This window comes from Streptomyces sp. NPDC104226 (assembly GCF_055584085.1).
In genome coordinates, this window is the sequence record NZ_JBVJMS010000003.1 from 1 (window position 1) to 55631 (window position 55631).

Annotated in this window: 51 protein-coding genes and 2 pseudogenes (1 of these 53 running past the window's edge); 23 read left to right on the forward strand and 30 right to left on the reverse strand. The window is 72.0% G+C overall.

Features of this window, described 5'->3' with window-relative positions; translation table 11 throughout:
• Window positions 1-555 (forward strand): ABC transporter substrate-binding protein (locus tag ACZ60J_RS09805; RefSeq protein WP_469680294.1); only part of this gene is annotated, 555 nt, incomplete at its 5' end.
• 123 nt (window positions 556-678) lie between these two features.
• Here ACZ60J_RS09805 and ACZ60J_RS09810 read toward each other — a convergent pair.
• Window positions 679-1872: a nitrate/nitrite transporter gene (locus ACZ60J_RS09810; RefSeq protein WP_469680296.1), complete on the reverse strand. Its 1194-nt coding sequence runs from the start codon at window positions 1870-1872 to the stop codon at window positions 679-681.
• 212 nt (window positions 1873-2084) lie between these two features.
• Here ACZ60J_RS09810 and ACZ60J_RS09815 point away from each other — a divergent pair, with 212 nt between their 5' ends.
• Both ACZ60J_RS09815 and ACZ60J_RS09820 read left to right on the forward strand, forming a co-directional pair.
• A complete protein-coding gene (locus ACZ60J_RS09815) occupies window positions 2085-2714 on the forward strand; it encodes a TetR/AcrR family transcriptional regulator (protein ID WP_469680297.1) in 630 nt (209 codons plus the stop codon).
• Window positions 2715-2816: 102 nt separating this feature from the next.
• A complete protein-coding gene (locus tag ACZ60J_RS09820; protein WP_250753592.1) occupies window positions 2817-3269 on the forward strand; it encodes a PaaI family thioesterase in 453 nt (150 codons plus the stop codon).
• 47 nt (window positions 3270-3316) lie between these two features.
• Here ACZ60J_RS09820 and ACZ60J_RS09825 read toward each other — a convergent pair whose 3' ends face one another.
• Both ACZ60J_RS09825 and ACZ60J_RS09830 read right to left on the reverse strand, forming a co-directional pair.
• Entirely contained in the window at window positions 3317-3799 is a 483-nt protein-coding gene (locus ACZ60J_RS09825; RefSeq protein WP_469680299.1) for a DUF3291 domain-containing protein, read from the reverse strand.
• A gap of 32 nt (window positions 3800-3831) precedes the next feature.
• On the reverse strand, window positions 3832-4530 hold the full coding sequence (locus tag ACZ60J_RS09830; protein ID WP_469680301.1) for a helix-turn-helix transcriptional regulator: 699 nt from the start codon (window positions 4528-4530) through the stop codon (window positions 3832-3834).
• A gap of 212 nt (window positions 4531-4742) precedes the next feature.
• On the opposite strand from ACZ60J_RS09830, the gene ACZ60J_RS09835 reads away from it, so the two are divergent.
• Window positions 4743-6107 (forward strand): DUF2252 domain-containing protein, encoded by a 1365-nt coding sequence (locus ACZ60J_RS09835; protein WP_469680303.1) that lies wholly within the window; start codon window positions 4743-4745, stop codon window positions 6105-6107.
• Between the two features lie 41 nt (window positions 6108-6148).
• On the opposite strand, the gene ACZ60J_RS09840 is transcribed toward ACZ60J_RS09835, so the two are convergent.
• The 8 genes from ACZ60J_RS09840 to ACZ60J_RS09875 form a co-directional block, all read right to left on the reverse strand.
• Complete coding sequence (locus ACZ60J_RS09840; RefSeq protein ID WP_469680304.1) at window positions 6149-7006, reverse strand: hypothetical protein; 858 nt, start codon at window positions 7004-7006, stop codon at window positions 6149-6151.
• Window positions 7007-7036: 30 nt separating this feature from the next.
• Window positions 7037-7657, reverse strand: a complete 621-nt coding sequence (locus ACZ60J_RS09845; RefSeq protein ID WP_469680306.1) for a GNAT family N-acetyltransferase — start codon at window positions 7655-7657, stop codon at window positions 7037-7039.
• A complete protein-coding gene (locus tag ACZ60J_RS09850) occupies window positions 7582-8193 on the reverse strand; it encodes a PIG-L deacetylase family protein (RefSeq protein ID WP_469680308.1) in 612 nt (203 codons plus the stop codon). Before ACZ60J_RS09850 ends, ACZ60J_RS09845 begins: the two co-directional genes overlap by 76 nt.
• Before the next feature lie 682 nt (window positions 8194-8875).
• The gene (locus tag ACZ60J_RS09855) at window positions 8876-10306 is read right to left on the reverse strand and encodes a dihydrolipoyl dehydrogenase family protein (protein ID WP_469680310.1); all 1431 of its coding nucleotides are present in this window, start codon (window positions 10304-10306) and stop codon (window positions 8876-8878) included.
• Between the two features lie 61 nt (window positions 10307-10367).
• Window positions 10368-10832, reverse strand: coding sequence for a thioredoxin family protein (locus ACZ60J_RS09860; RefSeq protein ID WP_469680311.1), 465 nt, complete (start codon window positions 10830-10832; stop codon window positions 10368-10370).
• Window positions 10833-10878: 46 nt separating this feature from the next.
• On the reverse strand, window positions 10879-12318 hold the full coding sequence (locus tag ACZ60J_RS09865; RefSeq protein ID WP_469680312.1) for an aldehyde dehydrogenase family protein: 1440 nt from the start codon (window positions 12316-12318) through the stop codon (window positions 10879-10881).
• 153 nt (window positions 12319-12471) lie between these two features.
• Window positions 12472-13671, reverse strand: coding sequence for a thiolase family protein (locus ACZ60J_RS09870; RefSeq protein ID WP_469680314.1), 1200 nt, complete (start codon window positions 13669-13671; stop codon window positions 12472-12474).
• Between the two features lie 189 nt (window positions 13672-13860).
• Entirely contained in the window at window positions 13861-14883 is a 1023-nt protein-coding gene (locus ACZ60J_RS09875) for a LacI family DNA-binding transcriptional regulator (protein WP_469680316.1), read from the reverse strand.
• A gap of 286 nt (window positions 14884-15169) precedes the next feature.
• Between ACZ60J_RS09875 and ACZ60J_RS09880 the strand changes: the two genes are divergently transcribed.
• The 3 genes from ACZ60J_RS09880 (at window position 15170) to ACZ60J_RS09890 (ending at window position 18040) form a co-directional block, all read left to right on the forward strand.
• Complete coding sequence (locus ACZ60J_RS09880; RefSeq protein ID WP_469680317.1) at window positions 15170-16414, forward strand: MFS transporter; 1245 nt, start codon at window positions 15170-15172, stop codon at window positions 16412-16414.
• 33 nt (window positions 16415-16447) lie between these two features.
• Window positions 16448-17143, forward strand: coding sequence for an alpha/beta fold hydrolase (locus tag ACZ60J_RS09885; RefSeq protein ID WP_469680319.1), 696 nt, complete (start codon window positions 16448-16450; stop codon window positions 17141-17143).
• A gap of 435 nt (window positions 17144-17578) precedes the next feature.
• A complete protein-coding gene (locus tag ACZ60J_RS09890) occupies window positions 17579-18040 on the forward strand; it encodes a type II toxin-antitoxin system PemK/MazF family toxin (protein WP_469680321.1) in 462 nt (153 codons plus the stop codon).
• 24 nt (window positions 18041-18064) lie between these two features.
• On the opposite strand, the gene ACZ60J_RS09895 is transcribed toward ACZ60J_RS09890, so the two are convergent.
• Window positions 18065-18358 carry a hypothetical protein gene (locus tag ACZ60J_RS09895; RefSeq protein ID WP_469680323.1) on the reverse strand — a complete coding sequence of 98 codons (294 nt, stop codon included), beginning with the start codon at window positions 18356-18358 and terminating at the stop codon, window positions 18065-18067.
• 262 nt (window positions 18359-18620) lie between these two features.
• On the opposite strand from ACZ60J_RS09895, the gene ACZ60J_RS09900 reads away from it, so the two are divergent.
• On the forward strand, window positions 18621-19478 hold the full coding sequence (locus tag ACZ60J_RS09900) for a class I SAM-dependent methyltransferase (RefSeq protein ID WP_469680325.1): 858 nt from the start codon (window positions 18621-18623) through the stop codon (window positions 19476-19478).
• Window positions 19479-19581: 103 nt separating this feature from the next.
• The gene (locus ACZ60J_RS09905; RefSeq protein ID WP_469680327.1) at window positions 19582-20409 is read left to right on the forward strand and encodes a dienelactone hydrolase family protein; all 828 of its coding nucleotides are present in this window, start codon (window positions 19582-19584) and stop codon (window positions 20407-20409) included.
• A 42-nt stretch (window positions 20410-20451) separates the two neighbouring features.
• Here ACZ60J_RS09905 and ACZ60J_RS09910 read toward each other — a convergent pair whose 3' ends face one another.
• On the reverse strand, window positions 20452-21309 hold the full coding sequence (locus tag ACZ60J_RS09910; protein WP_469680329.1) for a TIGR02452 family protein: 858 nt from the start codon (window positions 21307-21309) through the stop codon (window positions 20452-20454).
• A gap of 72 nt (window positions 21310-21381) precedes the next feature.
• Between ACZ60J_RS09910 and egtA the strand changes: the two genes are divergently transcribed.
• The 4 genes and pseudogenes from egtA to egtD all read left to right on the forward strand — a co-directional run bounded on the left by egtA (window position 21382) and on the right by egtD (window position 26145).
• Window positions 21382-22851, forward strand: a complete 1470-nt coding sequence (egtA, locus tag ACZ60J_RS09915) for an ergothioneine biosynthesis glutamate--cysteine ligase EgtA (protein WP_469680331.1) — start codon at window positions 21382-21384, stop codon at window positions 22849-22851.
• On the forward strand, window positions 22848-24182 hold the full coding sequence (gene egtB / locus ACZ60J_RS09920) for an ergothioneine biosynthesis protein EgtB (protein ID WP_469680333.1): 1335 nt from the start codon (window positions 22848-22850) through the stop codon (window positions 24180-24182). Before egtA ends, egtB begins: the two co-directional genes overlap by 4 nt.
• Window positions 24182-24937 (forward strand): annotated as a pseudogene (gene egtC, locus ACZ60J_RS09925) (ergothioneine biosynthesis protein EgtC); the annotation flags it as partial. The gene egtB and the pseudogene egtC, both read left to right, overlap by 1 nt.
• Window positions 24938-25092: 155 nt before the next feature.
• Complete coding sequence (gene egtD / locus ACZ60J_RS09930) at window positions 25093-26145, forward strand: L-histidine N(alpha)-methyltransferase (protein WP_469680335.1); 1053 nt, start codon at window positions 25093-25095, stop codon at window positions 26143-26145.
• A 236-nt stretch (window positions 26146-26381) separates the two neighbouring features.
• Here egtD and ACZ60J_RS09935 read toward each other — a convergent pair.
• From ACZ60J_RS09935 to ACZ60J_RS09945, 3 genes and pseudogenes are all read right to left on the reverse strand, one after another.
• A pseudogene (locus ACZ60J_RS09935) lies at window positions 26382-26912 on the reverse strand (lysophospholipid acyltransferase family protein); the annotation flags it as partial.
• Window positions 26909-27751, reverse strand: a complete 843-nt coding sequence (locus ACZ60J_RS09940; protein ID WP_469680337.1) for a GNAT family N-acetyltransferase — start codon at window positions 27749-27751, stop codon at window positions 26909-26911. The pseudogene ACZ60J_RS09935 and the gene ACZ60J_RS09940, both read right to left, overlap by 4 nt.
• A 172-nt stretch (window positions 27752-27923) precedes the next feature.
• Window positions 27924-29183, reverse strand: a complete 1260-nt coding sequence (locus tag ACZ60J_RS09945; RefSeq protein WP_469680338.1) for an extracellular solute-binding protein — start codon at window positions 29181-29183, stop codon at window positions 27924-27926.
• A 168-nt stretch (window positions 29184-29351) separates the two neighbouring features.
• Here ACZ60J_RS09945 and ACZ60J_RS09950 point away from each other — a divergent pair, with 168 nt between their 5' ends.
• Window positions 29352-29567 (forward strand): dodecin, encoded by a 216-nt coding sequence (locus tag ACZ60J_RS09950; protein ID WP_469680340.1) that lies wholly within the window; start codon window positions 29352-29354, stop codon window positions 29565-29567.
• 164 nt (window positions 29568-29731) lie between these two features.
• Here ACZ60J_RS09950 and ACZ60J_RS09955 read toward each other — a convergent pair whose 3' ends face one another.
• Window positions 29732-30226 (reverse strand): phosphatase domain-containing protein, encoded by a 495-nt coding sequence (locus ACZ60J_RS09955; RefSeq protein WP_469680341.1) that lies wholly within the window; start codon window positions 30224-30226, stop codon window positions 29732-29734.
• Between the two features lie 63 nt (window positions 30227-30289).
• Here ACZ60J_RS09955 and ACZ60J_RS09960 point away from each other — a divergent pair, with 63 nt between their 5' ends.
• The gene (locus tag ACZ60J_RS09960; protein WP_469680343.1) at window positions 30290-31348 is read left to right on the forward strand and encodes an LLM class flavin-dependent oxidoreductase; all 1059 of its coding nucleotides are present in this window, start codon (window positions 30290-30292) and stop codon (window positions 31346-31348) included.
• Between the two features lie 10 nt (window positions 31349-31358).
• A complete protein-coding gene (locus ACZ60J_RS09965; RefSeq protein ID WP_469680345.1) occupies window positions 31359-33770 on the forward strand; it encodes an excinuclease ABC subunit UvrA in 2412 nt (803 codons plus the stop codon).
• A gap of 50 nt (window positions 33771-33820) precedes the next feature.
• On the opposite strand, the gene ACZ60J_RS09970 is transcribed toward ACZ60J_RS09965, so the two are convergent.
• The 6 genes from ACZ60J_RS09970 to ACZ60J_RS09995 form a co-directional block, all read right to left on the reverse strand.
• Window positions 33821-34192: a cupin domain-containing protein gene (locus ACZ60J_RS09970; RefSeq protein WP_469680347.1), complete on the reverse strand. Its 372-nt coding sequence runs from the start codon at window positions 34190-34192 to the stop codon at window positions 33821-33823.
• A gap of 61 nt (window positions 34193-34253) precedes the next feature.
• Window positions 34254-34910, reverse strand: a complete 657-nt coding sequence (locus ACZ60J_RS09975; protein WP_469680348.1) for a hypothetical protein — start codon at window positions 34908-34910, stop codon at window positions 34254-34256.
• A 36-nt stretch (window positions 34911-34946) separates the two neighbouring features.
• On the reverse strand, window positions 34947-36806 hold the full coding sequence (locus ACZ60J_RS09980; RefSeq protein WP_469680350.1) for a stealth family protein: 1860 nt from the start codon (window positions 36804-36806) through the stop codon (window positions 34947-34949).
• A gap of 142 nt (window positions 36807-36948) precedes the next feature.
• Window positions 36949-37695 (reverse strand): succinate dehydrogenase/fumarate reductase iron-sulfur subunit, encoded by a 747-nt coding sequence (locus ACZ60J_RS09985; RefSeq protein ID WP_469680352.1) that lies wholly within the window; start codon window positions 37693-37695, stop codon window positions 36949-36951.
• Window positions 37692-39644 (reverse strand): fumarate reductase/succinate dehydrogenase flavoprotein subunit, encoded by a 1953-nt coding sequence (locus ACZ60J_RS09990; protein ID WP_469680353.1) that lies wholly within the window; start codon window positions 39642-39644, stop codon window positions 37692-37694. Before ACZ60J_RS09990 ends, ACZ60J_RS09985 begins: the two co-directional genes overlap by 4 nt.
• Before the next feature lies 1 nt (window position 39645).
• Window positions 39646-40350, reverse strand: coding sequence for a succinate dehydrogenase cytochrome b subunit (locus ACZ60J_RS09995; protein WP_469680354.1), 705 nt, complete (start codon window positions 40348-40350; stop codon window positions 39646-39648).
• 95 nt (window positions 40351-40445) lie between these two features.
• Here ACZ60J_RS09995 and ACZ60J_RS10000 point away from each other — a divergent pair, with 95 nt between their 5' ends.
• Both ACZ60J_RS10000 and ACZ60J_RS10005 read left to right on the forward strand, forming a co-directional pair.
• On the forward strand, window positions 40446-41324 hold the full coding sequence (locus tag ACZ60J_RS10000; protein ID WP_469680356.1) for a LysR family transcriptional regulator: 879 nt from the start codon (window positions 40446-40448) through the stop codon (window positions 41322-41324).
• 116 nt (window positions 41325-41440) lie between these two features.
• The gene (locus ACZ60J_RS10005) at window positions 41441-42076 is read left to right on the forward strand and encodes a VOC family protein (RefSeq protein WP_469680358.1); all 636 of its coding nucleotides are present in this window, start codon (window positions 41441-41443) and stop codon (window positions 42074-42076) included.
• Window positions 42077-42166: 90 nt separating this feature from the next.
• Here ACZ60J_RS10005 and ACZ60J_RS10010 read toward each other — a convergent pair whose 3' ends face one another.
• Both ACZ60J_RS10010 and ACZ60J_RS10015 read right to left on the reverse strand, forming a co-directional pair.
• Window positions 42167-42571: a hypothetical protein gene (locus ACZ60J_RS10010; protein WP_469680360.1), complete on the reverse strand. Its 405-nt coding sequence runs from the start codon at window positions 42569-42571 to the stop codon at window positions 42167-42169.
• Window positions 42572-42575: 4 nt separating this feature from the next.
• Window positions 42576-43220 carry a TetR/AcrR family transcriptional regulator gene (locus ACZ60J_RS10015; protein WP_469680362.1) on the reverse strand — a complete coding sequence of 215 codons (645 nt, stop codon included), beginning with the start codon at window positions 43218-43220 and terminating at the stop codon, window positions 42576-42578.
• Window positions 43221-43325: 105 nt separating this feature from the next.
• On the opposite strand from ACZ60J_RS10015, the gene ACZ60J_RS10020 reads away from it, so the two are divergent.
• Window positions 43326-44423 carry an FAD-dependent monooxygenase gene (locus ACZ60J_RS10020; protein WP_469680364.1) on the forward strand — a complete coding sequence of 366 codons (1098 nt, stop codon included), beginning with the start codon at window positions 43326-43328 and terminating at the stop codon, window positions 44421-44423.
• Between the two features lie 58 nt (window positions 44424-44481).
• On the opposite strand, the gene ACZ60J_RS10025 is transcribed toward ACZ60J_RS10020, so the two are convergent.
• Window positions 44482-46671: a putative bifunctional diguanylate cyclase/phosphodiesterase gene (locus ACZ60J_RS10025; RefSeq protein ID WP_469680366.1), complete on the reverse strand. Its 2190-nt coding sequence runs from the start codon at window positions 46669-46671 to the stop codon at window positions 44482-44484.
• Window positions 46668-47498, reverse strand: coding sequence for an SAM-dependent methyltransferase (locus ACZ60J_RS10030; protein ID WP_469680368.1), 831 nt, complete (start codon window positions 47496-47498; stop codon window positions 46668-46670). Before ACZ60J_RS10030 ends, ACZ60J_RS10025 begins: the two co-directional genes overlap by 4 nt.
• 1009 nt (window positions 47499-48507) lie before the next feature.
• On the opposite strand from ACZ60J_RS10030, the gene ACZ60J_RS10035 reads away from it, so the two are divergent.
• The 3 genes from ACZ60J_RS10035 to ACZ60J_RS10045 all read left to right on the forward strand — a co-directional run bounded on the left by ACZ60J_RS10035 (window position 48508) and on the right by ACZ60J_RS10045 (window position 50293).
• Window positions 48508-48654 (forward strand): hypothetical protein, encoded by a 147-nt coding sequence (locus ACZ60J_RS10035; RefSeq protein WP_469680370.1) that lies wholly within the window; start codon window positions 48508-48510, stop codon window positions 48652-48654.
• A 39-nt stretch (window positions 48655-48693) separates the two neighbouring features.
• The gene (locus tag ACZ60J_RS10040) at window positions 48694-49464 is read left to right on the forward strand and encodes a bestrophin-like domain (RefSeq protein WP_469680372.1); all 771 of its coding nucleotides are present in this window, start codon (window positions 48694-48696) and stop codon (window positions 49462-49464) included.
• 208 nt (window positions 49465-49672) lie between these two features.
• A complete protein-coding gene (locus tag ACZ60J_RS10045; RefSeq protein WP_469680374.1) occupies window positions 49673-50293 on the forward strand; it encodes a hypothetical protein in 621 nt (206 codons plus the stop codon).
• A gap of 152 nt (window positions 50294-50445) precedes the next feature.
• Here ACZ60J_RS10045 and ACZ60J_RS10050 read toward each other — a convergent pair whose 3' ends face one another.
• Window positions 50446-50997 carry a hypothetical protein gene (locus ACZ60J_RS10050; RefSeq protein WP_469680376.1) on the reverse strand — a complete coding sequence of 184 codons (552 nt, stop codon included), beginning with the start codon at window positions 50995-50997 and terminating at the stop codon, window positions 50446-50448.
• Window positions 50998-51349: 352 nt separating this feature from the next.
• On the opposite strand from ACZ60J_RS10050, the gene ACZ60J_RS10055 reads away from it, so the two are divergent.
• Window positions 51350-52039 (forward strand): class F sortase, encoded by a 690-nt coding sequence (locus tag ACZ60J_RS10055; protein WP_469680378.1) that lies wholly within the window; start codon window positions 51350-51352, stop codon window positions 52037-52039.
• Between the two features lie 64 nt (window positions 52040-52103).
• Here ACZ60J_RS10055 and ACZ60J_RS10060 read toward each other — a convergent pair whose 3' ends face one another.
• On the reverse strand, window positions 52104-53027 hold the full coding sequence (locus ACZ60J_RS10060; protein WP_469680380.1) for a polysaccharide deacetylase family protein: 924 nt from the start codon (window positions 53025-53027) through the stop codon (window positions 52104-52106).
• A gap of 88 nt (window positions 53028-53115) precedes the next feature.
• Window positions 53116-55631: the 3' portion of a bifunctional lysylphosphatidylglycerol synthetase/lysine--tRNA ligase LysX gene (lysX, locus tag ACZ60J_RS10065; protein WP_469680381.1), read on the reverse strand. 799 nt of this gene lie beyond the right edge of the window; the window shows 2516 of its 3315 coding nt (coding positions 800-3315); the start codon falls outside the window, past its right edge — the gene reads right to left on this strand; its stop codon occupies window positions 53116-53118.

The following is a 55631-nucleotide window of genomic DNA, read 5'->3' on the forward strand; positions in this document are numbered from 1 at the left end:
TCCGGCAAGGGCGACGTCTCCGTCGTCCGCACCGACAACAAGGTCACCCCCGACGCCTTCAAGTCCGGCTCCATCGACGGCGCCTGGGTCCCCGAGCCCACCGCCTCCAAGCTCGTCTCCGACGGCGGCACCGTCCTCCTCGACGAAACCACCCTGTGGCCCGACAAGAAGTTCGTGATCACGAACATCATCGTGTCCCAGAAGTTCCTCAAGGAACACGCGGACGTCGTCGAAGCCGTCCTCAAGGGCACGGTCGCCACCAACGCGTGGATCAACGCCAACCCCGACCAGGCCAAGGCCTCCGCCAACGCCAAGCTCGCCGCCGACAGCGGCAAGCCCCTCGACGCCAAGATCATCGACCCGGCCTGGCCCAGCATCCTCATCACCGACGACCCGCTGGCCGCGACGCTGAAGACCCAGTCCGAGTGGGCCGTCAAGGCCAAGCTCATCGAGCAGCCCGACCTCGCCGGCATCTACGACCTGACGCTCCTGAACAAGGTCCTCAAGGCCGCGGGCAAGCCCGAAGTCTCCGACGCCGGCCTCGGCGCCAAGTAGCACGCGCTCTGCGGTGCGGCGGCAGTCCTACCGGACCGCCGCCGCACCGGCGTTCGGCGGCCCCGTCGCTGTCGCTGTCGCCGTCGCCGTCGCTGTCGCTGTCGCTGTCGCTGTCGCTGTCGCTCAGGATGATGGCCGTACGGTCCGCATCCGCCCGTAGGCGTACACGCACCCCGCGAGCGCGAGGTCGGACAGCAGCATGAAGCCGATCGAGTACGAGTCCTTCGCGCTGTAGATCGCGCCCATCACCAGCGGGGGCACGAAGCCTCCGAGGCCGCCCATCGCTCCGACGATGCCCGTCACGCTGCCCACCTGCGGCTGCGGCGTGACCTGTGAGACCAGGGCGAAGACGCTGCCGCTGGCCGTCCCGAGTCCGGCCGCCATCAGGAGCAGGGCGCACGTGCCCACGGGGTTCATCACCGGGTCGAAGGCCTGCACGATCGCGAGGAGCGCCACCAGGCCGAGCGACCCGGCCGTGACCTGCGCCGGATGGATCCGGTCCGACAGCCAGCCGCCGATCGGCCGGAAGACCACCGTGACCAGGGCGAAGCCCGCCGCCTTCGTGCCGGCGTCGGTCGCCGACAGGCCGTACCAGGTCTTCAGATACGTCGGCAGGTACACCCCGAACGCGACGATCCCCCCGAAGCCGATCGCGTAGAGCGCGGCCAGCTCCCACGTCACCCGCAGACGCCCCGCGCCGCGCAGTCGCGAGGCGAGCGAGGCCGTCGGCACGGGCCGGTCCGGCCGGTCCCTGAGCAGCAGGGCGGCCAGGACGGCGTACCCGGCGAGCGCCAGGGCCACCACGAGGAAGGGCAGGTCGGGGTCGTGCTTGGCGATGCGGGGTGTGACGTACCCGGACAGCGCGACACCGCCCATGCCCATCCCGAAGACCCCCAGTGCGAAGCCCCGCCGGGCGGGCGGGAACCAGGAGTTGACCAGCGGGATGCCGATCGCGAACGTCGTGCCGCCCAGGCCCAGCAGGAAGCCGACCACGAGCGTCAGACCGTAGCTCCCGCGGGCCGGGATCAGCAGCAGCACGGGCACGATGGTGAGCGCGGACACGACCGGGAACATCAGCCTCGCGCCGTAGCGGTCGGTCAGTGCGCCCACCGGGATCCGCCCCAGCGACCCGACCAGGACCGGCACCGCGACGAGCAGCGACTGCTGGAACGAGGAGAGGTGGAGCCGGTCCTTGTAGTCGCCGGCCAGCGGCGCGATCAGGTCCCACGCCCAGAAGGTGAGCGTGAAGCCGAGCGTCGCCAGGGCCAGATTGCGGTACCCGGCGGACGAGGGCGGCGACGTCGACGTGGAGTCCATCCCGTCAGTCAAGTCGCCCCGAGCCGTCCGGGCACGCAGGACTGGGCCACAAGGACCACGGCCGCTCAGCCCACCCACAAGCTCGCGGCGGACACCGGCAAGGTCCTCGACCCGGAGGTCATCCACCCGGCATGGCCGATATCCGCGGTCGAGGCACCCCTTGCATGTTCTATGCCATACCCCATAAGTTACCGCGAGGTAGCGCGCGCTCGGTGGCCCGCGTCGTCGTCGCGAAGGGGGTGGAGCGGGTGAGCCCGCGCAAGAGTGACAGCCGTGACCGGATGGTCCTCAGTACGGTTGCCCTGCTGCCCGAGTACGGCGCGAGCGGGACCAGTATCGACCGGGTCCTCGCCCACAGCGGAGCCCCGCGGGGCTCGGTGTACCACCACTTCCCCGGCGGGCGGACCCAGCTCATCGACGAAGCCGTGGCGCTGGCCGGGGAGTTCATCTCGGGCCTGATCGACACCATGACGCAGGCCGGGGATCCAGTGGAGGCCATCGACGCGTTCTTCGTGCTGTGGCGCGACCGGCTCGTGGCGAGCGACTTCCGGGCCGGCTGCCCGATCGTGGCGGTGGCCGTGGAGAGCAACGACGAGGCCCCGCAGCTCGCCCGCTCCGCCGCCGCGGTCTTCGCCCGCTGGCAGGAGGCCTTCGCGACCCTGTTCGTCCGGCACGGCCTGACCGAGGAACGCAGCCGGAGGCTGGGGTCCTTCGTCATCGCCGCGGTCGAAGGCGCGGTGATCATGTGCCGGGCCGAACGGAGTGCCGCTCCGCTCGACGCGGCCGCCGCCGAGATCCACGACCTGCTCGTGTACGCCCTGCGCGACCGCCGCGAACCCTGACCCCGGCCCGGATCCCACGCCGGGGCCGTTGCCGACGCCGGCACTTCCCGCCGACCACCCTGCTCAAGGGCGGCACCAGCACCTCACCCAAGGAGAACGACCGTGACCACCACCGACCTCACCGCCCTGGCGGGCCTGTCCGGCCTGGAACTGATGCGCTGGGTCCAGACCGAACGCCCGGCCGACATCCCCTCCATCGGCCGCCTGCTCGGCATGCGCTTCGACGAGGTCGAGCACGGCCGCATCGTCGTCTCCCTCGACACCCGCCCCGACTTCGCCAACCCGCTCGGCACCGTCCACGGAGGCATCGCCGCCACCCTCCTCGACTCCGCCATGGGCTGCGCCGTCCACACCACGCTCCCCGCCGGTACCGGCTACACGACCCTCGAACTCAAGGTCAACTACATCCGGGCCGCCCGCACCGACGGCCAGGTGCTCACCGCCGAGGGCAAGGTCATCCACGCCGGCCGCCGCACCGCCACGGCCGAGGGCAAGGTGCTCGACGACCAGGGCAAGCTGATCGCCCACGCCACCACCACGTGCATGATCTTCTGATTGCCTGAGCCGGTTCCCGCGTTGCCCGCGGGCCCAGGACCGTCCGCTCAGACCGCGGCGGCCTCGGCGGCGGTGTAGGAGGAGACGAAGGTGAACGCGCGCGGGGACGGTCCGTGGGCCTGCAGCTCCGCCAGCCGCTCCAGGGCCTCCCCGACGGTGGGGAGATGACCGGCGGGGACCCACCAGAGCACCAGGTGCGCCTCGACGTGCCGTTCGAACCATTCGCGGCGCCGCCGCATCATCTCCAGGTGCCCGCTGCGGTAGGCGAAGTCCCACAGGGACTCCTGGGTCTCCCACACGGACAGGTTGACGATGCGGTCCTCGCCCGCCGGGCGCAGGCCGGTCGCGTCGGCCGCCCCCTCTTCCACGAGCCGCCACACGAAGCCGGGCGCACCGTCGGCGGCGGCGTTGACCGGGTCGAGCATCTCCACGAAGGGCGCCGACCTCGGGTCGTCGAGGGGGTGGAGGAGTGTGGCGACGTTGAGTTGGGCCAGGTGGGCGGCGTGCGGGGGCGCGGCGGATGCGGTCATGGACTCATCCCAGCACGGCGCCCTTTTCTATGTCAACAATCATTATCTTTAGAAGGTTCGATCACGACACAGCACTCCCCCGGCCGGGCGTCCATGCGGGCGCGCACAGGCCCGTCCGCACCGAGCAGCCCCTCCAGCAGGGCGAGGTTCATGCCGCAGACGAGCGGCGGGAAGCGTTCGGCAACGGCGTGGAAGGGGCAGTTGCGCATCCGGACCACGGGCGCGGCCGACCCCTCGGAGCCCTCCGGACCCGCGGGCCCGCCGACACCTTCCAGGTGCGGTTCGTACCCCCGGGCGGCCAGCACCTCCAGGGCCTCTTCGAGGCTGCCGCACGGCCCCTCCGGGCCGCGCAGGACCTCACCGCGCCGACGCGCGGCCGCACAGAGCCCGGCGTCCAGCCCGGCCTCCTCGGCGGCCTCTGCCAGCAGCTCGGCGGCGGTGCGGTAGTCGCGGGCGGGCAGCGACACCGACCGCTCGACCCGCGCCCGCGTGTACACCTTGGCGGGGCGACCCGCCCCGGGCCCCGAACGACCCGTCAGCCGACGGCTACCGCTCTCCAGCAGCCCGGCCCCGGTCAGCTTGTCCAGGTGGTGCGCAGCGAGCGTGCGCGCCACCCCGACCGCCTCGGCGGCCTCGTTGCGTCCGACTTCACGGCCCTGCGCCGCCACGTACTCGTACAGACGGCGCCGCACCGGATCCTGCAGAACCGCGATCGCATCGATGTCGTTCACCCGGTCAGTCTACGAACGCCGCAGAAGGGAGCCAGGAGAGCGCGACCTGCCGAAACGAGAGCAGTACGGAGAGCAGCCGGGGACGAGGGCAGAGGAGGGGGGGAGCCTCTCTCCCCGTAGGCCCGTTAGGCCGACAGGAGACGGCTCGCCGGTCCGGACGTGCGCCGGGGCGGCGGTGCGCCCAGGCTTGGGTGGGGACAAGGAGATGGGGCATGACCAGTCCGACCGAGAAGGCCCGACGTGGCCGGGCCGCCCGCAAGCGGGTGACCCGGAGCTCGCACGGGAGGTGGAGCGCGGCGGCGGACCGGCCCGATCCGCTCGACGTGCTGGAGCGGCAGGCCGCCGACCGGCTCGTCGAGCTGCTGCCGATCCGCTACGGGCGGATGGCCGCCTCCCCGTTCGCGTTCCTTCGGGGCGCGGCCGCGGTGATGGCCGCGGACCTGGCGGCCCAGCCCGACACCGGCCTGACCGTCCAGCTCTGCGGCGACGCCCACCTGCTGAACTTCGGCCTCTTCGCCTCACCCGAGCGGACGTTGCTGTTCGACCTCAACGACTTCGACGAAACCCTGCCCGGACCCTTCGAATGGGACGTCAAACGGCTCGCCGCCAGCACGGCCGTGGCCGCCCGGGAAGCCGGCCACGGCGACGACCGGGCATGGCAGTCGGCCCAAGCCGCCGCCCGGGCCTACCGGTCATCCATGCGACACCTCGCCGAGCTCGGCGAACTCGCCGTCTGGTACCAGCGGTTCGACACGGCCGAGGTCCTCCCGATGATCCGCAAGACCAAGCTGCGGAGCCGGGTCGAAGCAAATCTGGCGCGTGCCCGACGGCGCACCAGCCTGCAGGCCCTCGGCAAACTCACCGAGACCCGGGAAGGCCGCCGGCACATCGTCCACGACCCGCCCCTGCTCGAGCCCCTCACCGCACCCGACAGCGAGGCCGTCACCGAGATCTTCCGCGAGTACAGGGACACCCTCCCCGAGGAACGGCGCACCCTGCTCGACCGCTACCGGTTCGTCGACGCAGCACGGAAGGCGGTCGGCATCGGGAGCGTCGGCACCCGGTGCTTCATCGTCCTACTGACGGGCCGCGACGAGCAGGACCCGCTCTTCCTCCAGATCAAGGAGGCCGGACGCTCGGTACTGGAAGACCACCTCCCCGCCGACGCCCAGACCCACACCCACACCCACACCCACACCCACCACGGTCACCGCGTGGTCGCGGGGCAGAAACTCCTCCAGACAGGCGGAGACATCTTCCTCGGCTGGACGACGGGACCGGCCGGGCGCGACTTCTACGTCCGGCAGCTACGCGACATGAAGGGCTCTGCCGTCGTCGAGACCATGCCCCCGGCCCTTCTCCGCCAGTACGCGGAACTGTGCGGCACCACATTGGCCCGGGCCCACGCCCGTTCCGGCGACCGCATCGCCATCGCCGGGTACCTCGGCAACTCCGACACCTTCGACCGCGCCGTCGCCGACTTCGCACTCCGCTATGCGGACCAGACCCTCCAGGACCATGCCCTGCTCACCGCAGCCGTCTCCGAGGGCTCCATCACCGCCACCCACGGCATCTGATCGGCGCGTCCGCTGTCCCCGGTACGCCCGGCGTCGAGACTTCACAGTACGAAAGGATTGCCTTCCGCCAGACCCGTCTGAAGACGCGCGACGCCGTTTCTCGTGTCCACGCGCAGAATCAACGCGTACGGCCTCGATCCGCATTTACGGGCGATTCGACGCCAGTTGACGAGCAGAAAATCCGTGGCGGCAAGACTTGCCATGTCGCTGCTACCCGCGAAGAGAGTTATTCTTTTCCCGCTTGAATCGATGAAAAAAGATTGCACGATTGCAATCTCGGTTTCCGATCCTGCTCCACGCCCGGGAAAGAACTGCCCCGCCATGGGTCCTCTCGTGATCCTTACGCCCCACTCGCCGTCAGCCCCTCCCAATTCGGGTACCACCTGGCTGTCCATAAGGGCGAAGGACAGTCGAGTCAAGTGGTTGTACGCGGGGCCGCCCATGAGAACGAGGCTGCGTCCAGCCAGTTCGCCCGGCAGGTCGGTGAAGAACTGTGCCGCATCCCCAGTTGCCACGGATGCCGCACTCTCCGGGCAGGTGAGGGTCGCCTCGACCGGCCCACGGGAGCCCGTCCGGCCTGCTGCGACGAGCGGCCGTCCGGGCTTGAGAAGGCGTACCAAGGGATCCGTGAGCGAGTCCCGCAACGCCACTGCCGCTTCGAACTCGCAGCGCGTGACGGCGCTTCCGGTGAATCCGACAGTTCTGTACGTTCCGATCGTGCCCCCTGCCTTCACGCGCACGTCCGGAAGCAGCAGCAGGATGCGAACATTTCGCCGCGCCCCCAGCAGTTTGGCAAGTCCTCGATTCTGGCTACGTAGCAGTAGATAGCCGGACCCGACGGCCAGAACGGTCCAGATGGCACTTGCGATCAAGTTTTCCAAGATCGCGAAGGTGTTCACGCGATTCTCCCACCTCGGTAGAAAATTTGGTCACCACACATCCCCGGCGCGCCAGTGGGTTGTCAGATCCTGCGTGGGGTCGATGTCGCTTCCGCTGGGCAATCGGACCATGACCGCACCGCGGTCCGGAGAGCAGGGCACACGACCCGACGCCGTGATGGCGAAGGTAGGGCCGGCCCACTTCTCCCAACCCAGACGCTCGTAGAAGTGGTACTTGCTGGCGGCGAATGCGCCGATCTCGTGGTGGAGCCGGACCTCGGCGGTGGCCATCGCCATGACGATCGTGCCCAGACCGCGGTTGCGCAGGTCCGGAACGGTCGCCATCGACTCTCCGTACACACCTCGTAGCACTCGGCCGCCCTGTTCGAAATGGCGTGGCACCAGAGATCCGTGAGCGACCAACCGCCCGTTGTACCGGACGAGGTAATGGGTGCCACCCAAACAGTGCTGCCAGGACGTCTCGCCGTATCGGGAACCGAACGACTCCACTAGCATAGAGCGAATCTCTGCGAATTCATCCGAAGTCAACTCGGCGGTGTCGCGAGTATAAGGATGGAGGATCATACTCGATTCCCTTACTGTCCGAGCTTCACGTGACCCGCCAAAGGGAGAAATACCCGAAGCGGGGTGAAAACCTCTGCGTACTGACATCCGAATTGGATCCCGTGTACCCGGGCGCGAGCTCGGACGCCTTCTTCAGTCAGTTCTGGCCGGCGACCGAGTTGCGACCGATGCTCAGCGAGCAGCGAGATCTTCTCCGTGATGACACCACTGATGTCCACGGCAATTCCGCTGGACAGGACCGGAGACCTTGGAGACTCGAAAAACAGGACGCTGTGCAGGTTCCGAGCAGCGATCCGCAGGGCCTGGTGAGTGAGCACATGGTCCTGATGCGTGTCCTCCCCGAGGTGCGTGTACACGAGATCGGCACCGCAGAGCGCGAGCGCTTTCTCCAGCATGCCGGCGAAATCATTCAACGGGCCGAGATCTCCGTCGGGCAGACCCAGCATGATCACTTCGGCGCCAAGATGCGCCGCCGCTCGCATTTGTTCGCCGGCGCGTTCTGCCGTACCGCCGCCTTTTGCCCCATCACTCGCGATGATCAGGGTTATCTTGGCGCCCTGTTGGGAGTGGCGCACGAGAGCACCACCGCAACCGAATTCGATGTCGTCCGGATGTGCCCCCACAGCCGCTACGCTCCGCCACATTGTTCCCCCAGCACGGTCCTCCCCATGGAACCGTGTACCGACTATGCAGTGTTCGGCGGCGGTTGAAAAGGTGCGGCAGCAGGACGCTTCCATCTCGTCTTCGACAGGCCACGTAAGGCGAGGGCCTGGCCGGGGCGCTCACGCGCACGACGCCGAGTGAGACGATCACGCTGCCCCAGCAAGGAGGCGGTGTGTCGGGCGAGTCGACGGGTGACTGCACCTGATTCAACGCCGCAATCCCCAGCCTGGCTAACGCTTCTGGCCTCGATCTTTCATGAGGGTCCGTCGGTTGCTCCGGCGGGCCGTTTCGGCAGGTCGGATCGGTGGTGGGCACGCTGATGTCCGGCTGTCGCGTCGGGCGGTCGCCGGTGATCTCGGCGACCGGGCTTCGTCCCGGACCTCGCCGCCGGGCTCGATCGCTGCCCTCCAGGCCGGGGGAGTTGGGCCGTGACGTGCTCACGCGCTCCGGCCCGCGGCCCGTATCGCGGACAGGGCCTTCGGTCCAGCTGCTGCGAGGGCGTCGACCAGCCGGGAGACCGTCGGGTCGGAGATGCGGACTCGCGGACAGGACCCGCTTCAGGAAAGCGCGAGGCCAGGGACCAGCCACGCGCTCCCGGAAAAGAACGACATCGGAGCGTCCCGTCGTCCCTAACGGCGGGACTTACCCTCTGTACTCCTCCAGCAGTCGCAGCCAGATCTCGCTGATCGTCGGGAACGCCGGGACCGCGTGCCACAGGCGGTCGATGGGGACTTCGGCCGCGACCGCGATGGTCGCCGCGTGCAAGAGTTCGGCCGCGCCCGGGCCGACGAAGGTGACGCCGAGGAGGATCTCGCGGTCCAGGTCCACCACCATGCGGGCCCGGCCGCGGTAGCCGTCGGCGTACAGGCCCGATCCGGAGACCTTTCCCAGGTCGTAGTCCACTGCCCGGACCCGGTGGCCGGCGCGCTCCGCCTCCGCGAGGGTCAGGCCCACCGACGCGGCCTCTGGGTCGGTGAACACGGCCTGCGGGAGGGCCTCCGTATCGGCGGTCGCGGCGTGTGCGCCCCAACGGCCGGTGTCCAGCGATGCGTTGCCCGCCGCCCGGGCGGCGATGACGGAGCCCGCGATCCGCGCCTGGTACTTGCCCTGGTGGGTCAGCAGCGCCCGGTGGTTGACGTCGCCGACCGCGTACAGCCAGTCGGTACCCGGCACTCGGCAGCTGTCGTCCACCGTGATCCAGCCGCCCGGGGTGAGCCCGACCGTGTCCAGCCCGATGTCCTCGGTGCGCGGGGTACGCCCGGTCGCCATCAGCAGCTCGTCGCCCTCCAGCCGCTCGCCGTCTTCGAGCACCACCGTGACGGGCCCGGTCGGGCCGTCCCGTACGACGGACTCGACGGCCACACCCGTACGGACCACCGCGCCCGCCTCGCGCAGTGCGTCGGCGACCAGTTCCCCGGCGAAGGGCTCCATGCGGGGCAGCAGCCCGGAGCCCCGTACGAGCAGGGTCACCTCGGAGCCGAGCGCCTGCCAGGCCGTGGCCATCTCCACGGCCACCACCGACCCGCCGACGATCAACAGCCGGCCCGGCGCCGCCTGCGCCGACGTCGCCTCGCGGCTGGTCCACGGCCTGGCGTCCGCGATGCCCGGCAGGTCCGGGATCACGGCCCGGGTGCCGGTCGCGACGACGACCGCGTGCCGGGCGGAGAGCACGTGGTGCTCCCCCTCCGGGCTGGTGACGGCGACCTTGCGGACCCCGTACAGCCGACCGTGGCCCCGGTACACGTGGGCGCCGACCGACCCCAGCCAGTCGATCTGGCCGTCGTCCTTCCAGTTCCCGGTCCAGTAGTCCCGGTGCGCGAACACCGCTTCCGCGTCCAGCGGACCGGCCACGGACCCCGCGAGACCGGGCACCCGGCGCGCGTCGGCCCGCGCCAGCACCGGGCGCAGCAGCGCCTTGCTGGGGATGCAGGCCCAGTACGAGCACTCGCCGCCCACCAGCTCGCTCTCGACCAGCGCCGTGCTCAGCCCGGCGGCGCGGGTCCGGTCGACGACGTTCTCGCCGGCCGGGCCCCCGCCGAGGACCACTACGTCGTACTCCACCGCTTCGCTCATCGGGCCAGTCTCGCCGCAGGGCGGGAGCCCGTCACGTAATCGGACGTCCGGCGTGCCGGGATCAGGCGTCCGGCGTGCCGGGCTCCTCGGAACCGGCGCCGGCCTGCTCGGCGGCGATCTTCGTGCGCACCTCGTCCATGTCGAGCGCCCGGGCCTGGGCGATCAGGTCCGTCAGTGCCGCCTCGGGCAGTGCACCGGGCTGGGAGAAGATCGCGACCTGGTCCCGGACGATCATGAGGGTCGGGATCGAGCTGATCTGGAAGGCGGCGGCGAGCTCCTGCTGCGCCTCGGTGTCCACCTTGGCGAAGAGCAGGTCGGGATTGGCCTCGGCCGCCTTCTCGTAGACCGGGGCGAACTGCAGGCAGGGGCGGCACCAGCCCGCCCAGAAGTCGATCAGGACGAACGAGTTCTCGCTCACCGTCCGGTCGAAGTTCTCCTTGGTGAGTTCGACAGTAGCCACGGTTTTCCAGACCTCCAGAGTGCTGTGCTGCTTCTTTTCCCTGAACGAACGACCGGCCCGAAGCATTCCTGACCGCGAACGGTGCCCGCAATGCCCACACTGGAGCCGTGCCCTAGAAGGGATGCCCGCCCGGGGTGGCCCGGAGCGTGGTCCAGCGCAGCTCGGTGAAGGCGTCGAGGTTCGCCTCCCCGCCGAAGCGGGCGCCGGTGCCGGACGCGCCGACACCGCCGAAGGGGGCCACCGCCTCGTCGTTCACCGTCTGGTCGTTGACGTGCGCGATCCCGACCGGGATCCGCCCCGCCAGGTCCAGTCCGCGCGCCGCGTCACCGGTGACGATCCCGAGGGAGAGCCCGTAGGGGCCGGCCGAGGCCAGCTCCACGGCCTCGTCCTCCGTCGCGAAGGACCGTACGGGCGCCACCGGACCGAAGACCTCCTCCGTGTAGGCGGGGCAGTCCTCGCCGGCGCCCGCCAGCACCGTCGGCCGGTAGAAGAGGTCCTGGTGGGAGCCGCCCGTGACGAGTTTGGCGCCCTGCGCGGTGCTGGCTTCCACCAGGCCGTGGACCCGGTCGAGCTGGGACCGGTCGATGAGCGGCCCCAGGTGCACCCGCTCGCGGTACGGGTCCCCGACCGCGAGCTCCTCCGCGCGCACGGCGAGCCGCTCCACGTACTCGTCGTAGAGCGAGGCGTGCACGAGGTGCCGGCCGGCCGTCATGCAGATCTGGCCCTGGTGGAAGAAGGAGCCCCAGGAGGCCTGCGCGACGGCCGCCGCCACATCGGCGTCGCGCAGCACGACGAGGGCCGAGTTGCCGCCCAACTCCAGGTGGACGCGCTTGAGGTGACGGCCCGCCAGTTCCCCGACGGCCCGGCCGCTCGCCGTGGACCCGGTGAACGACACGACCCTGACCAGCGGATCGGCGACCACCGCCGCGCCCGTCTGCGCACCGCCGGGCAGGACGTGCAGCAGTCCGCCGGGCAGGCCGGCCGCCGCGAAGACGGCGGCGAGTGCGAGCCCGCCGCAGACGGCGGTACGGCGGTCCGGCTTGAGGAGCACCGCGTTGCCGAGGGCGAGCGCGGGTGCGACCGAGCGGATCGAGAGGATCAGCGGCGCGTTGAAGGGCGCCACCACCCCCACCACACCGACGGGTTCGCGGCGGGTGAAGGACAGGCGCGGCGCCTCGCTCGGCAGCACCTGCCCGGCCGGACGCGAGGCGAGGGCCGCGGCCTCGTAGCACTCCTGCGCGGCGACGTGCAGCTCGAAGTCGGCCTTGCCGGGGATGGATCCGGACTCGCGGACCAGCCAGTCCCGCAGCTCGTCGGCGTGGGCGGTGAACAGGTCCCCGGCCCGGCGCAGCACGGCCGCCCGCTCGAGGTGGGTGGCCCGCGCCCAGTCCCGCTGGGCCGCGTGGGCCCGTACGGCGACCTCCGCCACATCGGCCGGTGCGGCCAGGTCGATGGTCGCGAGGGTCTGGCCGGTGGCGGGTTCGAGGACCGGGGCGGTACCGCCGGTGAGGGTGGGTCCGTCCTGCCAGAGCGTCGGATCGAGGAGCGGCATGGCGCGAGGCCTCCGGATGCGGTGTGCGTGGCGGGGGGGGCGGCAGCACGCGCCATCGTGCCACCCCACCGCACCGGAGGCATCAATTCTTTTTACTTACCGATCAGTTGCCACCCGACTATGTCCGGAAACGATCGACGCCCCGGAGTCCGGTCAGCGCTCCAGCACGAGGGCGATTCCCTGCCCCACACCGATGCAGAGGGCCGCGATCCCGGTACCGCGTCCGGCCGCGGCGAGCTGGTGCGCCACCGAACCGGCCAGCCGGGCGCCCGAGGCGCCGAGCGGGTGCCCGATCGCGATGGCCCCGCCGCGCGGGTTGACCACGGCCGGATCCAGCTCGGGCCAGGAAGCCAGGCAGCCCAACGCCTGCGCCGCGAAAGCCTCGTTGAGTTCGAAGGAGGTGAGATCGGCGAAACCGCGGCCCGCCTTGGCGAGCGCGCGCTCGACGGCTTCCACCGGCCCCAGACCGAAGAGCTGGGGCTCGATCCCGGTGACGGCCGACGCGCTGATCCGGGCCAACGGCTCCCGCCCGGTGGCGGCCAGCCCCTCCTCGTCCGTCAACAGCAGTGCGGCGGCGCCGTCGTTGAGCGGCGAGGCGTTGCCCGCCGTGACCGTGCCGGTTCCGTCCGTCCGGAACGCGGGCTTCAGCCGGGCGAGCGCCTCCGGGGTGGAGCCCTCGCGGATGCACTCGTCGCGCAACAGGTCCACACCCGCGTACGGGACCACCTCGGCGTCGTACTGCCCTGCGGCCCAGGCGGCGGCCGCCTTGCGGTGGCTCTCCAGCGCGAAGGCGTCCTGCGCCTCGCGGGTGATGCCGTGCTTGTCGGCCACGAGCTCGGCGCCCTCGCCGAGGGAACCGGTCCACTCAGCGGGCATCCGGGGGTTGGTCATCCGCCAGCCGAGCGTGGTGGACCACATCTGCTGGTGCCCGGCCGGGAAGGCGCGCTCCGGCTTCTGCACCACCCAGGGGGCACGGCTCATGGACTCGACACCGCCGGCGATGGCGACGGAGGCGTCGCCGAGCGCGATGGCGCGGGCCGCCTGGACGACGGCTTCGAGCCCGGAGCCGCAGAGGCGGTTGACGGTGACCCCGGGCACGGTCACGGGGAGCCCGGCGAGCAGCACCGCCATGCGGGCCACGTCCCGGTTGTCCTCGCCCGCGCCGTTGGCGTCCCCGAAGACGACGTCGTCGATGCGGGCCGGGTCCAGTGCGGGCGTACGGTCCACGAGCGCGCGCACCACGTGAGCGGCCAGGTCGTCGGGGCGGACCCCGGCGAGTGCGCCGCCGAACTTCCCGATCGGCGTGCGGACGGCGTCGACGACATAGACGTCGCGGACGGTACGGATGCTCATGGAGTCCCTCCGGAGCGAACGGGAGGCGGCGCGGCACACCGACACCGCTGTCCGGCCCGGCGTACGCTCCGCCCGCGCCCGGTGGGGCGCGCCCGAAGTCTCCGTCGCCCCGACCCCCCTGTCAACGCCCCCCGGCTCCCCACGGGGCCCCGACCTGCGCGCGGACCCCGCGCCTCGGGAGCCACCGGCTCACGTCGAGTCCCGCGGCACCGCCACCGCCGCCATCAGGTCGTGCCTGCGCACCGCCGCCGCGGGCTCCCGTACCGCCTCGTCCAGCAGGGCCGCCAGCCGCTCGCCCGTCGGCATCTCGATCTGCACCGTGCTGAGCCTCGGCCGCAGCAGCCGCCCGATCAGCAGGTCGTCCGCGCCCATGACGGCCACGTCCTCCGGCACCCGCAGCCCGACGTCCTGGAAGGCCCGCATCAGCAGCATCGCGTACTCGTCGTTGTACGCGAACGCCGCCTCCAGCCCCAGCTCCGCCCACCGCCGCGCCAGCTCCGCCGCCGACTCCTCCGAGTAGGCCATCCGCAGGGCCACGATCTCCGCCCCCGGGACGGACCGCGCGCCCTCCAGCCGGGGCGCGGAGAAGAGTCCCAGCCCCTCCTCCTCCGGAACCACCACGCCGATCCGCCGCCGGCCCCGCTCCACCAGGTGCTCGGCCGCCCGCGCGCCGACCTCCGCCTGGTCCATGAGCAGCGCGTGCGCCCCGGGAACGGCGTCCGGGCCCATCGTCAGCACCGCGCGCGCCCCGGCCCGCTTGAGCGTGGCCACGTTGCGCGCGGACAGGGTGATCTCCCCGAGGGAGAGCACCGCGACCGGCCGTAGTTCGGCCCAGGCCCGCGCGGCCTCGTCACCGGTGAGGCCGAGGCTGCCGTACTGGACCACCGTGTAGTCCAGGCTGCGCAGCGCCCACTGCAGTTCGTTGAGGAAGGTGCTGTAGAGCGGGCCGACCGGCACGTGCGAGGTGGGCAGCAGCACGATGCGCGTGTGCCCGGCGCGCAGACTGCGGGCGGCCGCGTGGGGGACGTAGCCGAGCTCCTCGGCGGCCTCGCGCACCTTGCGGCGGGTCGGCTCGCTGATGCGTACGGCCTCCGCGTTGTTCAGGACGTACGAGACCGTCGCGCGCGACACGCCGGCAAGACGGGCGACGTCCGCGCTGGTCGGAACGGGCGACGGGGACTGCGGCGTGGGGGGCTTCGATGACTGAGACATTGCCGTGGCATCTTTCCAGACCGTTTGGGCCCAGGGGCTAGCGGATGGCCGGAAACCAATGCTACACAGTGGTTACACGATTCAGTGACACGTGTAACCATGGCGTCACCCCAGCTTCACCAAGGGTGTCTCCACACGTGCCTGTGCCGTGCCCGATCGTGCCGCCGCCCTGCCGTGTTCCGTCGCACCCCCGCCGTCGCGACAGGGCGGCGCGCACTCCTCCCCACACCCCTCAGTGCACCCCTCCCCACCCCCTCGCCCCTTCCCAATTGCCCAGGAGGGCACCGTGGCCCTTTCCTCCCCCGGCACCGGCACCGCCGCCGCCACCACCGAGGCCCCCGCCAACCGGCGCGGCCTGCTCCCCTTGCTGCTCGTCGGCAACGGGGCCATGTACGCCCTCTACATCGGCGTCGCCGGCGTACTCCTCGCCCTCCAGGTCGAAGACATCGACGCCGCGAACAAGGTCGCCAACTTCGGCCTGATCGCAGGGGTCTCCGCGATCTTCGCGACGGTCTTCAACCCGGTCGCGGGCGCCCTGTCCGACCGCAGCGGACGGCGCAACCCCTGGATCCTGGGCGGTGGACTCGCCGCGATACCGGCGATGTTCCTGCTCGGCGCCGCGAACACGATCCTCCTCATCACCATCGCCTGGTGCCTCGGCCAGGCCGTGATGAACATCTACCAGGCCGCCATCACCTCCGTGGTCCCCGACCGCGTGCCCATGAGCGCCCGCGGCAAGGCGTCCGCCGCCGTCGGCCTCGGCCTGCCGCTCGGCTCGACCATCGGCGCCCTGATCGGCGCGGCCTTCTCGGACGACTACCGCACCGGATACCTGGTCTTCGGCGCGATCGTCGCCGGTGCCGCCGTCCTGTTCACCACCTGCACCCGCGAGGAACGGCGCCCGGCCAAGCCCGCCATGCCGGTCAAGGAGCAGCTCGCCGCCTTCGCGAGCGCCCTCAAGGACCACGACTTCCGCTGGGCGTTCATCGGGCGGGCCCTGCTGGTCCTCGGCTACTTCGCGGTGAACGGCTACCAGCTGTACATCATCCAGGACCACACGGTGCTGCCCGCCGACCTGGAGCCCGAGGCGGCAGTGGCCATCTTGATGCCGCTGAGCAGCGTGGCCATGGTCGTCTCCACCGTCCTCGGCGGCTGGCTCTCGGACAAGTACGACCGCCGCAAGCTCTTCGTCGGCGCCTCCGCCCTGCTGTCCGCCGTCGCGCTGGTGATCCCGGCCCTGTCGACCAGCTGGACGGCCATGCTGGCCTTCGCCGTGATCAACGGCCTCGCGTTCGGCTGCTACATGGCCGTGGACACCGCCCTCGTGACGATGGTGCTCCCCAAGGCCGAGGACGCCGCCCGCGACATGGGCGTCCTCAACATCGCCAACGCCGGCCCGCAGATCATCGCCCCCTTCGTCGCCTCCGTGATCGTCTCCGTCAGCGGCGGCTACACGGCCCTGTTCATCGCGGCCGCCGCCCTGGCCGTAGCCGGCGCCCTGGCCGTCAAGCCGATCCGCAGCGTCCGCTAAGAACGCCTCCCCCTCACTCCGAAAGGCACCACAGTGCACCTCCACACCCACACCTGGGGCGAAGGCGACCGCATCGCCCTCCTGATCCACGGGATCATGGCCGACCACCGGACCTGGCGCCGGGTCGGCCCCGCCCTCGCCGAGCGCGGCTACCGCGCCATCGCCGTGGACCTCCGCGGCCACGGCGCCAGCGGCCGGGGCGAGTACAACCTGGAGGCCTTCGCCGACGACGTGGTCGAAACCCTCCCGGCCGGCGCCGAGCTCGCCATCGGCCACTCCCTGGGCGGCCTGACCCTCGCGAAGGCCGTCAACCGCCTCAAGCCGCAGCGCGCCGTGTTCTCCGACCCGGCCTGGCACCTGGCGGAACTCGGCGAAGGCTTCGGCCCCGAGATGTTCGCCCAGTTCAAGTCGGCCCCCAAGGAACAGATCCAGGCCATGAACCCGCGCTGGGAGGAGGCCGACGTGGACATCGAACTGGCCACCCTGGCCCTCTGGGACGAGGCGACCGCCCTGAGCCTGGCCTCGCTGACGGGCACGGACCTCCTCCCGGCCGCACCGGTGGTCCCGTCCCTCGTCCAACTGGCGGACCCGAGCTTCCTGATCACACCGGAGCGCGCGACGCTCCTCAAGGAACGCGGCTTCGAGGTCCGCTCGGTCACCGGCGCCGGCCACACCATCCACCGCGACGACTTCGACGGCTTCATGGCATCACTGGAAGGCTGGATCTAACCCGCACCACCCACCCACCCACCCACCCACCCACCCACCCACCCACCCACCCGCCCCTCGACCGAACTCCATCTCCGACCGAGGGGCGGTCTGCGTGACCACACGGCCGGCAGTCGCCAACCCAACCGCAACCACATAGCGATCGACCGCGCCGCACACCCCCGACGTCGCTCTCCTCCCCCGCCCCGCCCCACCCTTCCCCCCGGCCCTTCCCCGGGGGGATCCCGGGAGTCTTGTGTTGTTCCGTGGTGGGACGGTCCGTCAAGGGTGGCCGAAGGCCATCGCGTAGCGACGCGACGCAGGAGCGCCCTTGACGGACCGTCCCACCACGGAAGGACGCTCGACTGCCGGGACGCCGCCCGGCACCCCACGCAGCCGCCGACCCACCGGCGCACGCACCCCCGAAGCACCCCCTCACCCGGTAACCTCGCCCGAATGACGGCACTTTCCCACCACAGCAATGGTCACGTCGAGCAACCGGGTCGCGACGGGGTCACAGCGACAACCGAGGCCGATCCGCATGCCATCGGGCCGGTGCAAACCTCTTACGCCCCCGATCGCGACGGGGACCCCGATCCCGGCGAAATCGTGTGGACCTGGGTCCCGTTCGAGGAGAACGACGGACGCGGCAAGGACCGGCCGGTCCTGGTCGTGGCCCGGGAAGAGCGCGGCACGCTCCTGGCCGTGCAGCTGTCCAGCAAGCGGCACGACCACGACCGGGAGTGGGTCCCCATCGGTACCGGCCCCTGGGACAACGCGGGACGCGAGTCCTGGGTGGACGTGGACCGGGTGCTGCGCGTACACGAGGACGGCATGCGGCGCGAGGCGTGCGCGCTGGACCTGGGCCGGTTCCAACTCGTAGTGGACCGACTCCGCGAGCGGTACGGCTGGCGCTAGGCCGTCTAGGCACTGTCCGGCGGATCATGCTTCGGGGTCGAGGGCCCGGAGGTCGTAGAGGTAGGAGCGGTCGTCCTTGAAGCTGCGCCAGACGGTGGCCGGGGGTTCGGGTTCGTCGCCGTTGCTGTTGAGGGGATGGGCGGTGACGAGACCGTCAGCGATCTCGCAGTGCCAGCCGTCGGTCGACGACCAGACACACCGCACGTTCCCGTCTGTTCGGCGATAGGCAGGGCGGCCGTTGTGCTCGCCGTCCCGTTCAAAGCGGTAACTGAGCCCGTCCGTGTGGCGCACGAAGGTGAAGGATGCGAGTGCCGTCATATCTTCGGCACTGTATGGGACGACGCTGCTGGAGGCTCTGGGTGCAACCAGATACAGGGCGCATCTCACGGGCGGAGTCGGAGCCGGATTGCGGCGACGGTGCCGGTGCCGTGGAAGACGCAGGCCCTCTTGTCGGGTGGCGACGGCCCGGGAGCCGGTTTGTCGCCCCTCCCCTCCCCTCCCCTCCCCTCCCCTCCCCTCCCCTCCCCTCCCCTCCCCTCCCCGACATGTGACCTCCCCTCCCCCTTGCGACAATGGGTCCATGACCGGCACAGGGCCCCAGGGCCCGGGGCGCTACGGCGAGCGGGTCTTCCGCCCCGAGGCCGGCGGCGAGGGGGACCGGATCGACCTCGGCTCCCTCACCTACGACGCGACGACCATGTCCCGGCTGCGCAGGCTGGGCGTGGGTCCGGGCTGGCGCTGCCTGGACCTCGGAGCGGGCACCGGGACGGTGGCGCGTCGGCTGCTGGAGGAGGCGGGGGTCGCGGAGGTCCTCGCGGTGGACCGGGACATACGTTTCCTCACCGCGCACCCCGTACCGGGCCTGACCCCCCTCCAGGCGGACATCACCGCGGACGGAATCTCCCCGAACCTCGCCCCAGCCCCCTCCCCATCTCCCTCCCCAGGCAGCTTCCACCTGGTCCACGCCCGCTTCCTCCTCATGCACCTGCCGGACCGGCCGCGGCTGGTGGCCCACTGCGTCGAGCTGCTCGCCCCCGGCGGGGTCCTGGTGATCAGCGACGCCGTGGACCTGACGACGGAGTCCGCACCCCTGACCCCGTACACCGCCGCGATGCGGGCCATGTGGCGCGGGCTGCGCGACAGCATCGGCACGGACGTGTCGCAGGTGGTCCACCACCCCGAGCTGCTGGAGGCGGCGGGGCTGGAATCGGTGGCGGCCGAGATCCACGTGCCGCCGCTGCTGCCGGGCAGCGCGATCAGCCGGTTCTGGGCGGACACCTGGGACCGGGCCCGGGCGGACATGCTGGCGACGGGACTGCTGGACGAGGAAGGGCTCGACGAGGCCCTACGCCTGCTGGACTCCCCGGGGTACGCCGGGCTGTCGCCCGGCATGCTCACGACCTGGGGCTGGAAACCGGGAGCCCCCAAAGCCCCGTAGCCGCACCACCTCCCTCTCCTTCCTCCCTCTCCCTCCCCCCGTCCTGTACGTTCCCTCCCGTCACAGTCGATGAGCGGGTCGATGAGCAGCGAGGCGGTCGTCCATGGCGGACCACGACCTGTCGGGTTTCGAACGCGGGGCGTTCACCCACGGGGGCAGCACGCGTCCCGTCCTGCGCCGCGGCAGTGGGCCCGCGGTGATCGTGATCGCGGAGATTCCCGGGATCACCCCGAAGGTGCTGGAGTTCGCCGAGCGGGTGGCCGCACTGGGCTGCACCGCCGTCCTCCCGGTGCTGTTCGGCACCCCCGGCCACGACCCCCACCCCAAGGCCCACGGCCTGCTGCGGGGCGCGCTGTACACCGCGTCCAGCCTGTGGAACGTGTGCGTGAGCCGGGAGTTCACCGTCCTGGCCACCGGCCGGAGTTCGCCCGTCGTGGACTGGCTGCGCGCACTGTCCGCGGACGAGCACAAGCGCTGCGGCGGCCCGGGCGTGGGCGCCGTCGGCATGTGCCTGACCGGCGGCTTCGCCCTGGCCATGGCCGTCGACGAGCACCTCCTCGTGCCCGTCCTGTCGCAGCCGTCCCTTCCCCTGGGCCTCACCGCCCGGCAACGGAACGGCATCGACATCTCGCCCGAGGACCTCGCCGCCGTCCGGGGACGCTGCGAGCGCGAGGGCCTGCAGGTGCTGGGGCTGCGCTTCAGGAGCGACCGGCTCACACCCGGCGGCCGCTTCGCCTTCCTGCGCCGCGAGCTCGGTGACGCCTTCGTCGCCGTCGAGCTGGAGGACGAGGCCGCCAACCCCGACGCCGTGTTGCCGCCGCACTCCGTGCTCACCGAGCACCTCGTCGACCAGCCCGGACAACCCACCCGCGCGGCGCTGGACCAGGTGCTCGACCTCTTCCGAACCCGCCTCCTCCCGGACGCGTCCTAACGGGGGCGGGGGCGGGGGCGCAGACACAGAAGGGGCCAGCCCCTACGCAGCCCCCTCCCCCACCCCCGCCAGCACCCGCTCGAACGTCTCCCGCGTCTCGGGCTTCCGGTCGAGCACGCCGAACACCACCCGTTCGAACACGCCGGCGAACCGGCCCCCGCCCGCCAGCAGCGCGCGGAAGGCCTCCGCCACCTGGGCCGGGTCGTTCTGGAAGACCCCGCACCCCCAGGCCCCCAGCACCAGCCCCCGGTACCCGTGCAGCGCCGCCACCTCCAGAACCAGCTCCGCCCGGCGCGCGAGGGCTGCCGGGATCTCCGGCACGCGGTCCGGCTCCTGGCGGCGGATGGTGCCCGCGTTCGGGGCCGGCGAGGTGAGGAATCCGGCCCGGAAGGGGGTGTCCAGCAGGTCGCCCCGGTCGTCGCGGAAGACGGGCACCCCGGGCGAGTGAATCACCCGGTCGGTGTAGAAGGTGCTGACCTCGGCACGGTGGATCTCGTAGTACTCCGGGGCCTCCAGGAGGGTCTCGTACAACGCCGAGGCGCGGCAGAGGGCCTCCTCCTGCGCCTTGGCGCCGCGGACGTAGCCGCCCCCGGGATTCCGGGCCGAAGCGAAGTTCAGGACGGCGACGGAAACGGTCCCGGGGCGTTCCCCGTGCTCTCCGGTGAGCCTGCGGGCGGCGACCGTGCTGCTCTCGCCGGTGACCTCGACGGCGGTCCGGTGGGCGCCCCACCCGTCCGGCTCGCCTGGAATGAGCAGGTTTGGGCCATATAGTCTGGTTCCTGCCTTGGCCTCCGCCACGGCGGCGGCAAGAGAGACCTGCCGCCCCGACCGCGTCCGGTACGTACCGGACGCCACGATCTCCGCGTTCTCCCGCGCGATCTCGCGCAATCTGCCGCTCATGCAGTGATCTTCCGCACTCCGGCACGGCGCCCGCAATGGATTTGTGCCGCAAGGGACGGGTAGGCACGGGTGATGTCACAGTCGACGACAGGAGACGAGGGCCCCGTCATGCCCCAGGACTCGCTCACCCGACTGACCGAAGCAACCGCCGAGGAGCTGCTCCACGGCATCTGTTTCAAGACGGGCCCGCCCCGCCTGCTGGGCGCGGAGCTCGAATGGCTGGTGTTCGACCTCGAACAGCCGGGCCTGCCCGTATCCCCCGACCGGCTTGCCGCCGCGCACGCCGCTGCCCACGCCCTCCCCCTCGGTTCCGCCGTCACCGTCGAGCCCGGCGGCCAGCTGGAGCTCAGCTCCGCCCCCGCCACCTCCCTGACCGGCTGCATCGACGGCCTCCAAGCCGATCTGACCGCCGTCCGGGGCGCCCTGCGCACCCAGGGGCTGGCGCTGCGCGGACTCGGCCAGGACCCCCGCCGGCCCCTGACGCGGATGCTGACCAGCCCGCGGTACGACGCCATGGAGACCTACTTCGACCGCACCGGCCCGGCCGGGCGCGCCATGATGCGCGCCTCGGCCTCCGTGCAGGTCTGCGTGGACGCCGGTTACGAGGAGCCCGGACCGCTGGGTCACGGCAGGCGCTGGCGCCTCGCCCACCTCCTCGGTGCGGTACTGGTCGCCGCCTTCGCCAACTCCCCTGCGCACGAAGGCCCGTACGCCGGCTGGCGGTGTGCGCGCCAGGGGGTCTGGAGCGACCTCGACACCCGGCGCTCGCTCGCCCCGCCGCTGGAGACGGAGCCGCGCGATGCGTGGGCCCGGCAGGCGCTGGACACCGAGGTGATGTGCGTACGGACGGACGAGGAGGACGCCCCCTGGGAGGTACCGCGCGGGCTGACCTTCCGCGACTGGCTGCGCTCCGACGAAAGTCCCCGCGCCCACGGCGCTCACCGCCCGCCGACCGCCGCCGATCTGGACTACCACCTGACCACCCTCTTCCCCCCGGTGCGGCCCCGGGGCCATCTGGAGATGCGGATGATCGACGCCCAGCCCGGCGAGGACGGCTGGCTGGTCCCGGTGGCCGTCGTGCACGCGCTGTTCGACGACCCGGAGGCCGCGGAGACCGCGTACCGGGTGGCGAAGGGGCTGGCCGACTCCTACGGCGCCCAGCCCGCGCCGCGCAATCCGCTGTGGCGGTCCGCCGCCCGTGACGCGCTGTCCGATCCGGAACTGCGGTCCGCGGCCCGCGCCTGCTTCCGCGCCGCGGCCGCGGCGCTGCCCAGGCTGGGAGCCGGGGGCCATGTCATCGACACGGTAGGCGAGTTCACCGATCGCTACGTGTCCCGCGGCCGATGCCCGGCCGACGACCGAACCGAACCGGAGCAGACGCGGACGCGGACGCAGACGCAGACGCAGACGCAGACACAGACACAAACGCCAAGCGAGACGCAAACGCACCCGCACCCGCACCCGCACACGCACCCGCAGGCACCGACCCGCCCGCACCCGCGACCCCGACCGCAGCCGGCCGGCGAGGAGGCACGCTCATGACCACCGAACCGGAGCTCCTGCGCGAGCGGGCCGCCGCCGCCCTGACCGCGGCGCGTGTCCGCACGGCCGGGCTCACCGATGCCGTCAGCGAGGCGGAACTGACCGCCCAGCACTCCCCCTTGATGTCCCCGCTGGTCTGGGACCTCGCGCACATCGGGAACATGGAGGAGCTCTGGCTGCTGCGCAACGTGGCGGGCCGCGAGTCCATGCACCCCGAGATAGACCCGCTCTACGACGCGTTCGAGCATCCCCGCGCCGAGCGCCCGAAGTTGCCGCTGCTGAGCCCGGACGAGGCCCGCCGGTACGCCGCCGAGGTGCGCGGCCGGGTCTTCGACCTGCTCGACCGCACCCCCCTGGAGGGCACGGCCCTGCTGGACGGCGGTTACGTCTTCGGGATGATCGCCCAGCACGAACAGCAGCACGACGAGACGATGCTGATCACCCATCAGCTTCGCCAAGGCGCGCCGGTACTGGCGGCGCCCGACCCGGATCCACCACGAGCACCGCTGCCGACGGCGACCGAAGTGCTCATACCCGGCGGCCCGTTCACGATGGGCACCTCCGCGGAGCCCTGGTCGCTGGACAACGAGCGGCCCGCGCACCGGCGCGAGGTCGAGGCGTTCTGGATCGACACCGTTCCGGTGACCAATGCCGCCTACCAGGAGTTCATGGCGGACGGCGGGTACCACGAGGAGCGGTGGTGGGAGGCGCCCGGCTGGTCGGAGATCCGGCGGCACGGGATCGAGGCCCCGCTGTTCTGGCACCGCGAGGGCGGCACCTGGCTGCGCCGCCGCTTCGGGGTCACCGAGCCGGTGCCCGGGGACGAGCCGGTGCTGCACGTGAGCTGGTACGAGGCCGACGCGTACGCCCGCTGGGCGGGGCGGCGGCTGCCCACCGAGGCGGAGTGGGAAAAGGCAGCCCGCCACGATCCGGCGGCCGACCGCTCCACCCGCTATCCGTGGGGGGACGCGGACCCCACCCCCGCGCATGCCAATCTCGGCCAGCGCCACCTGCGCCCGGCCCGGGCGGGCGCCTATCCGGCCGGGTCCTCCCCGCTCGGGGTGCGCCAGCTCATCGGCGACGTGTGGGAGTGGACGGCTTCGGACTTCCTGCCCTATCCCGGCTTCCGGGCGTTCCCCTACCGCGAGTACTCGGAGGTGTTCTTCGGCCCCGAGCACAAGGTGCTGCGCGGCGGTTCCTTCGCCGTGGACGCCGTGGCATGCCGGGGCACCTTCCGCAACTGGGACCTCCCGGTGCGCCGGCAGATCTTCTCGGGGTTCCGGACCGCGCGCGACGCCGCGCCCGCGAACTCCGCCGCCGGGTCGGCCTGATGTGCCGTCACCTCGCCTATCTCGGGACGCCCGTGAGCCTCGGCCGGGTGCTGAGCGATCCCGAGCACTCGCTGGTCCGGCAGTCGTGGGAGCCGCGCCGTCAGCGTTCCGGCACGGTCAACGCGGACGGCTTCGGTGTCGGCTGGTACGCGGAGGGGGACCCGGTGCCCGCCCGCTACCGCCGGGCCGGGCCGATCTGGGGCGACCTGACCTTCGGCGACCTCGCCCGGGTGGTCCGCAGCGGGGCCGTGCTGGCCGCCGTACGGGACGCCACGCGTCCGGGGGCGGACGGGGAGGCGGCGGCCGCTCCGTTCGCGGAGGGGCACTGGCTGTTCAGCCACAACGGCTCGCTGCGGGACTGGCCGGACGCCGCGGCCCCCGTCGCGGCGTGTCTGCCGCCCCAGGAGCTGCTGTCGCTGGCCGCCCGGACGGATTCGGCCCTGATCTGGGCGCTGGTCCTGCACCGGCTGCGGGCGGACCCGGACCTCGGTGCGGCGCTGGCCGGGACGGTGCGGGAGCTGGCCGAGGCCGCGCCCGGGTCCCGGCTGAACCTGCTGCTGACCGACGGCCAGGCCATCGCGGCGACGGCCTGGGGGGATTCCCTGTGGTACCTGGCCGACACGGCGGCGCAGCGCACGGTGGTGGCCTCGGAGCCCTACGACGACGACGCGCGCTGGTGCGAGGTCCCCGACGGGACCCTGCTGACCGCGACCCGCAGCCGGATCGACCTCGTCTCCCTGAAGGAGCCCCCCGCCGGCCCGTCACGCGCACGCCACGCAGAGCAGACGCACCACTCACTCGACTCACCCCACGCACTCGACTCACCCCACGCACTCCAGGCACTGCACTCACTCCAGGCACCGCACGAGCCGCACGCACCGCAGCAGCAGCAGCAAGGAGACGAAGGCAAGTGAACGACTTCCAGCTGACCCGCACCCTCGACGAGCACGCCGCCGACACGGCGCTGCGTACGGATGTGCACGACGGGCTGACCCGGTCCCCCAAGTCCCTGCCGCCCAAGTGGTTCTACGATGCCCGCGGCAGTGAACTCTTCGAGGAGATCACCCGGTTGCCCGAGTACTACCCGACGCGCGCCGAGCGGGAGATCCTGCTCGAACGGGCCCGGGAGATCGCCTCGGTGAGCGGGGCCCGCACCTTGGTGGAGCTCGGGTCCGGCTCCTCGGAGAAGACCCGGCACCTGATCGAGGCGCTGCCCGCGCTGGACACGTACATCCCGGTGGACGTGAGCGAGAGCGCGCTGACCGGGGCGGCGAAGGTCCTGTTGGACGAGCATCCGGGGCTGCGCGTCCACGCGTTGCTCGCCGACTTCACGCGCGCGCTGCAGTTGCCGGACTCCCCCGGACCCCGGCTGGTGGTGTTCCTGGGCGGCACGATCGGGAACCTGTTGCCGGCGGAGCGGGCGGTGTTCCTGGCGGACGTACGGGCGATGCTGTCGCCCGGGGACGCACTGCTGATGGGGACGGACCTGGTGAAGGACCCGGCCGTCCTGGTGTCGGCGTACGACGACGCGCAGGGGGTGACGGCCGAGTTCAACGGGAACGTGCTGTCCGTGGTGAACCGGGAGCTGGGCGCGGACTTCCACACCGCCGACTTCGCGCACGTGGCGGTGTGGAACCGGGAGCACGAGTGGATCGAGATGCGGCTGCGGGCCCGCAGGCAGCTGGTGGTGAAGGTCCGGGCGCTGGATCTGGAAGTGCCCTTCGAGGCGGGTGAGGAGATCCTGACGGAGATCTCTGCGAAGTTCCGTCAGGACGGGGTCCGTAAGGAACTCGCTTCCGCAGGGCTTGAGTTGACCCATTGGTGGACGGACGCCGCGGGCCGCTTCGCCCTGTCGCTGTCGGTGGCGGACGGCATCGGCACCGACGGCTGGGAGGGCACTGCGGGCAGCAGCAGCGGCGCCGGTCGCGACACGGGTACCGGTTCGGCGAGCACGGCGGCCTGAGCCGCGGCCGCGAGGTCCCGCCGGTGTGCGTACCGGCCCGGCGGGATCCGCGGCAGCAGCCGGACCTCGGCGCGCACCCCGCGGGCCCGCGCGATCCGCCACAGCGAGGCGGTCAGCGGATCGTCCCCGACGAAGGCGGGCGCCCCGGCCGGCCCCCCGTCGTCGAGCAGGTAGGTGATCCGTACGGGCTGTACGGGCACCCGCGCATCCAGCGCGGCCTGGAACGCGGCCCGGCGGAAGGGGCCTTGGGCCCGCCCGCACCAGGTGGAGCCCTCGGGGTAGACGGTCACGCGGTCACCGTCGAGCAGGGCCCGGGTGAGGAGGCCCACGGTGGCGGGGAGGGTGCGGAGCCGGTCGCGTTCGATGTAGAGGGTGCCGGCCTGCCGGGAGAGCGGTCCGAGGACCGGCCAGCTGCGGATGTCGCTCTTGGCCAGCATCCGGGAGGGCATGACGGCGGCGACGAGCGGGATGTCCAGCCAGGAGATGTGGTTGGCGACGATCAGCCGGCCGCGGCCGGGGCCGGGTGTCCCGTGCACGGTGATCCGCAGGCCGAAGGCGCCCAGCAGGGCGGTCGCCCAGGCCCGTACCAGCACGTGCCGGGTCCGCTCCGGCAGCAGCCGCAGCGGCGGGGCTCCCAGGATCCCGAGCAGGACCAGGGCGATGGCGGCGGCGAGCCGCAGGACCGCGCGCGGCACGCTCGCGGTGCGCCCCTCGTGGCCGGCGCAGTCCTCGGGGGTGCAGGGCGAGGTCGGGAGCCAGGCGCTCATGCGGACGGGGCGAGCGACAGGAAGTGCTTGAGGTAGCGGGGGTTGGTGCGCCGCAGGGAGAGCAGGACGTACAGGTCGGCGCAGCCGAACTCGGCGTCCAGGGCGGGCTCGCCGCAGACCCAGGCGCCCAGGCGCAGGTAGCCGCGCAGCAGCGGGGGCAGCTCCATCCGGCCGGGGACGTCGATGCCTTCGGGGCTCCAGGGCAGGTGCGGGGTGACCCGGTACTCGACGGGTGCGAGGCTGCGGGCGAGGACGTTCTCCCGGGTGGCGGCGGCCAGCACCCCGCCGTCGGAGAGCGGTATGGAGCAGCAGCCGGCGAGCCAGTTGTGCCCGGAGGTGTCCATGTAGCGGGCGAGGCCGGCCCAGATGAGGGCGATGACGGCGCCGTTGCGGTGGTCGGGGTGGACGCAGGAGCGGCCCACCTCGACCAGGTCGGGGCGGATGGGGGCGAGGGCGGAGAGGTCGAACTCGCCCTCCGAGTAGAGGCGTCCGGCCACGGCGGCGCGTTCGGGGGGCAGCAGCCGGTAGGTGCCGACGACCTGCTCGGCCTCTTCGTCCACGACGAGGAGGTGGTCGCAGTAGGCGTCGAAGGGGTCGGAGTCCAGGCCCGGCTCCGGGCCGTCGAGACGGGCACCGAGCTCGCCGGCGAAGACCTGGTGGCGCAGCCGCTGTGCGGCGCGCACCTCGTCCTCGTTGCGGGCGAGGCGGACGGCGTAGTGGGGTGCGGGTGCTGCCGCGGGGGCGTCCGCCGGGCGCCGGGCGGGTGCCGGGGCGGGGAGGAGGGCGGGGGACGCGGCGGACGGGGACAGGACGGACGGGGACAGGGGGGCGATGGTCATGACGGCTCCTGGTCCGGCACGGGAAGCCAGGCCGGCGGGTGTGTGGCCTGGCTTCTTTACTTCTTCCGTGACCGGCTGGATTCGACATGGCCGCTTCGCGGCCCTCGGATGTGCGGACGCTGAACTTGGCGGGCGGGCCCCCGGGGGGCTGCCCCCGGGGCAGCGGTCGGGGTCAGCGGTCGGAGCTGAGGACCTTGCTGATGGTGTCGGAGGCCGCCTTCGCCGCCGTCGCGGGGTCCTGGCCGGTGAGCACGGCCGTCATGAACGGCTTGATCGGGTTCTTGGCCTCCACCTCGGCCCAGCGGGGGGACTGCGGGGTGGCGCGGCCCTGGGCCGCGCCGGGGGCCATCGCGGTGGCTCCGTCGTTGCCCTCGACGACGTGCGCGAGGGTGGTCTTGTTGGGCACGTAGCTCATCGTGCGGGCGAGTTCGGTCTGCCACTTCTCGCTGACCAGGGCCGTGATCACGTCGACCGCCTGCTTACGCTGCTTCGTCTTCTCGGGGATGATCAGGTCCGAGCCGCCGGTGAAGACCGAGCCCACCTTCTCGGCCGTCTTGCCGGGGATCGGGAAGAAGCCGAGCTTGCCCTTGAGGTCCGGGTTCGCGGCCTCGATGGCGGCGGCCTGGCCGGGCGGGGCGATGATCTGGGCGATCCCGCCGCGGGCGAAGACGTCGGACTGCGGGGGCGTCTCCTCGTCGGCGTCCTTGGGGCCGTCACCGAGGGCCTGGAGCTGCTTGTAGAACTCCATTCCGGCCATGGCCTTCTCCTCGTTGAGGGTGCCGAGCCACTGGCCGCTGCTCTCGACGGCGAGTTCGCCGCCCTCGTCCCAGATGAACCCGGCGAGGACGTACCAGTTCTGCCCGGCGAGGTAGATGCCCTGCTGGGGGCCCTTGTCGAGCTTCTGGGTGGCCTGGATCCACTCCTGGCGGGTCTTGATCGGCGTCTTGACCCCCGCGTTGGCGAAGAGCTCCTTGTTGTAGATCACCACGCGGTTGGCGGCGTACCACGGGACGCCGAACTGGGCTCCGCGGACCTTTCCCGGTTCGGAGAGGCCTTTCAGCCAGTCCTTGCCGTCCCACTCGCGCAGGGCTTCCAGGGTGAGCTCCGAGACGCCGCCGCCCTCCACGTACTGGGCGACCTGGGTGTTGCCGACCTCGATGACGTCGGCGCTCTCCGCACTCTTGCCGGACAGCACGGCGTTGACCTTGTCGCCGATGCCCTTCCACTCCTGGATCTTCACTTCGAGGTCCACGCCCGGGTGCTCCTTCTCGAAGCTGGTCGTGAACCGGCCTATGAACTCCTCGGAGGCGCTGCCCTTCATCAGCCACAGCGTCACCTTCTGCGTACCCCCGCCCGACCCGGCGAGGCCGCAGCCGGTGAGAGCGGTCGCGGCCGCGAGAGCGGTGGACACGGCAAGGAAGCGCATCTTCACGAAAGGTCACCTTCTGGGGGGATGGATCGCAGATGGCTTGAAATTGGCATAGACCAATGGGTGGGTCAAGGGGGTATCGCTATGGATTGTTCACGCAAAGTTCGCGGACCCGGACTTACTGGGGCACCGTAGAACAAGGCAACAGCCACCCAGTGTCGGGAGAGCTCCATGTCCAATCACACGTACCGGGTGACCGAGATCGTGGGCACGTCCAACGAGGGCATCGATCAGGCCATCCGCAACGGCATCGCGCGGGCGGGCGAAACCCTCCACAACCTTGACTGGCTCGAAGTGGTTCAGATCAGAGGGCACATCGAGAACGGCGAAGTCGCGCACTACCAGGTGGGGATCAAGGTCGGCTTCCGACTCGACGGCGAGGCCTGAGGCCCGGCACGCCCGGGGCTCTACGGGCTCTACGGCCCCTCCGGCCCCTCCGGGCTCTACGAGCGCCAAGTGACACCCGGGGGGCACATGCTCCCGGGGTGCGGCCTCCCCGGGCCCCTCGGGCCCGCCCGAGGGGCCCGGAGGCGCGGGGTGCGGACGTGCCCTCAGGTGCGGCCCTCGCCCTCCTGCGCGTCCTTGAGCTCCGGCGCGTCCGACGCCCAGTCCGCCAGGACCACGCGGAAGCCCTCCGCGCGCGCCGCCCCGCACACCAGCTCGTCGTCGTCCACGAGCATCCGCACCTCGCGGCCCCGCGAGATCCGCCGCAGCACTTCGAGCTTGGCCGTCCGGGCGGGCCGCCGGTCCTGGTTCCCGCGCATCCACAGCCGCCCCTCGGGCAGTCCGTTGCGCGCGAGCCAGTCCTCCGTGTCCGCGCGGCACCGCTCCGGGCGGCCGGTGAGGTACGTGACCTCGCAGTCGGCCGCGCTCTCCACCGCGAGCGCGATCCCGCGGGCGAGGGGCGGATCGGCCGGGGCCGCGCCGAAGAACCCGTTCCAGTCGCGCGGCCGGCGCTCCAGGAAGTGCTGGCGGTGGGCGGTGTCGGCCAGCGTGTTGTCGATGTCGAAGACGGCCAGGGGCCTGCGATTCTGAGTCTCGGTCACCCCGCCAGCCTAAGCAGGGCGGGCCGTCGGGAATCCTGACGCCCTGCGCGCGTTGACCCCAGTGTGATCCGCACACTCTCGATACTCGACCGGTCCCGCACCCGCGAGGGCCACCCCGCCGCCCAGGCCCTGCGCGACACCGTGGAGCTCGCGCGCACCGCGGAGCGGCTCGGGTACCACCGGTTCCTGGTCTCCGAGCACCACAGCGTGCCCGGGGTCGCCGGTTCCGCGCCCACGGTGCTCGCCGCCGCCGTCGCCGGGGCGACCTCCCGGATCCGCGTCGGCACCGGCGGCGTGATGCTGCCCAACCACCAGCCCCTGGTGGTCGCCGAGCAGTTCGGGGTCCTGGAGTCGCTGTTCCCCGGCCGGATCGACATGGGCCTCGGCCGCTCGGTCGGTTTCACCGGCGGGATCCGGCGCGCGCTGGGGCGGGACACCGCCGACGCCGACCGGTTCGAGGAGCAGCTCGCGGAGCTGCTGGGCTGGCTCGACGGCTCCCAGCGGGCCTACCCCGACGTGCACGCCCGCCCGGCGGAGGGGATGCGGATCCCGGCGTACGTGCTGGCCACCGGCGAGGGAGCCGGCATCGCGGCCCGCGCCGGGCTGCCCCTGGTCGTGGGGGACCTGCGGACCCGGGCGCGGGTCGCGGAGATCATCACGGCGTACCGCGAGGAGTTCCGCCCCTCCGCCTGGGGTGCGCGGCCGTACGTCGTGGTCTCCGGGACGGTCGCGGTGGCGGCCACCGCCGAGGCCGCCCGGCGGATCCTGGTGCCGGAGGCCTGGGCCGTCGCGTACTCGCGGACCCGGGGCAGCTTCCCGCCGCTGCGGCCGGCCGAGGAGATCGAGGCCCTCCCCATGAGCCCCAAGGAGCGGGAGCTGTACGAGGGCGCCCTCGCCGGGCACGTCCACGGCACGGAGGAGCAGGTCGCGGCAGAGCTGTCCGCGGTCGCGGAGCTGACCGGGGCGGACGAACTGCTGGTCACCACGTCCACGTACGACCGGACGGCGCTGGTGGACTCCTTCGCGCGGCTCGCCCGCCTCACCGGCCTCACCGAGACCTCCGACGGGCAAGCGACCGGGCCCGCGGACCCCCTCGGGCAGCCCACCGGCCCGGGACACTAAACTGGGACGAATGCACCAGCCCGCCACCCCGCACGTCACCCCGCACGCCCACGATCCCTACGTCCGCGTCCGCGGCGCCCGGGAGCACAATCTGCGCGGGGTCGACGTGGACGTTCCGCGTGACGCGCTGACCGTGTTCACCGGGGTCTCCGGCTCCGGGAAGAGCTCGCTGGCGTTCGGCACGCTCTTCGCCGAGGCCCAGCGCCGGTACTTCGAGTCCGTGGCCCCGTACGCCCGCCGGCTGATCCACCAGATCGGCGCGCCGAAGGTCGATTCCGTCACCGGGCTCCCGCCGGCCGTCTCGCTGGAGCAGCGGCGCTCCTCCCCCGGGTCCCGGTCCTCGGTCGGGACGGTGACCACCCTGTCCAACTCGCTGCGGATGCTGTACTCGCGGGCGGGCTCCTACCCGCCCGGCGCCGAGCGGCTGGACTCCGACTCCTTCTCCCCCAACACCGCGGCCGGGGCCTGCCCTTCCTGCCACGGCCTGGGCCGCGTGCACCGCACCAGCGAGGAACTGCTGGTGCCGGACGCGGGCCTGTCGATCCGTCAGGGCGCCATCGCCGCCTGGCCCGGCGCCTGGCAGGGCAAGAACCTGCGCGACATCCTGGAGGCCCTCGGCCACGACGTGGACGCGCCCTGGCGGGAGCTTGCGGCGGCGGACCGCGAGTGGATCCTGTTCACCGAGGAGCAGCCGGTGGTGACGGTGCACCCGGTGCGGGAGGCCGACCGGATCCAACGGCCTTACCAGGGCACGTACATGAGTGCCCACCGGTACGTGATGCGGACCTTCTCCGACAGCAAGAGCCTCACCCTGCGGGCCCGTGCCGAGAAGTTCCTGACCGATGCGCCGTGTCCGGTGTGCGAGGGCAGGCGGCTGCGTCCGGAGGCCCTGGCCGTGACCTTCGCCGGCCACACCATCGCGGAGGCGTCGGCCCTGGCACTGACGGAGCTGGACGGCGTACTGGCCACCGCGCACGGCGGCGGCGAAGCGTTCCGGGTGCTCACCGAGGACCTGCGCTCCCGGATCGGCCCGGTCACCGAGCTGGGGCTGGGCTACCTGAGCCTGGACCGCGCCGCCCCGACCCTGTCGGCGGGAGAGCTGCAACGGCTGCGGCTGGCGACGCAGTTGCGTTCGGGGCTGTTCGGGGTGGTGTACGTACTGGACGAGCCGTCGGCCGGGCTGCACCCGGCCGACACGGAGGCACTGCTCGGCGTCCTGGACCGACTCAAGGGCGCCGGCAACACGGTGTTCGTGGTGGAGCACGACCTGGCCGTGGTGCGGCACGCGGACTGGCTGGTGGACGTCGGACCGCTCGCCGGGGAGCACGGCGGGAGGGTGCTGCACAGCGGGCCCCCGGAGGCTCTGGCGGCGGTGGCGGAATCGGCGACGGCCCCGTACCTGTTCGGGGTCCGACGGCCGGACGAGTGGCGTTCGGCGGCCCCGCGGAAGGCGACCGGGTCCGTCCGGCTCACCGGTGTCGACCGGCACAACTTGCGGGACGTGGCGGCGGAGTTCCCGCTCGGGGTGTTCACGGCGGTGACCGGGGTGTCGGGGTCCGGGAAGTCCACGCTGGTGGGCCAGGCCCTCGCGCGGGAGGTCCACGAGCGGCTGGCGGAGCCGGAGTTCCCGGTGCGGCGGCTGGTGGAGGTGGACCAGAAGCCCATCGGCCGGACCCCGCGCTCCAACCTGGCCACGTACACGGGGCTCTTCGACGTGGTGCGCCGGCTCTTCACGGCGGCGCCGGAAGCGAAGGCGCGGGGCTGGAAGGCGGGCCGCTTCTCCTTCAACGTGCCGGGCGGGCGGTGCGAGGCCTGCCAGGGCGAGGGCTTCGTCTCGGTGGAGCTGCTGTTCCTGCCCAGCACCTACGCCCCGTGTCCGGAGTGCGCGGGAGCCCGCTACAACTCCGAGACCCTGGAGGTCCGTTACTCGGGACTGAACATCGCCGAGGTGCTCGCCCTGACGGTCGAGTCGGCGGCCTCCTTCTTCGCCGGGGTTCCGGCGGCGGCCCGCAGCCTCGGCGCGCTGTCGGACATCGGCCTGGGGTACCTGCGCCTCGGCCAGCCCGCCACGGAGCTGTCGGGCGGCGAGGCGCAGCGCATCAAGCTGGCGACGGAGCTCCAGCGCGTGCGCCGCGACCACACCCTGTACCTGCTGGACGAGCCGACGACGGGACTCCATCCGGCCGATGTCACGGTGCTGCTGCGGCAGTTGCACGGCCTGGTGGACGCCGGTCACTCGGTGGTGGTCGTGGAGCACGACATGGCGGTGGTGGCGGGCGCCGACTGGGTCATCGACCTGGGGCCGGGCGGCGGCGCGGACGGCGGCCGGGTGGTGGCCGCCGGCACGCCTGCCGAGGTGTCCCGCGCCGCGGGCAGCCGTACGGCGGCCTATCTGGCGCGAGCCCTCGCGGCGGTCCGGTAGCCGGGCGGGCGGTCACGCGTGGGGCACGCGGTCAGGCGTGGGGCGACTGGTCACGCGCCCTGGGCCTTGGCGAAGTCTCCGTAGCCCTGCCAGTCGATGACGACGCACGGCTCGTCGCCGAGCACCCAGGCATCGTGGCCGGGGTCGATCTGGATGAAGTCTCCGGGCTGCGCCTCGATGCTGTCGCCGCCGTCCATGACGATCTTCATCCGGCCGCTGATGACGTAGGCCACGTGGGCGGCCTCACAACTATCGGTCCCCGCAATGGGCTTGATGTGCTGCGACCACTGCCATCCGGGCTCGAACACGGCCCGGCCGATCGGCCCGTGCTCGGTGTTGAGCAGGTCGAGCCTGCCCTTGCCGTCCTCGAAACGACGGGTCTCGTCCGCGGAATCGAAGCCCCTTCGCACGATTCCAGTCATGATGGTCGACCTCCCGGCGCACCGCTGCCCCGAGTCCACTTCTCAGCGTACGCCTGTACCGCTACGCGTCGCCCTGGAGCAGGTGCTGCGGAAGCTCCTGGAAGGTCCAGACGCCCTGGCGGCGGGTGAAGGTCCACACCAGGTCGTAGCGGTCGGGCCAGGCGGCCGGCAGCCCCAGCACGTCCTGCGCTCCGAGGCCCCGGATCAGGCGGGGCATCCCCTGGTGCTCCCAACAGACCAGGACGGGCGTCCGCACCGCCAGCACCGCCCTGGCCAGGGCGGGCTCGGCGCCGACGGCGAACTCGGCACGGACGGGCGTACCCAGTGCGGTGGCGAGCGTCTCGACGGTCTGGCGGCACCGCGCGGGCGCCCCCGCCTTGCCGCCGGCCGCGAAGACGGCGCCCGGCCGGGGCAGGCGGGCGCCCCGGGTCGGCGGGAAGAGCGCGGGCAGCTCCTGTGCGCGGCGCCGGCCCCGGACGGCGAGGAAACCGGGGTCCTCGTTGCCCTCGTCGTCCTCGCCGGTGTCCCCGGCGTACGGCTTCTCGGCGTGCCGGATGACCATGACCAGCGCGTCCTTGACGGCCTCGGGGCCGGGCCCCGGCGTCGGGGCCCGTTCCTCTCCGGCGCATCCGGCCACCGCGAGCGGGGTGAGGGCGGCGGCCAGCAGGCTGCGGCGGCGCGGGCCGGATCCGGCGGGGGTGGGAGGGCCTGGAGACATGCGCCCACTGTCGCCCACGCCCGGGAGGGCGGCCGGTCACGGCGCGACGGGAGCCGCTCCGATCATCCGATCGGCGGACCCGTCGTGCCCGGACCCGTCGTGGCCGGGCCCGGTGGTACGGGCCTTCGCCGCGGCCCGGCCCGCAGCCTCGTACGGCGAGGCAACGGGGAAGTAGGCCTCCAGGAAGGCCTTCAGCTCGCGCTGCTGCACCTCCGGGGGGACTTCGGTGCCCGAGTCGTCGGCGAGGCAGAAGGCGTCGGTGCCCCGGTCGCGCAGGAGGCCGCCCAGCCGCTGGAGCTCCTTGGTGCCGGCGGTGGAGACGTACGCGGTGGCCAGGTCGCCTTCCACCGCGCGCCCCTGGGCGAGTGCCAGGTGCAGGGCGAGGGTGACGGGGGCGAGGTCCGTGGCACTGCGGAAGACTGACCGGCTGGTCGCGTCGAGCCCGCCGGGCAGCACCTCTTCCAGCCGGGCGTAGAGGGAGCGGCTCTGCGCGTACGGGGCATGCGCGAGGATGCGCGGGTACGTGCGGCCGGCGAGCGCCTCCACCGTGCGGCGGGTCGCCCGCTGCGAGGTGGTGTAGACGTCGTCGTGGCTGTCCGGGGAGCTGGGCGGGACGGCCCGGGTGTCGTGGAAGACCTTCGGCAGACCGGACGGCAGGAAGTAGTTCTGCGGGCGCTGGGGGCGGCCGAGGAAGATGTCGTCGTTGAAGTAGAGGTAGTGCTCGGCGAGGCCCGGGATGCGGTGCAGCTGGGTTTCGATGGCGTGCGAGTTGAAGACGGGCAGGGCGGCGGGGTCGGCGAAGAGCTCCCGGTGGTGGACCACGGTGAGCCCGGGGTGCTCCAGGGCCAGCCAGTCGGGGACCTGGTCGTCGGTGACGAGGAAGACCCGGCGGATCCAGGGCGCGTAGGCCGCGATGGAGCGCAGGCAGGAGCGCAGTTCGCCGCGGTCCCGGAAGCGGTGGTCGCCGCTGTCGGCGGCGTCGGCGTCCTCGGTGTCGGGACCGGCGGCTGTATCGGTGTCGACGGGGCCGTCGGCCTCGCCGTTCACGACGGCCGCCGTGCCCGCGATGGCCGCCTCGGCCCGGTCCCGGCGGCTGCGCCACTGGGGGTCCGAGCCGTCCACCCAGGTGATCACCGCGTCGATGGGGAAGTCGATGTCCTCGGGGAAGCGCCGGTCGAGGTCCGCCACCACCGGGTAGTCGCGGTCGCCGATGCGCCGGTGGGCCGTGGCCTCCATCGAGGGCACCCACCAGCCGAAGGGGGTCTCCCGGAGCGAGGCGACCCCGCCGGGGCCGTTGGCCGGCTTCCAGAACTCCAGGTCACAGCCCTGATCGGCAGCCATGTGGAGGGTGTACCCCGAGGTGACCACGGGGATGTAGAGCCGGATCCCCGCGACGACGGCGCCGGGCGTTTCGGCCTCCGCCGCGGCGACCGCCTCGGGCAGCTCCTCGGCGAGGACGGTGCCGAGCGCGGTGCGGTGGCCGAGGAGGTCGGCGTAGACGGGCCGGCCGGCGAAGCCCTTCGCGCAGGCGGCGAGCACGTCGCCGCGGGTGCCGGGGGCGAGTGCCACCCGGTGGACCAGTTCCCCGTCGGGGACCAGGCCGTAGGGCATCGCGGCCGCTTCCAGCACCTCGGCGACCTCGCGGAGGTTCATCTCGGCGAGTTCGGCGGGGAGCAGGTCGTCCCGTACGACGGCCAGCCGGCCCCCGTGTTCGACTATGCTCCCGGATTCGGCCGCCTGCGCCAGGATCTCCCGTTCGCGGACGGCCCGCCGGGCCTCGCGCGCCTGCGCCGGGGTCCGGGACCCGCGGCCGCGCTGCGACCCTCTCGGCTGCGAGGGCAGAGCGGTCCGGGGCTGGAACGGCATCCAGCTCAGATGCCGACGGATGCCGCTCATGATCACCTCAGGGCTCGTGGACGCAGAAATCGACCCCACCGTGCCCGACGGCCCCCGGTGGCCGAAACTCACCTTACGGGTCGGTGTCCGAAAGGTGAACAGGATCTTCCGCCCCCGGCCTCTTTCTTATGAAATCCACAGGTCAGCGGGGGCCCCGGCGAACCGCCCTCAGCCATTCCTTGTTCATGGCGGCGATCGACGGCAGCGGGATCCCCTTGGGGCAGGCGGTGGCGCACTCCCCGGTCAGGGTGCACCCGCCGAAGCCCTCGGCGTCCATCGTGGCGACCATGTCCAGGACCCGGGTCTCGCGCTCCGGCGAACCCTGCGGGAGCACGTTCAGGTGGTTGACCTTGGCGGAGGTGAAGAGCATCGCCGAGCCGTTGGGGCAGGCCGCCACGCACGCCCCGCAGCCGATGCACTCGGCGTGCTCGAAGGCGTAGTCGGCGTCGGGCTTGGGCACGGCCGTGGCGTGCGCCTCGGGGGCGGCGCCGGTCGGGGCGGTGATGTAGCCGCCGGCCTGGATGACCCGGTCGAGGGCCCCGCGGTCGACGACGAGGTCCTTCACGACCGGGAAGGCCGAGGCCCGCCAGGGTTCGACGTCGATGGTGTCGCCGTCGGCGAAGGAGCGCATGTGGAGCTGGCAGGTCGTGGTGCGCTCCGGCCCGTGGGCGTCGCCGTTGATGACGAGGCTGCACGCGCCGCAGATGCCCTCGCGGCAGTCGTGGTCGAAGGCGACGGGGTCCTCTCCGCCGAGGATGAGCTCCTCGTTGAGGGTGTCGAGCATTTCGAGGAAGGACATCTCCTCCGAGATGCCGTCGACCTCGTACGAGGCCATCGAGCCGGGGGCGTCGGCGTTCTTCTGGCGCCAGACGCGCAGGGTGAGCTTCATGCGTAGCTCCGCTGGGTGGGGTGGACGTACTCGAAGACGAGGTCTTCCTTGTGCAGGACGGGGGCGGCGCCGGTTCCGGCGTACTGCCAGGCGGCGGCGTACCCGAACTCCTCGTCGCGGCGGGCGGCTTCGCCGTCCGGGGTCTGGGATTCCTCGCGGAAGTGGCCGCCGCAGGATTCGGCGCGGTGGAGGGCGTCGAGGCACATCAGCTCGGCGAGCTCCAGGTAGTCGATGATGCGGTTGGCCTTCTCCAGCGACTGGTTGAACTCCTCGCCGCTGCCCGGCACCTTGATCCGCCTCCAGAACTCCTCGCGGATCTCGGGGATCCGGGCGAGGGCCTTGCGCAGGCCCTCCTCGGTCCGGGCCATCCCGCAGTACTCCCACATCAGTTCACCGATCTCCCGGTGGAAGGAGTCGGGCGTGCGGTCCCCGTCGACGGCGAGCAGCTTGGCGAGGGAGTCGCGGGTCTCGCGGACTGCGGCCGCGGCCTCCGGGTGGGTGTCGTCGACGGTGTCCTGGTGCGGGTGGCGGGCCAGGTAGTCGTTGATGGTGGAGGGCAGTACGAAGTAGCCGTCGCCGAGGCCCTGCATGAGGGCGGAGGCGCCGAGGCGGTTGGCGCCGTGGTCGGAGAAGTTGGCCTCGCCGATCGCGAACAGGCCCGGGACGGTGGTCTGGAGGTCGTAGTCGACCCACAGTCCGCCCATCGTGTAGTGCACGGCGGGGTAGATCCGCATGGGGACCTCGTACGGGTCCTCCGCGGTGATCCGCGCGTACATGTCGAAGAGGTTGCCGTACTTCTCGGCGACCTTCTCCTTGCCCATGCGGCGGATGGCGTCGGCGAAGTCGAGGTAGACGCCCTGGCCGCCGGGGCCGACGCCGCGGCCCTCGTCGCAGACGTTCTTGGCCGCGCGGGAAGCGATGTCGCGGGGCACGAGGTTGCCGAAGGAGGGGTAGATCCGCTCCAGGTAGTAGTCGCGCTCGGCTTCCGGGATCTCCGCCGCGGGGCGGGTGTCGCCCTTGGCCTTGGGGACCCAGATGCGGCCGTCGTTGCGCAGGGATTCGCTCATCAGCGTGAGCTTGGACTGGTGGTCGCCGGTGCGCGGGATGCAGGTGGGGTGGATCTGGGTGAAGCAGGGGTTCGCGAAGTACGCGCCGCGCCGGTGGGCCCGCCAGACGGCCGTCGCGTTGGAGTTCATGGCGTTGGTGGAGAGGTAGAAGACGTTGCCGTAGCCGCCGCTCGCGAGGACGACGGCGTCCGCGTAGTAGGTGTCGATCTTGCCGGTGACCAGGTCGCGGGCGACGATGCCGCGGGCGACGCCGTCGACGGTGATCAGGTCGAGCATCTCGGTGCGGGCGTGCATCTCCACGTTCCCGGCGGCGATCTGCCGCGAGAGCGCCTGGTAGGCGCCGAGCAGGAGCTGCTGTCCGGTCTGGCCGCGGGCGTAGAAGGTGCGGGAGACCTGGACGCCGCCGAAGGAACGGGTGTCGAGCAGGCCGCCGTACTCGCGGGCGAAGGGGACGCCCTGGGCCACGCACTGGTCGATGATCTCGACGGAGATCTGGGCGAGGCGGTGGACGTTGGACTCGCGGGCGCGGAAGTCGCCGCCCTTGACGGTGTCGTAGAACAGCCGGTGGACGGAGTCTCCGTCGTTCCGGTAGTTCTTGGCCGCGTTGATGCCGCCCTGGGCGGCGATCGAGTGGGCGCGGCGCGGGGAGTCGGAGAAGCAGAACTGGACCACGTGGTAGCCCTGTTCGGCGAGGGTGGCACCGGCGGCGCCACCGGCCAGTCCGGTGCCGACGACGATGACGGTGTGCCCGCGCCGGTTGGCCGGGTTGACCAGCTTGGCCTCGAAGCGGCGGCGGTCCCAGCGCTCGGCGATGGGGCCTTCGGGGGCCTTGGTGTCGGCGATCGGATCACCGGTGGTGTAGTCGGCGTAATCGGTGCTCATGTCAGCTCACCACTCCGGTCATGACGGCGACGGGCACGGACACGAAGCCCGCGAAGAGGACGAGGGCGAGGGCGTTGGCCAGGAACTTCAGCGTCCGGTCCCGCCGGGCGTTGCCCGCGCCCAGGGTCTGGGCGGCGCTCCAGAAGCCGTGGCGGACGTGCAGGCCGAGGGCGGCCATCGCCACGAGGTAGATGGTGTTGCCGTACCAGGTGGAGAAGGTGGCGAGGACGTTCTCGTACGGATGCCCGGCCCAGGCCCGCTCGTTCACGGTGAGCGTGGTGAGGTCGAGCAGGTGCCAGACGATGAAGAGGGCGAGGATGATGCCGCCCCAGCGCATGGTGCGGGTGGCGTAGCTCGCCCGGCTGCGCTTGTGGGCGTACTTCACCGGGCGCGCCTTGATGTCGCGGCGGCTGAGCTGGTACGCGCAGACCCCGTGCGCGACGACCGCCGCGAGCAGGACGACGCGGACGATCCACAGGGCCCACTCGTGGTGCAGGAAGGGCGAGCCGAGGGTGCGGAGCCAGTGGGCGTAGCCGTTGAACTCGTCCGCCCCGAAGAAGATCTTGAGGTTGCCGAGCATGTGCAGGACGAGGTAGCCGAGCATGATCAGGCCGGAGACGGCCATCACGGACTTCTTGCCGACGGAGGAGTCCCAGAGCGTGCGCGTGATGGACGGCCGTCGATCCGTCCGCGTTGCCAGAGCCATGACATCGACGGTAAGGACGAAGGTCCCGAAAGGTCCAAGACATGGTGGCGCTTATGTCAAGTGCTTCTGCCTATGGAGAGCGCTAGCCTCGGATGATGCAGTTCCAGCAGCTGGTCTACTTCGTCGCCGTCGCCGAGACCCGGCACTTCACGCGCGCGGCCGAGCGCGAGCACGTGGCCCAGCCCTCCCTGTCACAGCAGATCAAGGCGCTCGAACGGGAACTGGGCGCCGAGCTCTTCAGCCGGGCCCGCGGGAACATCACCCTCACCGACGCCGGCGAGACCCTGCTGCCGCTGGCCCGGCGGATCCTCGCGGACGCGGACACGGCGCGGCTGGAGGTGCAGGAGCTGGCGCAGCTGCGCCGCGGACGGATCCGGCTGGGGGCCACCCCGAGCGTGTGCACCGGGCTCCTGCCGGGGGTGCTCCGCGCCTTCCACACCGCCCATCCGGGGATCGAGCTGCTGATCGAGGAGAGCGGTTCGCTGGACCTCGTACGGGAGCTCGCGCGCGGCGCCCTGGACCTCGCGCTGATCGCCCTGCCGCTGCCCCCGTCGGCGCCGGCACTGACCACGGTGGAGCTGCTGACGGAGGACCTGGTGGTGGTCTCCTCCGCGGCCCTGCCGCCTCCGGCGGGCGGCGGTTCACTCACGGTGTCCGCACTGCGCGACGAGCCGATGGTCATGTTCCGGCACGGCTACGACCTGCGGGACCTCACGGTGGCGGCCTGCCGGGCGGAGGGCTTCGAGCCGGTGTTCACGGTGGAGGGCGGCGAGATGGATGCCGTACTGGGCTTCGTCCGTGCGGGGCTCGGCATCGCGGTGGTCCCGGCGATGGTCGTCGACCAGACGGGCTCCGGCCTGCGCGCCACCCCCCTGGCGGGCTCTCCCCTGCGCCGCACGATCGCCTTGGCCCACCGCACGGACGTGGCGCCCCCGCGCGCGGCCCGCGAACTGAAGCGGATCCTGCTGGGCTGAGCCCCCTCGGGGACGCGTACGCCCCGCGGCGGCCGATCCGGACACGGCCGGGGCGTCGGGCGTGGATTCGGGCGTGGCGTCGTGATTTGTGCGGTTCGTCTGGTGATGATGGCGCGGTGCGACTTGATCACGTGTCCTACGCGGTGGCCCGCGACAGCTTCGTTTCGACCGTTCAGTGGATCGGATCAGCTCTCGGAGCCGGGTTCGTCGACGGGGGCGTGCACCCACGGTTCGGCACGCGCAATTTCATCCTCCCGCTGAGCGGCGGCACCTACGTCGAGGTCGTCACCACGCTCGACCACCCCGCCGCCGACCGCGCACCCTTCGGCCAGGCCGTCGCGCGCCGCGCCGCCGAGGGCGGCGGCTGGCTCGGCTGGGTGGTCTCCGTCGACGACATCAGCCCGGTCGAGGCCCGCCTCGGGCGCACCTCGGACGAGGGCCACCGCGTCCGCCCCGACGGGTTCGACCTGAGGTGGAAGCAGATCGGCGTGCGGGAGCTGATGGAGGACCCGCAACTGCCCTTCTTCCTCCAGTGGGCCGTCCCCCTCGAGGAGCGCCCGAGCGCCGACCCGCGCACCTCCACCAGCATCCACGGGGTCTCCATCGCCGGGGACGCCGCCTCCATCGCCGAATTCCTCGGCGAACCGGCGGACCACCCCCTCGACCAGATCGACGTCACCTGGGTCGAGGACGAGGAGCCGGGCCTGATCGCGGTCGAGTTCGCCACCTCCAAGGGCCCGGTCACGATCTGACCCGGGGCCGGCGCGCGTCTCCGAGCGGTCACTGACGCCGCCTGCGGGTCCGGGGGCGGGCACAGGGGCGGGCACGGACACGGGCACGGGCTAGGGACCTGGTGCAGGCTCGGAACCGGGTTCGGGCTCGGAAGGGGGTTCGGGCTCGGAAGCGGGTTCGGGTTCGGAAGCGGGTTCGGGTTCGGCAACCGCGGGCACGACCGTGGCCGTCCACGAACCCGGCTCCGACGGTGGGTCCCAGACCACCACGACCTCACGCCCGTGGTAGTCCCGGGCTATCCCCCGCACCATCTCGGCGGCAGCCCGCTGCGCCACCTCCGGAGCCACGTCGGACGGGAGGTCGCCGAGCCCGCCGCACAAGGTCCCGTTCTCGGTGGACACCCCGGTCCGCCAGCCGTCGATCCCCACGCCGCCTCGGCCGGCCATGAGGATCACGCCGGTGGGCAGGCCGAAAGTGGGCCGCTGCTTCTTGGCCTTCCGGTTCTTCCGGGCCATGGCGTCAGGCCCGGCGGGCGGGCAGGGCCCGGTCGAGGCCGCCGGACAGCAGCGCGAAGGCGCGCTCCGCGTCGGCCACGGCCGCGGGGTGGGCCTCGTCGGCGCTCTGGCCGGCGTCGATGCGGCGCCAGTTCTCCCGGCCGAGCTCCTGCCGGGCCGCCACCAGGTATCCGGCCGCCAGGCGGGCCGTGAGCGGGTCGACCGCTTCGGCTTCGAGTACGGCGGCGAGCAACTCCACCTCGCGTGCGGTGTAGTGGGCCAGTCGGGACTCCAGGCTGGCGGTGCCGTAGAGGAGCCCCTGGAAGGCGAGCACGTCCGGGTGGTCGCAGAGCCCGGTGATCGGGTCGCGCTCGGTGAGCGCCGCCAGGAAGTGCGCACGCAGGGCCGCCGCCGGGGTCTGCCCCGCAGCCCGGTCCCGGACGATGCGCGCAGCCTCGTCCTGATGGTCGGCGAAGCGGTCGAGGACCAGGTCCTCCTTGCTCGGGAAGTAGCGGAACAGCGTGGGTTTGGAGACCTCGGCGGCGGCCGCGACATCGGCCACCGAGACGGCGTCGAAGCCCCGTTCCAGGAAGAGTTCCAGCGCCGTGGCCGCCAGCTGCCGACGCGTTCGGAGCTTCTTGTTCTCGCGCAGACCCTTCGTGTTCTCCATGCCTCCAGCCTAACACGAACGAGTGACCCGGTTAGTTTTGTAACCGGGTTGCATTTTCTCGCGAGAGCCGCTTTCCTTGAGATACCGACGACGAGGGGACCTCCGATGACCGACGCAGGGGCACATGGCACGGATCGTGCCGACGTACTGATCGTGGGCTCCGGCCCGACCGGGCTCACGCTCGCCTGCGGCCTGGCCCGCCACGGCATCGCGGTGCGGGTCGTCGAAGGCCGCCCGGCACCGCACCGCGAGTCCCGGGGCAAGGGCCTCCAGCCGGACAGCCTCGCGGTCTTCGAGGAGCTCGGCGTGGCCGACTCCGTGAGGCGCAAGGGGCGCGAGGGCGTGGTGCTGCGCAAGTACTTCGACGGAGAGCCCGTCAAGGACACCGCCGTGGAGGGAGGCCTGCTCATCGGGCAGTGGCAGGTGGAGGAGAGCCTGCGCGACCGGCTGGGCGAGCTGGGCGTGCGCGTCGCGTACGGGTCCCGGCTCGCCGGAATCACCCAGGATGCGGACGGCGTCAGCGCGCAGCTCGAGGACGGCACCGTGATCCGGGCCGGCTATCTGGCGGGGTGCGACGGCGGGCACAGCACCACCCGCGGGCTCCTCGGCATCCCCTTCGAGGGAGACGGGGAGAAGGAGCCGGCGATGGTGCTCGGGGACGTCAGGGCCCCGGGGCTCAGCCGCGCGTTCTGGCACCAGTGGTTCACGTCGGAGGGGGGCGGGATCCTGCTCTGCCCGATGCCGGGGACGGACACGTTCCAGCTGCAGGCCGCTCCGGAGACGGACGAGCGGGGCGAGGCGCTGCCGCCTTCGCTGGAGAGCTTCCAGCGCCTCTTCGACCGCCATGCCCGAATGCCGGGGATACGGCTCGCGGAGCCCAGCTGGCTCTCCTCCTGGCGGGTCAACGTCCGCATGGCCACCCGGATACGCGAGGGCCGGGCCTTCCTCGCCGGGGACGCCGCGCACGTCCACCCCATAGCCGGCGGGCTGGGCATGAACACCGGGATCCAGGACGCCGCCGCCCTCGGCCGGACGCTGTCCGCCGTCCTCTCCGGGGCGGCCGGGGAGAATGCGCTCGACTGGTACCAGGCGGAGCGGCTGCCGGTGGCCGCCCAGGTGCTGGCCGACACGGCCCGGCGCTACGAGCGGGTGGTGGCGGCCGTCCGCGAGCCGGGCCGGGGCACGGAAGCGGGCCTGGAGTGAACCCCGGCGGCCCGGGCCGCCCAGGCGAGGCGGGCAGCCCAGGCGGTCCGGGCGACGCTCAGAGGGTGGGCACCGCGTCCGACAGGGACAGCGTGTGGATGCGGTCGGCGGCGCCCGGGCGGGCGTAGTACCAGCCCTGGGCCGTGTCGCAGCCGAGGGCTCGGAGCTGGGCGGCCTGCGCGCCGGTCTCCACGCCTTCGACGGTGACGGCGAGTTCGAGGCTGTGGGCCAGGGCGACTATGCCCTCCACGATCTTGACGTCGACCGGGTTGGCCGGGTGCTGCTGCATGCCCTTGGTGAAGGAGCGGTCCAGCTTCAGAACGCTGACGGGCAGGCGGCGCAGGTTGGCCAGGTTGGAGTAGCCGGTGCCGAAGTCGTCGAGGGCGATGTCCACGCCCAGGGCGGCGAGCCGGCGCAGCGGTTCGAGGAGTTCGTCGTCGGCGCCGATCAGGGCCGACTCGGTGACCTCCAGACACAGGGTGCCCGGAGTCAGGCCCGAGGACTCCAGGACGCGGATCGTGTCGGCTACCAGGCCGGGATGGTGCAACTGGGTCGGCGACAGGTTGACGTTGATCCGCAGGGTGGCGCCGCCCTTCTGGTGCTGCCAGGCGCGGGCCTGGCGGACGGACTCCTCCAGGACCCAGCGGCCGAGCGGCACGATCAGTCCGGTGCGTTCGGCGAGCGGGATGAACCGGTCCGGCCCGAGCACCCCGTGCTGCGGGTGCGACCAGCGCACCAGTGCCTCGGCGCCGTGCACGCTGCCGTCGTGCATGTGGACCAGCGGCTGGTACTCGATGAAGAACTCACCGCGTTCCAGTGCCGCCGGGAGGGCGTTGGTCAGTCCGTGCCGGGTGATGGCCCGCGCGTCGGCAGCGGCGTCGGCGAACTCGAACCGGTTGCCGCCCGCCGCCTTGGCCCGGTACATGGTGATGTCGGCGCTGCGCAGCACCTCCGCGGGGGTGCGCTCGTGGGCCGGGCCCTCGACGATGCCGATGCTGCCCCGGACCGTCAGCTCGCGGCCCTCCAGCCGGATCGGGACGGAGAGGGCGGAGAGGATCCGGACGGCCAGTTCGGTGGCCTTCTCCTCGGTGTCGGGGCCGGTGGTCAGTGCCACGAACTCGTCGCCGCCGAGCCGCGCGACCACCTCGCCCGGTCCCGTGGCGCAGCTCTGCAGGCGGTCGGCGACCTCCACGAGCAGCCGGTCGCCGGCGGAGTGGCCGAGGCTGTCGTTGACCGCCTTGAAGCCGTCGAGATCGAGGTAGCACAGGCCGAAGCGCGAACCGCCGGCGCCGCTCAGGGCCTTCTCCAGACGCTCGAAGAAGAGCGTCCGGTTGGGCAGGCCGGTCAGGGCGTCGTGGGTGGCCTCGTAGCGCAGGCGCAGGTTGAGCAGCCGGCGCTCGGTGGTGTCCTCCATGAGGGCCAGCTGGTACTGCGGCACGCCCTCGGCGTCGCGCAGCAGCGAGACCGTCAGGTTGGTCCACAGCACGGTGCCGTCGTGCCGGTAGTACGGCTTCTCGACGCGGTAGCTCTCGCGTTCGCCGCGCACGAGCTCCCCGTACATCCGCCAGACGTGCGGGGTGTCGTCGGGGTGGCTCCATTCGCTGACGTTGCGGCCGCGGACGTGCCCGTCCATGCCGCCGAACATCTGGAGCAGCGCGTCGTTGATCTCCAGAACGTTGCCCTGCAGGTCGGCGATGCCGATCCCGACGGCCGCGCCCTCGAAGACCGCCCGGAAGCGCTCCTCGCTGGCGTGCAGTGCCTGCTGGGCGTCGGTGCGGGCGGTCAGCGCGGAACGCGCGATGGCCTCCTGCTCCTTGAGCGTGCGCTCGCGCAGTGCACGGGCGAATCCGGCCGCGATGCCGTGCTGGAGCCGGGCGCAGCGGGACCGGTACTCCTCGGTCCCCTCGACGCCCTCGGCGTCGGGGCCGTCCGGGCCGCAGTACAGCACCAGGTAGGACTCGACGACGCCGAGGGTGCCGGCCAGGGCCTCCGGGTCCGTGCAGTGGACCGCGACGAGCTCCTCCCCGACCCGCTGGCCGACGGAGGAGTCGAAGGGGCGGGCGCGCAGGGCCTCGACGAGGGTGCGGGTGAGGGGTACGAGGTGGCGTTCGAACTCTCCGCGGGTGAGCGAGGTCGCGGTGACCGGGAAGATCGCCCTCCCCCAGATGGTCGCGAACCGCCCGATCCGGTCCTCCAGACCGCCCTGCGGCGCGGCCGGGTCGTCCGCCGTCTGCGTCGGCAGTCTCACGCCTTGCGTCCCACTCCTGCGAAGCCCGAGAAGGCATAGGGGTCTTCGTCCAAGGCATCGCCGTCCGGCCCGCCGCTCGTGTCGGGCCGCCAGTCGGGCATGGAGACCAGTCCGGGCTCGATCAGGCCGAAGCCGTCGAAGAAGCGCCGGATCTGCTCCGCGTCCCGCATGACGAGCGGGTTGCGGATCTCGCGGTAGACGCCGACGGTTCCGCTCGCGACCTCCTCGGAGAGCGGGATCCCCTCGTACGAGGCGTGCGTGAGGACCAGCAGGCTGCCGGGGGCCAGGGCGTCGCGCAGCTGGGCGACGGCTTCGTAGGGCTCGTCCGAGTCCTCCAGGAAGTGCAGGACGGCGACCAGCATCAGGGCGACCGGGCGGCTCAGGTCGAGTCCCTGCGCGACCTCGGGGGCGGTCAGAATGTCCTGGGGCTTGCGCAGGTCGGCTGCGACGACCCCGGTCCGCTCGGTGCCGGCCAGGACGGCCTGGCTGTGGGCGACGGCCACCGGGTCGTGGTCGACGTAGACCACGCGTGCCTCGGGGCTGGCGGCCTGGGCGATCTCGTGGACGTTGCCGAAGGTGGGGATGCCGGAGCCGATGTCCAGGAACTGCGTCACGCCCTCGGCGACCGCGTACCGCACGGCCCGGCGCATGAATGCCCGGTTCGCCTGCATGATCTTGGGCAGGCCCGGCATGAATTCCATGGCCCTGCGGGCCGCCTGCCTGTCGACCTCGAAATTGTGGGAGCCGCCCAGGTAGTAATCGTAGATGCGGGACACGCTCGGCACCGATATGTCGATGCCTGGCGGGGCCCAGGCGGGGCGCTCCATCGGGGTCTCCAAGCCTTGGTCCTGCAGTGGTCCGGACGGATCGGACTCCTGTCCGAGCCGAATGTACTGATCATTGCCCAACGGAGCGAGCGAAAGCGGAAATTGGCGATCCGTTCTTCGTCACATGCCAAAGGCTGAACGGTCGAGACCCGGAGAATGATCGAAACCGACAAATACCTTTTGGGAAAAGGTCGGTGAACGATCGATCACGACCTGAATCTGGCTCAAACCTCCATAGCCAAAGCCTCACCCGTTCAGGCGAACCACGGTGAACCCTCACGCGCGCGAGCGCGCGCGACCCCATGATCCCCGGGTGAATAGAGCCTCTTCCAGGCGCCTGCTGGCCGTCCCGGTCCTCCTGTGGGCGGCCCTGTCCGCGACACCGGCCATGGCCGATAGCAGCGCATACGCGACGATCGACGCCGGTGACGGGGCGAGCGCCGTCAGGCACGCCGTGTCCGCCCTGAACGGCGCGACCGGGGGCATCCGAGGTGGCGGACGTCACGGCGACCAGGGCCGCCAGAACGACCAGGGCAACCGGGGCGGACGGGGTGACCGCGGAAACCAGGGCGGCCCGGGCAGCCACGGCGGCCCCGGTCAAGGCCAGAGCCAGAGCCAGGGTCACGGCAAGGGCAAGGGCCATGGCCACGGCAACGGCAACGGCAACGGCAACGGTCATGGCCACGGCGGACACGGTCACGGACCCGGCGGCCACCACGGCCACCCGCCCTGCCCGCCGCCGCCTCCCCCGCCGTGCCCGCCCAAGCCCACTCCGAAGCCCCCACCCCCGTCCCCGCCACCCCCGAAGCCCACGCCCACCCCGACACCTCCCCCGCCACCGCCCCCTCCGCCACCGCCCGCTCCGAAGCCGGTGCCGAAACCCCCCGAGCCGGCCCCGCCCCCCGCACGCCCGGCCCCCGCTCCCCCGGCTCCCAAGCCGGTCACGAAGCCGGCGCCGAAACCCGTCGCGGAGCCCCCCGCACCCCCGGCGCCGCCCCGGGTGATCCCGGTGGCCGCGCCCAAGAAGCCCGTCGCGCGCCCCGCTTACCAGGCGGCGGTGCGCAAGCCGGTGGAGCGCCACATCTCTCCGGTGACCTTCACCTTGATGACCGCGGCCCCCGCGGTGCTCGCGATCGTCGCGCTGCGCCCGCGCTAGAGCCGCCGCATTCCACCCCGTAATCGATTGGGAGTCATCTTGTCGGAATGGCTCGTCCTGTCCCTCGCGATGGCCGCGGCGTGTGCCGTGGTGCTGTCCATCGCCTTCTTCAATCAGCGCCGGATCGGTGAGGACGACGATCCCAGCGAGACCCCGGACGTCATCGAGTACATGACGATGATGATCGGCGTGATCTACGCGATCGTGCTGGGCCTGGCGATCGCCGGCGTCTGGGAGGGCCGCGGGGCCGCCCAGGAATACGTGCGCCAGGAATCGCAGGCCCTGCACGAGATCAGCGTCCGCTCCGAGGTCTACCCGGCGGACGTGCGCAAGAAGATCAGGTCCGACGTCGACGCCTACGTGAGCTACGTCGTCGACACCGAATGGAAGGAGATGGCCGAGAACGGCGAGCTGACGGACCGCAGCGGGGAGCTGCTGGAACGCATCCGCCGCGACGTGACGGACTACGAACCGCAGACCGACCACGAGGGCCAGGCCTACCAGCCGCTCGTGGACCAGGTCGCCGTGGTCGACGACGCGCGCAATGCGCGCGGCCAGAGCGCCGGGGCCACCATGCCCGGGGTGGTCTGGTTCGGCCTGATCGCCGGAGCCCTGGTGACGGTGGGGCTGATCTTCACCCTCCAGATCCGGCGCTCGTTCCGGGAAATGCTGCTAGCCGGGCTGTTCAGCGCGCTGATCGCGTTCCTGCTGTTCCTCATCTGGGACTTCGACGCCCCCTTCGGCCGGGGCATCGCCGCCACCGCCGAGCCGTTCCTCTCCCAGTTCCCGCATCTGCGCCTGGGCGACTGACACCGCGTCGCCCTCTGCCGGGCCCGGCAGACCATCAAACCGGGGACGGGCCTCCCGTCCCCGGTTCGGCCTACCGCCGTGCCCCATTCGCCCGTTCCTGATCGCGGGTCACCGCGCGCGGACCTAGCGTGGCGGACATCGAGGCGCACGACCCCCCACGTGCGGAAACCGTTCCGCGGCTGCTCCTCGGGGATCCGGAGAATCAACCATGGGCGCGATACCCACCTCCCCCACAGCCCTGTTGGGCGCCGCCGCGGCGGGCGCCCTCCTGATCGTCGGCACGGCGGCCGCTCCCGCCGTGCGCGCGGCCGAGGCCGCGCCCATCACCTCCTTCGGTTTCGCCATCACCCCCTCGACGGCCGCCCCCGGCGGTCAGGTGGTGCTGTCCGTCACCGGCTGCAACGCCGCCTTCGCCACCGTCTCCTCCGGTGTCTTCGACACCGTGAGCATCGACCGGGGCAAGACCGCACGGGTCACCGTGGACCGGGACGCGCGGCGCGGAGCCCAGTACTCCGTCTCCTTCACCTGCGCCGGCGAGACCGGCTCGGCCGATCTGACGATCGCCGGCGGCACCGGCAAGCCCACGACCAGCTCGACCGTCGGCGCCCGCAGGAGCGCGAGCGCGGTCGCCGGTACGAGTACGGGCACCAGCGCGGGCACCGGTACGGGCGCTTCGCGCCGCGCCACCCTTGGCGTCCGCGGAGGCCTCGGCGGCAGTGTGGCCAGGCTCGATCCCCTGGAACTCGGCGCCGGCGCGGGGCTCGTCCTCGGCGGTCTGGTCGGTCTCGGCTACGCCCTGCGCCGCCGGGACATCCGCCGCATCCACTGACGGCACCCCGCCACCGGTGCGCCCGGCCCACAGCCGCCCCCGCACCCACACCCACACCCACACGATCCCCACGGAAACGCCGGTCGCCCCGTGTCCTGGCCAGGACACGGGGCGACCGGCGGTTGTCCGGGCCGACCGGGGAGGTCGGCCGGTCAGGCCCGGCCGCGGATGGGGCGCCGGCGACGCATCACGTGGGCGCCGGCACCGAGGGCCGCCGCACCGACGAGGCTCGCGCCGATGGCGGTCTCGGTGGTGGACGGGCCGATGGAGCCGCCGAGGCCTCCCTGTGCGCCGCGGCCGTCCAGGATCGTGAAGCGGTGCGTGGCGACCAGGCTGTTGTCGTGGCACTTGACCGACAGCGTGTGGTGCCCGGGCGAGGCGTGGTTGAAGATCCGCACGGTCGCGAAGCCGATGGAGCCGGCGGACAGGTTCGTCTGCGGAAAGTTGCCGTGCGAGAAGACGATGCCGCCGTGGCCGCAGCCGGCCGCGCTGACCTGCATCGTGGAGCCCTGGTGCACGGAGTAGGGGTTGACCGTGACATTGCTGGGCCCGCCGTTTCCGCCCGAGGGCGGGCCGCCCGCGGGTGCTGCGGGGATCGCGGGGTTCACAGGGTTCACGGGATTCGCCGTGGCGAAGGGGGAACTGAGTGCGAGGGCGGCGCAGGTGGCCGCCGCGGTCACGGTAAGAGCGTGGAGAACACGCATGGTGGAACCTCCAGCGGGAAGCGCCCCGGAGCGGTGGCCCGGGCAGATCGACGAGAACGCCTCCCATCACGAACCCTCGACCGGGTCCGCAACCAGCGCATGTCCGCCTTTGGGCCGCAAGGTTGAGCGACACGCCGATGCGCGGACGCGTTTCCTGACGGATCCGCAGGTCACGACCCGTCAGGCATTTATGTGACGATTACCTGGATGGGCGCACCCCTTCCGGCCCCACCACCCGTTCGCCCTTCCCCGATCGCCGTCCCGCACGCACCCCCTTAGCGTGCGTGAAGTAGGGCGTGAAGGGGTGGGACAAGAACGCGGGTCGGGACCCCCGCGTCGGGAAGGGAGAACCATGCTCGAGGACGAGAGTGAGAGGCCACCGAGGAGACGCTCCCCCTGGGGTGCGATCGCGCTGGTCATGCTCAGCGGCCTCGCCATGATGCGCAACGGAGCCGAGGCCGGCGACGGACCCCCGCAGCCGGCCGCAGCGGCGGCGGTGAGTGCGCCGGCCGGGTCTGCGGTCGGGCCGCAGGGCAACCAGGCGCCCTCCGAGCCGCCCGTGCCGCCGCCGGACATGGAGGTGCTGGACCACTCGTCGGTCCAGCGCATCCGGATCCCGTCGATCAGCGTGGACGCGCCGGTGATGACGGTCGGGCTGGACGCACAGGGCTGGATCGACGCTCCGCCCCCGCAGGACAAGAACCTGGCGGGCTGGTACCTCAACGGCATCTCGCCGGGCCAGCAGGGTTCGTCGGTGATCGTGGGCCACGTGGACAACGCGCAGGGCCCCGCTGTCTTCTACGGGCTGGGCTCGGTCCAGAAGGGCAGTCGCATCGAGGTGGCGCGCTACGACGGCCGCACGGCGGTGTTCGAGGTGTACGGCGTGGAGGTGTTCTCCAAGAGCACCTTCCCCGGCTCCCGGGTGTACGGGGACACCGGTCACCCGGAACTCCGGGTCATCACCTGTGGAGGCGGCTACTCGAAGGGGCGCGGCTACGACGGCAACGTCGTCGTGTTCGCGCGGATGGTGGAGGCCCGCTGACCGACCACCCACCCGCCCGCGCGGCGGCGGCGGACCGCGCCGCCGCCGCGCGGGGTACGGCTCCTCAGCGCGGCGGCAGGTCCGGGAGCGTCATCCGGAATCCCCGTCCGAGCAGTTGCGGCAGGTAGCTCGCCAGCGCCTGCACGCTCTGCGAGCGGTTGCCGCCCGCGTCGTGGTTCAGCACGATCACCCCGGGCGCGGCCTGCTTGAGGACCCGCGAGACGATCGCGCCGGTGCCCGGCTCCTTCCAGTCCAGGGTGTCCACCGTCCAGGCGAGCGGTTCCATGCCGAGCTCCGCGCCGATCTCGAAGGCGGCCCGGTTCCACGCCCCGTAGGGCGCCCGGAACCACAGCGGAGCGGTGCCGACGGCCTTCTGTACGACCTCGCTCGTGCGGCCGATCTCGGAGGCCATCGCCGGTCGGCTGATCTTGGTGAGCTGCGGATGGGTCCAGGTGTGATTGCCGATGACGTGTCCTTCGGCCACCATCCTGCGCAGCAGGTCCTGGTTCTCCACCGCCATTTCCCCGCAGACGAAGAACATGGCCCGGACGCCGTGGCGCGCGAGGGTGTCCAGGATGCCCGGGGTGTAGCGGGGGTCGGGGCCGTCGTCGAAGGTGAGGGTCATGGCGCTCGCCGACCCGATGCCTCGCTGGGCACCGGCGGGCAGTTCCAGGATCGGCCGGGTCCGTACGGCGGGCTTCGCCGCGGGTGCGCGTTCCGGGGCCCCTTCGGAGGTCATCGGTTCGAGCCGGTACGGGGATCCGCGCGGGAACTGCGGCAGTCCGGCGGGGGCTCCGGTGAGGGGTCCGGGGCCTGCGGCCCCGCCGGGCGGCGTACCGGGGCCGGCGCCTGCGACGGGGGTCCGTGCACCCGAGGGCGGCAGATCGGTTTCACCGCCCGTCAGCAGACCTGCGGCGGCGGCGACTCCGAGGAAGACGGCGGAGCGCAGGAGCACGCGTCGCCCTACTGTCGGCTCGTCATTTTTCATTACTACTACGTATCAACGACATCGCCGCAGATGTCGAGAGGCGCGGACGCGCCCCCGCGCGCTCACCCGCTCGGAGCAGTCCTGCCGGTCAGCCCCGCCTCACCAGCGGGAACGGCAGCGTCTCTCGGATCGTGAGCCCCGTGAGGAACATGACGAGGCGGTCGACCCCGATGCCCAGGCCGCCGGTCGGCGGCATCGCGTACTCCAGCGCGTCCAGGAAGTCGTTGTCGAGCTCCATGGCCTCCGGATCCCCGCCCGCCGCCAGCAGCGACTGCGCGGTCAGCCTGCGCCGCTGTTCGACGGGGTCGGTCAGTTCCGAGTAGGCGGTGCCCAGTTCGGTGCCGAAGGCCACCAGGTCCCAGCGCTCCGCGAGCCTGGGGTCCTTGCGGTGCTGCCGGGTGAGCGGGGAGACGTCGGTCGGGAAGTCCTTGTAGAAGGTGGGGAGCTTGGTCCGTTCCTCCACGAGCCGCTCGTACATCTCCAGGACCACGTCGCCCCGGGTGTTGTCGGGCGTGTGCGGCACGGCCGCGCGGTCGCACAGCCGCCGCAGGACGTGCTCCTCGGTGTCGGCGTCGACCTCCTCGCCCAGTGCCTCGCTGATCGCCCCGTACATCGTCTTGACCGGCCAGGGTCCGGAGATGTCGTGGACGACGAGCTTTCCGTCCGGCCCCGCCTTGTGCGCGATGGGCGAGCCGAAGGCGGCCGTCGCGGCGCCCTGGATCAGCTCGCGGGTCAGGTCGAGCATCACGTCGTAGTCGGCGAAGGCCTGGTAGGCCTCCAGCATCGTGAACTCGGGGTTGTGCTTGTAGGAGACGCCCTCGTTGCGGAAGGTGCGGCCCATCTCGAAGACCTTCTCCATGCCGCCGACGCACAGCCGCTTCAGGTACAGCTCGGGTGCGATGCGCAGGTACAGGTCGAGGTCGTAGGCGTTGATGTGGGTGCGGAACGGGCGGGCGTTGGCCCCGCCGTGGATCTGCTGGAGCATCGGGGTCTCGACCTCCAGGTAGCCCCGGTCCAGCAGACCCTGCCGCAGGGCCTGGACGGCGCTGGAGCGGGCCCGTACGACGTCGCGCGCGTCGGGGCTGGCGACCAGGTCGAGGTAGCGCTGGCGGACCTTGGCTTCCGGGTCGGCGAGGCCCTTGCGCTTGTCGGGCAGCGGGCGCAGGCATTTGCCGGTGAGCTGCCAGGAGTCGACGACCACGGACAGTTCGCCGGTCTTGCTGGCGCCGACCTCGCCGCTCGCGACGACGTGGTCGCCGAAGTCCACCTGGGAGGTGAAGGCGTCGAGCACGGGGGCGCCCGCCTCGTCCCGGGTGAACATCAGCTGGACGTCCCCGGACCAGTCCCGCAGGACCGCGAACACCACGCCGCCGAGGTCGCGGACGACCATCACGCGTCCGGCGAGGGTGACGGGCGAGCCGGTGCGGGCGCCGGGCGGGTAGCCGGGGTGGACGGCCTTGAGTTCGGCGACGGTGTGGGTGCGCTGCGGGATGCCGACAGGGTACGGGTCGGTGCCGGCGGCCCGGATCCGCTCCAGCTTGTCGTGCCGGACCCGGACCTGTTCGGGCTGCCGCTCGGCCCGCGCGGCCTCGGCGTCCTCCTCCCCTACGGATTCCAGCCCGAGGGACTCGATGGGCGGCAGGCCCGCGGTGGTGGCGGGGGCGGTGAGCCCGCGCGGGTGGCCGTTGCCCCACAGGGTGCGCATGCTCGGCACGGAGACGAACCCTTCGGCGATGCCGGAGGCGAGGCTGACCCGGGCGAGCGAGCCGGCGTCCTGGAAGCAGAGGAACCGCGGGTACCACTCGGGGCCGTACTTGACGTTCGAGCGGTACAGCGCCTCCAGCTGCCACCAGCGGGAGAAGAAGAGCAGCAGCTTGCGCCACACCTTCAGGACGGGTCCGGCGCCGATCCGGCCGCCTTCTTCGAAGGCGGAGCGGAAGACGGCGAAGTTGAGGGAGATGCGGCGCACGCCCAGGCCCGGGGCGGCGGCGCAGAGCTCGGCGACCATGAACTCCATGACCCCGTTGGGCGCGGACCGGTCGCGGCGCATCAGGTCGAGGGAGATGCCGTCCTTTCCCCAGGGCACGAAGGAGAGCAGGGCGATCAGCTCGCCCTTGTCGTCGAAGGCCTCCACGAGCAGGCAGTCGCCGTCCGCGGCGTCGCCGAGCCGGTCCAGCGCCATGGAGAAACCGCGTTCGGTCTCGGTGTCCCGCCACTTGTCGGCCCGGTCCACGATCGTCTGCATCTCGTCCTCGGAGAGGGCCGAGTGGCGGCGGATGACGGTGGTGGCCCCGGTGCGCTTGACGCGGTTGACGGCCTGCCGGGTGACGCGCATGTCGCGGCCGTCGAGGTCGAAGTGGGCGACGTGCAGGATGGCCTCGTCGCCGAGCTGGAGGGCGCTGAGTCCGGAGCGGGCGTACGCGGTCGCGCCGTCCTCGGAGGCGCCCATGACGGCGGGCTGCCAGCCGTAGCGCCGGGCGACGGCGAGCCAGGCGTCGATGGCGGGGGTCCAGGCGGCCGGGTCGCCGACGGGGTCGCCGCTGCCGAGGCAGACGCCGGCCTCGACCCGGTAGGTGACGGCGGCCTTGCCGTTCGGGGCGAACA

What these genes read in the sequence shown, in the direction of transcription:
- ACZ60J_RS09810 (WP_469680296.1), bottom strand. Translation starts at nt 1,872, where the DNA reads ATGGACTCCACGTCGACGTCGCCGCCCTCGTCCGCCGGGTACCGCAAT.
- ACZ60J_RS09825 (WP_469680299.1), bottom strand. Translation starts at nt 3,799, where the DNA reads ATGACCGCATCCGCCGCGCCCCCGCACGCCGCCCACCTGGCCCAACTC.
- ACZ60J_RS09835 (WP_469680303.1), top strand. Translation starts at nt 4,743, where the DNA reads ATGACCAGTCCGACCGAGAAGGCCCGACGTGGCCGGGCCGCCCGCAAG.
- ACZ60J_RS09845 (WP_469680306.1), bottom strand. Translation starts at nt 7,657, where the DNA reads ATGTCAGTACGCAGAGGTTTTCACCCCGCTTCGGGTATTTCTCCCTTT.
- ACZ60J_RS09855 (WP_469680310.1), bottom strand. Translation starts at nt 10,306, where the DNA reads ATGAGCGAAGCGGTGGAGTACGACGTAGTGGTCCTCGGCGGGGGCCCG.
- ACZ60J_RS09860 (WP_469680311.1), bottom strand. Translation starts at nt 10,832, where the DNA reads ATGCTTCGGGCCGGTCGTTCGTTCAGGGAAAAGAAGCAGCACAGCACT.
- ACZ60J_RS09865 (WP_469680312.1), bottom strand. Translation starts at nt 12,318, where the DNA reads ATGCCGCTCCTCGATCCGACGCTCTGGCAGGACGGACCCACCCTCACC.
- ACZ60J_RS09870 (WP_469680314.1), bottom strand. Translation starts at nt 13,671, where the DNA reads ATGAGCATCCGTACCGTCCGCGACGTCTATGTCGTCGACGCCGTCCGC.
- ACZ60J_RS09875 (WP_469680316.1), bottom strand. Translation starts at nt 14,883, where the DNA reads ATGTCTCAGTCATCGAAGCCCCCCACGCCGCAGTCCCCGTCGCCCGTT.
- ACZ60J_RS09890 (WP_469680321.1), top strand. Translation starts at nt 17,579, where the DNA reads ATGACGGCACTTTCCCACCACAGCAATGGTCACGTCGAGCAACCGGGT.
- ACZ60J_RS09895 (WP_469680323.1), bottom strand. Translation starts at nt 18,358, where the DNA reads ATGACGGCACTCGCATCCTTCACCTTCGTGCGCCACACGGACGGGCTC.
- ACZ60J_RS09900 (WP_469680325.1), top strand. Translation starts at nt 18,621, where the DNA reads ATGACCGGCACAGGGCCCCAGGGCCCGGGGCGCTACGGCGAGCGGGTC.
- ACZ60J_RS09905 (WP_469680327.1), top strand. Translation starts at nt 19,582, where the DNA reads ATGGCGGACCACGACCTGTCGGGTTTCGAACGCGGGGCGTTCACCCAC.
- ACZ60J_RS09910 (WP_469680329.1), bottom strand. Translation starts at nt 21,309, where the DNA reads ATGAGCGGCAGATTGCGCGAGATCGCGCGGGAGAACGCGGAGATCGTG.
- egtA (WP_469680331.1), top strand. Translation starts at nt 21,382, where the DNA reads ATGTCACAGTCGACGACAGGAGACGAGGGCCCCGTCATGCCCCAGGAC.
- egtB (WP_469680333.1), top strand. Translation starts at nt 22,848, where the DNA reads ATGACCACCGAACCGGAGCTCCTGCGCGAGCGGGCCGCCGCCGCCCTG.
- ACZ60J_RS09940 (WP_469680337.1), bottom strand. Translation starts at nt 27,751, where the DNA reads ATGACCATCGCCCCCCTGTCCCCGTCCGTCCTGTCCCCGTCCGCCGCG.
- ACZ60J_RS09950 (WP_469680340.1), top strand. Translation starts at nt 29,352, where the DNA reads ATGTCCAATCACACGTACCGGGTGACCGAGATCGTGGGCACGTCCAAC.
- ACZ60J_RS09965 (WP_469680345.1), top strand. Translation starts at nt 31,359, where the DNA reads ATGCACCAGCCCGCCACCCCGCACGTCACCCCGCACGCCCACGATCCC.
- ACZ60J_RS09970 (WP_469680347.1), bottom strand. Translation starts at nt 34,192, where the DNA reads ATGACTGGAATCGTGCGAAGGGGCTTCGATTCCGCGGACGAGACCCGT.
- ACZ60J_RS09975 (WP_469680348.1), bottom strand. Translation starts at nt 34,910, where the DNA reads ATGTCTCCAGGCCCTCCCACCCCCGCCGGATCCGGCCCGCGCCGCCGC.
- ACZ60J_RS09980 (WP_469680350.1), bottom strand. Translation starts at nt 36,806, where the DNA reads ATGAGCGGCATCCGTCGGCATCTGAGCTGGATGCCGTTCCAGCCCCGG.
- ACZ60J_RS09985 (WP_469680352.1), bottom strand. Translation starts at nt 37,695, where the DNA reads ATGAAGCTCACCCTGCGCGTCTGGCGCCAGAAGAACGCCGACGCCCCC.
- ACZ60J_RS09990 (WP_469680353.1), bottom strand. Translation starts at nt 39,644, where the DNA reads ATGAGCACCGATTACGCCGACTACACCACCGGTGATCCGATCGCCGAC.
- ACZ60J_RS09995 (WP_469680354.1), bottom strand. Translation starts at nt 40,350, where the DNA reads ATGGCTCTGGCAACGCGGACGGATCGACGGCCGTCCATCACGCGCACG.
- ACZ60J_RS10000 (WP_469680356.1), top strand. Translation starts at nt 40,446, where the DNA reads ATGCAGTTCCAGCAGCTGGTCTACTTCGTCGCCGTCGCCGAGACCCGG.
- ACZ60J_RS10010 (WP_469680360.1), bottom strand. Translation starts at nt 42,571, where the DNA reads ATGGCCCGGAAGAACCGGAAGGCCAAGAAGCAGCGGCCCACTTTCGGC.
- ACZ60J_RS10015 (WP_469680362.1), bottom strand. Translation starts at nt 43,220, where the DNA reads ATGGAGAACACGAAGGGTCTGCGCGAGAACAAGAAGCTCCGAACGCGT.
- ACZ60J_RS10020 (WP_469680364.1), top strand. Translation starts at nt 43,326, where the DNA reads ATGACCGACGCAGGGGCACATGGCACGGATCGTGCCGACGTACTGATC.
- ACZ60J_RS10030 (WP_469680368.1), bottom strand. Translation starts at nt 47,498, where the DNA reads ATGGAGCGCCCCGCCTGGGCCCCGCCAGGCATCGACATATCGGTGCCG.
- ACZ60J_RS10045 (WP_469680374.1), top strand. Translation starts at nt 49,673, where the DNA reads ATGGGCGCGATACCCACCTCCCCCACAGCCCTGTTGGGCGCCGCCGCG.
- ACZ60J_RS10050 (WP_469680376.1), bottom strand. Translation starts at nt 50,997, where the DNA reads ATGCGTGTTCTCCACGCTCTTACCGTGACCGCGGCGGCCACCTGCGCC.
- ACZ60J_RS10055 (WP_469680378.1), top strand. Translation starts at nt 51,350, where the DNA reads ATGCTCGAGGACGAGAGTGAGAGGCCACCGAGGAGACGCTCCCCCTGG.
- ACZ60J_RS10060 (WP_469680380.1), bottom strand. Translation starts at nt 53,027, where the DNA reads ATGAAAAATGACGAGCCGACAGTAGGGCGACGCGTGCTCCTGCGCTCC.